This is a genomic window from Maribacter sp. (assembly GCF_016744255.1).
Taxonomy (GTDB): Bacteria; Bacteroidota; Bacteroidia; order Flavobacteriales; family Flavobacteriaceae; genus Maribacter_B.
This window is the reverse complement of the sequence record NZ_JADGES010000010.1, coordinates 1-50,338: the sequence shown is the minus strand read 5'-3', so window position 1 is coordinate 50,338 and position 50,338 is coordinate 1. Positions and strand designations below refer to the sequence as shown.

The following is a 50,338-nucleotide window of genomic DNA, read 5'->3' as shown; positions in this document are numbered from 1 at the left end:
AGAGTACAGAGGTTGCTCGTTTATACAAGCGTACAAATTCTACAGTAAAGAAAGCTTTAAAATTTACTACAAAAAGAAACAAAGCTAAATTAGCTTAATCGCTAACCAATGTATTTTTTTAGGAGAAGATTTAATTCTAAAGTTTTTAGTAGTAATTACAGAATAGTTGGTCTTTACCAATTTTTAGATAGTTGTCATTAACTAGTTTCTCTAAATCTTTGCAAAGAGGCCTGTAAGCTGATTAAGTTTTTTTTGTAGGGCTTTAGTACGCGATTCTTCGCCATTTGTTTACACAGTAGGGGTGTTCATTAAGTTTATACGGGTGTACTTTTTAATTCATTCATTAATAGTGCTAGATTGCCCTCGGTAAGTTAAAATAATTTGTTTTTTTGAGCAGTCTCCTTTGGTAAGTTTAGCTAGAATTTTATTTCGCTATAGCGTCTCGCACAACCATCGTTTTTATACATAAGAGTTTATGATAAATTAAGTTTATATCTGGGTTTATCCAATAACGCAACAAATCTATTTAAGTAATTTTTTAGTTAGAGTTTATAGGTTGCCATGGATTTTTAAACAAAATATTAGACTTAATGGTATTATGTATTTCTGTTAGTAGGATGATATGTATAGCCTTCTTATATAAAATAGGATTAAAAACATTAAAAACAGATGAGCTTATTGTAAGCTTATTTACATTCATCGTTCATTTTTGTTACTTCACCTTAGTTGGGTTACAGTAGTCGAATATAGTTGTTGTTCAGCGTATTATATTTATTGAGGTTTGGGTTCGTCTTAGTTTTGGAGTATCAAAACGTATATAATGAAATCAATTATAACCTTATTATTTATCATTTTTATTAGTGTTGCTTCTTTTGCAAAGAGCCAACCAATAGTAAAAAAAGTAGAGACATTTACTAAAGGAATAGTTTTAGAACGTACTAGTTTGGTTTCTTTTAAGAACATAAGAGAAGGTAATAAAAACAATGTGGCACGTTTATATATTTCTAAGAATTCTAGAATTATGAAAGAATTATCATTTTTCACTAAGAACAATAGGCATAACCAAGTATAAGGAAGTAATACTTAAATTTTTTTAGTTACATAAGGCAGATGTAGAAATATTACAGTAGACTAAAATATCTGTAATTCAGCGATTTACTAAGGTTATATTGTTTGTAGTTTGTACTTTTAAATAAGTGACATTGAGTGATGAAAGTAATTTTAACTTTATTGATTATTTTATTTTTAGGGGCTGTAGCAATTGTATAAAGATTTAAGTAAAGGATAAAAGGTTTGTTCTTAAAATGGATATTGTTTTGGATTCTGCCGTTAACCACATAAAAATAATTAAGAAAGTAAAATTCTGGATTGCCAAACGGAATAAAATATAAACTAGTTTTTAGTTTGCTTTTTGTTCATTGGCATAATAATTGAAATTGTTATTACATCTAAAGAAAGTAGTAATAATATAAAAATAATAATATGATAGTATTAGTTGTTTTAATCCCAACCGTTGTAATAGGAACTTTAATTTTTGTTTCTAAAAAAGAACAAGATTCTTTACGATTAATAAAAGTTAAGGCTACCAATAACCCCAAAAAGTAATTCTACACAGTAGGGTGTAACTGTTGTCCTATTTCTTGAAATTTAATTATATAATTGGTTCCTTTTTTAGAGACGTCTCTAATTATAGAACCTTTTAATTGTCTGGTAAGGTTATAGATTAATTTAAGTCCTAGAGATTTTGTGTTTTTATGATTTATCGTTTCTGGGAAACCGATGCCATTGTCTCCAATTTTTAAGACATATTCTTTATTTACTTCTTTGGTAATAGCAATGTGAATTTCACCTTCGCGATCATCCACAATTCCATATTTTAAAGCATTAGTTATAGCTTCATTAATTAACAATCCTAAAGGTATAGCAGTATCTATTCCTAATTTAATATCTGGAATATCTATAGTTAGTTTAATTTTGTTCTCTATTCCTTTTATTGATTTTATTAAATACTGACTTAGTTCTTGTACATAGGTTTTGTATTCTATTTTAGATAAATCTTCTCGCATATAAAGCATTTCATGAATCATTGCCATAGAAATAACTCTGTCTTTGGTTGCTTTAAGTAGTGTTTTTATATTATCATCTTGAGTATTTCTGCTTTGTAAACTTAAAAGGCTAGAAACTGTTTGTAAATTATTTTTTACTCTGTGATGAATTTCTTTTAGTAGGGTTTCTTTTTCTAATAATTTTTTGGACAATTCATTTTTAGAGTTATACAAGGTATTATGTGTGTTCAGTAAATTTTTACCAAAAATATTACCTAATAAATAAATAGAAAATAGGACACTTAATAGGCTAAAAATACTTTGAGATTCTTCAGGAACTACATTTCTTGTAAATGTAAAATCAGTTATGCTTTGGGAAAAGATTAAAATTACAAGCAGAAAAATTATGTTTAAATATATCTGCGAGTTTTGCCTGGCATAAACATAACCAGCAAATACAATTAGAGCTAGAATGAATATAAAAGAACTATGAATTCCGCCAGTATATAGAGTTACAGTAAGTGCGCAAATAAGAGCAAGGATAGAGGATATATTATGCGTTAACGTTACGCTCTTATGTTTTTTAAAAACAGAAGAGTTTATAATATTTGCAATTCCAAAAATGAAAAGAGCATAGGGTACTATTTCCCTAATATTTAAGGCATAAAAACAGATGAGGGCAAATAGAATAGATAGGACAGAAGAGATGTAGTTAACCTTAAGAATTAGATTAATCTTGTTCTTTTGCCTTTCTTGGTCTAATAATGGTATATCCATAAATTGGATTTTATAGCTTGGTTAGAGTAGTTATCCAATGTAAATCTAATTATGTTTTTGGATTAAAACCAACAACTTTATGAAAATGTGGTATTTAAATGACAAATCTGTTAAACCGTTTATTTTATAACATGTTTAGGCTTGTGTAGTAAATAGCATATTAAAAATTTTATTCTTTAATGCCTGGTTGTAAAATTTTATAATTTGTTTTAGCTTTTGCGCTATCTACCATGTCTTTAACCTCTTTTAATAAAGCTTTTGCATCATAAATAATACCATCTTTGATAGTGTATTTTACACCACCTTCGCGAATAACTTTATTATCTGGGGTTAATTTTATAGCCCCCGTTCCGTACAAGACTTTTAGGTTTTGTAACGGATTTGCGTCAACAACAACAAAATCTGCCAATTTGCCTAATGCTACACTACCAATTTTATCTGCTGCTCCAAGAGCTTCTGCACCGTTTAGGGTAGCAGAACGAATAATTTCTAAAGGATGAAAACCAGCCTCGCGCAACAATTCTAACTCACGGATATAGGCAAACCCATATAATTGAAAAATAAATCCAGAATCAGAACCTGTAGTAACACGTCCTCCTCGATTCTTATATTCATTAATAAAGGTCATCCAAAGTTTGTAATTTTCTTTCCATGCAATTTCTTGTTCGGTACCCCAATCATGCCAATAACTACCATGTGAAATTTTACTTGGCTGATAGAAGTCCCATAAAGAAGGTAATGTGTAATCTTCATGCCATTCGGCTCGTCTAGCTCGTTGTAAATCTCTACTAGCCTCATAGATATTAAAGGTAGGGTCAATAGTAAAATCGAGCTCTAATAATTCGGTCATAACCTTTTCCCAATGCTTTGAATACGGTTTGGCTGCTTGAGCCCAAAGTTTACCAGCATTTTCAAAACGATCTTGCTCATTTTGGTAGTTGTAGTCAAGAGGATAGTTTTGTACAGTTCTATCTTCAAAAAGAGCTTCAGGTAGGCCATACCAATGTTCCATAGAAGTTAAACCAGCTCTCGCAGAGTGTAAGACATTCCAACGTGCAACGCTCATTTGTGCATGATGGCATGCAGAACCTAGGCCTAATTTTTTGTTTTCGTCTAATGCCGCCGCCATTATTTCTGGTTCGGCTCCAAAGAATTTAATGCCATCAGCTCCTTTTTTAGCATTGGCTCTTACCCATTCGCGAGCTTGCTCGGGGGTAGAAATTGGAATATCATTCAATGGGTTAAAGCTCTTGCTTGTTTGTCCGAATCCTGTATACGCAAAAAGACGAGGTGCTACTATTTCGTTAGAAGCGCTTTTTCGTTTAAGATCCATGGTGAAATCTACACCACGCCCGCTAGGTTCGCGAACGGTTGTTACTCCATGTGCCATCCAAAGTTTAAAAACATAGTCGGGTTCTGCTCCTTGTGCCTTGCCACCTATGTGGCCATGCATATCTATAAATCCAGGCATAAGATACATTCCATTACAATCTAGTTCTTTACCTCCTGGCTTTAGTTTTGGTCGGTTAGAAGCATCTATAGGAACCCCGTCATAGCCAACCACTTGAATTTTTTTAATGATATTTTTTTCAACTACAATATCGATTGGGCCCTGTGGAGGTGATCCGTTGCCATTGATGAGCATTACACCACGAATAATGAGTTGAGAATGTGGGCCATCTCCTGCTGCAGATTGGGCACTCGATTGAATGATGCAGATTATAAAGAGCGTAATGAAAAATAAAATAGATTTTGTTTTCATAATTTATTTTGTATTTCTAGCCTAGAGAGTTAAAGGGATTTTAGGTTATTAGTTTTTTGACGGGACGGAAATTTTATCCCCTAAGAACAAAGCATTTAAAAATAGGCGGTTGGTGCCGTACCAACTTCCTCTAAAATTCGGATTATCAGCAAAAAGAACCACCCTGCCCATGCCAATTTTACTTACAAGTAACGAAGCGGAAGATGTTACATTTTTCTCCATGTTCTTTTTCGTAATGAAACCATCAATTAAAGGGGTTTTGGTATACTTGGCTACTGTTGCGTATGCATTTTTACTTGGCTTTAGCCAAACGGTATTGTTCTTGTAAACGGGGATGGAACTATCTCTATACCCAAAGGCTAGGGGATGTGTCGTATCTATATCAACCCTTAAAATAATTCCTCCGACATTTTCTTTGCCAAGATTTTCCGATGCATCTACATAGGGTTTTCTACCTACTGTTTTTGTGGTATCTTTAGATAGTGAATCTCGTTCTACATCGGTTAATTTTTCTTTAACTAATTTCTTTTGTATTGCCCATTTAGAAGCTGTGCCAATAGTAATCAATGTATTTCCTTTACTTACCCAAGTTTTGATTTTTTCTTGTTGTTTTTTGGTTAGGCTGTAGGTGCCTGATACCAATACTAGACTTGTGTATTTGTCGAAATTAATACTATTAAAATTACGAAGAGGTATTTTTGTGATAGGCATATGTATTCTAGTATCTAATAAATGCCAAACTTCTCCAGCCTCGTAGGAACGTGTACCTGTACCAATAAGCATTGCAGCTTTAACTTTTTTAAGGGGCTTTATATGTCTACTCCCTAAATCAACACCTTTTAAGCTGTAACCAGAATCAACACCATACATGGGTACTTGAAATTGCTTTTGCGCCTGTTGTAATAAACTAAATATTTCTGATGCATCTTTTTTCTGTAGGCTTACGGGTAGTAGAAGAGAGCCATATCCAAAACTTTTTTGATTACTACCTATTTTCAAAGTAAAAGGTTTAAAGCTAGAAGAAAGTACTAGCTCGTTTTGTTGTAAAAAATTTAATACAGCAGGGGCATTATAATCACCCCAGTCAATAATATATGCGTAGTTCGATTTTTCTACAGGCGCAAGCGATACTAAATTTTGGGTACTAGTAATTTTTTCACCCATATTTAATGAAGTTACCGGTTTGTACTTCATATTATAAAAATTGGCCACCGACCATGCCGATGCATCATAATAAACACTATCCCGATATTTTGTATACGTTTCGAACATGGTTTGAACCATTCGATATTGCGGTTGTTTTGTAGGCACCACATATCGATTTCCTGATTTATATACGTTTATTTTATGTTGTAGTAACTTATCGATAAAGGCTTTGGTACGATTGGCATCGTAAGTGTCGCCAAAAGAGTAGCCGCGAATTTTACTTTTTCCTGCCTTAGTTAAAGCACTTTTGAAGAAGTTTTGTTGATACTTACGCATGTACGCCTTATTGGCCACAGCCGTCTTTACAGTTGTGATACTTGAAGTATATTGGTTACGAATAGTAAATGGAAAAGTGATTTTTCCGAAAGCTGTTTTTTGTTCATGTCCTCTGGAGCTGGCTTGCTCAAATAGGAGTCCTAACCCGCCTTGAATATCTGGGTAAGAAGAGCCATAACCTGGGTACGTACCATCAAAAACCTCTTTGGTGAAGTAGAAAGAACCAATACTATCTAATGCCTTGGCAAATTCAGCTCCAAACATAGTGTTGAGGTCTTCATAGTTTTCTTTAGGCATAATGGGGTCTAATGAACCATTGGCTTTCATTGGTTCAAAGAAATAGGTTGCATTAGTGCCCATTTCATGAAAATCGGTAACTACATTGGGGTACCATTCGTGAAACCATTTTAATTTACCTTGACTTTCAGGGTTAATAGCTAACAACCAATCGCGATTTAAATCGAACCAGTAGTGATTAGTACGCCCACCTGGCCAATACTCATTGTGTTCTGCATCTTGTGGGTCTGCTACATTAGGGTTGCTTTGGTAGGTATTTGCCCAATGGGTATGACGATCGCGTCCATCAGGGTTAATTGTTGGGTCAATAAAGATGACGGCATTTTTGATGTACTTTAGAATTTCAGGATGGGTTGATGCTGCAAAGGTATAGGCGGATAGAAGCGCTGCCTCTGAGCTCGAAGGTTCATTGCCGTGAACATTATAGGCGAGATTAATAAAAATAGGGACAGCAGCGTAATTTGAAACCGCTTTAGACGGGTCCGTAAAGGCTAAATGTTGCTCTTTTATCTGATCAATATTAGATAGGTTTTCTGGGGAGGAAATGGTTAAAATCACCAATTTTCTTCCCTCATGGGTTTTTCCATATTCATAAATGGAAGCACGATCAGAGGTTTCTGCTAATTTGGTCAAATAAGCGACAATTAGATCATGTCGGGTGTGGTGCTTTCCTATACCATAGCCTAAAAATTCTTCTGGACTGGGAACAGATTTGTTAAAAGGGTGGAATTTTTTTAAAAAATAATCTTGGGATTGAATACAGGTGCTAGAAAAAAGCACCAATAGGAGTATTGTTCTAAACATATGGGAGTGAATTAATTAGTCATTCTAAATATAAGAATAATAAAGAAAAAAACAGTTTTATGAACAAGGAAATGGGGATTGGGTAATAGATGCTATTTATTGATGAGTTTCTTGGGGTTTATAATATTATTAAAATTATACTAAAATCAGCAATGCTTAGATAGATTGTAAATTTTTATGTTTCAAATTAATATTTGCTTCCATTCAATGAAACATATGATACTTTAAAATAAGAATTACAGCAACCAGAATAAATGACAATAAAAAAAGGCAACCATTTTGGTTGCCTTTAAATATGGTATTAAAATTATATTCTACTATTCAGTTAAAACCCATTCTCCTTTATCAAGTAATGGTTCTGCTTGTTTGTACTTTACAGTTTTACTTTCCCCAGACATAACATTTTTGATAGTTACTTTATCATTTCTTCCAATTTTTGGACGTTCTCTTGTAATGGTTTCTGTAATTGCCGGTCTTTGTCCTTGTGTTTGTCCTGCAGTTCTATTTTGAGCGGCTAATTCATCGCTATTAGGAATTTCTTCTTTACTAGTTTGCAAGTTTTCTTTAGGTCTTCTTGCGCTGGCTGCTTCTTGAATGTTAGTATTCTCTGAAGGTAGTTCCCCTTTGAACAAGAAAGAAACAATTTCTTTATTAACTTTATCAATCATATCTTTAAAAAGCTCAAATGCTTCAAATTTATAAATTAATAAAGGGTCTTTTTGTTCGTGCACAGCTAATTGAACAGATTGCTTAAGTTCGTCCATTTTACGTAAATGGGTTTTCCAAGAATCATCAATTATAGCTAAGGATATATTTTTTTCAAAATCTGTAACTAATTGCTTTCCGTTACTCTCATAAGCATCTTGTAGATTAGTAACTACGTTAAGACTTTTAATGCCATCTGTAAATGGAACTACAATACGTTCAAACTTATTAGCTTGATCTTCATAAACTTGTTTAATTACTGGAAAAGCTGTAGTAGCATTACGTTCCATTTTTTCCTTGTAATACGCATAAGCTTCTTTGTAGATTATTCCGGCAATTTCTTGCACAGATAATTTTTCAAAGTCAGCTTCGGAAACAGGGGAGGTTATAGAGAAATACTTAATAAGCTCAAATTCAAAATTCTTATAATCACTAGCTCCTTTATTAGTCTCTGTAATTACTTCACAAGTATCATATACCATATTGGCAATATCTACCTTAAGCCTTTCTCCTTGTAGTGCGTGTCTTCTTCTTTTATAAACAACCTCTCTTTGGGCGTTCATAACATCATCATACTCTAACAAACGCTTACGAACACCAAAGTTGTTTTCTTCTACTTTTTTCTGCGCTCGTTCAATAGACTTGGTCATCATGCTATGCTGAATAACTTCACCATCTTCTAAGCCCATTTTATCCATCATCTTAGCTACTCTATCCGAGCCAAATAAGCGCATTAGGTTATCTTCTAGAGAGACATAGAATTGAGAGCTTCCTGGGTCTCCTTGACGCCCAGAACGACCTCTTAATTGTCTGTCTACCCTTCTAGAATCGTGTCTTTCTGTACCAACAATTGCTAAACCACCTGAAGTTTTAACAGCATCGGAAAGTTTAATATCGGTACCACGACCAGCCATGTTTGTTGCAATAGTTACTACGCCAGGGTTACCTGCCTCTGCAACAACATCTGCTTCTTTCTTATGTAATTTTGCGTTCAATACATTGTGTGGCACCTTACGTATGGCTAACATACGGGAAAGTAATTCGGATATTTCTACCGAAGTGGTTCCTATTAAAACAGGTCTGCCAGATTGAGATAGTTTGGTAACTTCATCAATAATGGCATTGTATTTTTCGCGTTTTGTTTTGTAAATTAAATCGTTACGGTCATCACGGGCAATTGGTCTGTTGGTTGGTATTTCCATAACATCCAACTTGTAAATTTCCCATAATTCCCCTGCTTCTGTAATAGCAGTACCTGTCATACCAGATAGTTTGCTATACATTCTAAAGTAATTTTGTAAAGTAACGGTTGCAAAGGTTTGCGTAAGAGCTTCAATTTTTACACTCTCTTTAGCTTCAATCGCTTGGTGTAGACCGTCTGAATATCTTCGGCCATCCATAATACGGCCCGTTTGCTCATCCACAATCATAACTTTGTTATCCATTACTACATACTCTACATCTTTCTCAAAAAGAGTGTAGGCTTTAAGTAATTGACTCATGGTATGGATACGTTCGCTTTTTACAGTAAAGTCTTTAAATAACTCATCTTTAAGCTCCGCTTCTTTTTCTATTTCAAGATTTTGATTTTCTATCTTGGCAATCTCTCCACCAATATCTGGCATTACAAAAAAGTCTCTATCTTGATCTCCAGAAATATACTCCACCCCTTTATCGGTAAGTTCAATCTGGTTATTCTTTTCATCAATAACAAACAAAAGTTCCTCATCTACTTTAGGCATCTCTCTATTGTTATCTTGCATGTAGAAGTTTTCTGTTTTTTGCAACAGTTGTTTTATTCCTTCTTCACTCAAAAACTTAATTAAGGCTTTGTTTTTAGGTAAACCTCTATGTACTCTTAATAAAAGAAAACCACCTTCTTTGGTTTCACCTTCAGAAATATGTTTTTTTGCTTCGGCAAAAACACCTGTAAGATATTGACGTTGTTTTTGAACAATCTCTGCAACTCTTGGTTTTAATTCGTTGAATTCATGACGATCTCCTTCTGGTACTGGTCCAGAAATAATTAACGGTGTACGTGCATCATCCACCAAAACAGAATCGACTTCATCTACAATAGAGTAGTTATGTGGGCGTTGCACAAGATCTTTTGGCGTGTGTGCCATATTATCCCTTAAGTAATCGAACCCAAATTCATTGTTTGTACCATACGTAATATCTGCATGGTAAGCAGCTCTACGTCCTTCTGAATTTGGTTTGTGGTAATCTATACAATCTACAGAAAGCCCGTGGAATTGAAATATTGGAGCCATCCAAGCGCTATCTCTTTTTGCTAGATAATCATTAACCGTAACTAAATGTGTTCCATTACCAGTTAAAGCATTAAGATATAATGGTAATGTTGCTACTAAGGTTTTACCTTCCCCAGTATGCATTTCCGCAATTTTTCCTTGATGTAATGCTATACCACCAATTAATTGAACATCATAATGAACCATGTCCCATGTAACATCTTTGCCAGCGGCATTCCAAGAGTTCTGCCAGATAGCTTTATCACCATCTAAAACAACATATTCTTTTTCTCCAGAAAGTTGTCTGTCATATTCAGAAGCAGAAACAGGAATAGTTTCATTGTTAGCAAAACGTTTGGCAGTTTCTTTAACTACCGCAAAGGCTTCTGGTAATATATCATTTAAAGTTTTTTCCGAAATTTGATATGCTTCTTCTTTTAGTTTATCAATTTCGGCATAGATATCTTCGTTCTTGTCAATATCCGTAGAAGAATGTACTTCTTCGGTAAGAGCATCAATCTTGTTCGTTATCTCGGAACAGTTTTCCTTTATTTTGTTTTTAAACTCTATAGTTTTGGCTCTAAGCTCATCATGGCTTAAATTTTCTATAGCCGTTTCAAAAGATTTTATTTGTTTTACTAATGGCTGTAATTCTTTTACATCTTTTTCTGACTTGTCACCAACAAAAACCTTTAGTATTGAATTTATAAAACTCATAATTCTTCTTCTATTTAGATTGTAAACCTTTTAAAAAAAACTATTCAAAGTAATGGTTTAACAATTATAATTTAAGGTTAATACTTCTGTTTTAACCGTATAACTTTATAACAAAAGCTATTCCAGTTTACCTTTCTGTAGATAATGCACTACAAGGCTGACAAAATTACATAAAAAAAAAGCCTCCGAGGAGACTTTTTTACAGCAATTGTTATAATATTTTATTAATATTCATCCTCATTCCAGAGGTAATCTTCTTCGGTAGGATAATCTGGCCAAATTTCTTCGATAGACTCGTAAATCTCTCCACCTTCTTCTTCCATTGATTGTAAATTTTCTACAACTTCTAACGGTGCTCCCGTTCTAATAGAGTAATCGATCAACTCATCTTTGGTAGCCGGCCATGGTGCATCACTTAAATAAGATGCTAGTTCTAATGTCCAATACATGTTAATAATGTGTTTTAAATTTTTGCAAAAATAATTTTAAAATATAAATAGCCAAGGTTTTTTGAAAGTATTTACACGAATTTATCAACAAAATTCCTGTGCTAATATTTTGATAACGAAGAAATAACGAATTTATTAGCCTTTTTTCTCAGGTATCCATTTAATTTCTTCGGCTTTAAGGTCAAAGGACAACTTCCGTGCCAATACAAATAGGTAGTCAGATAATCTATTGATATATGACAGAACATTAGGGTCTGTAGGCTCATTTTCGTTTAAAAAAGAAATCATACGTTCTGCTCTTCTGCAAATGGTACGTGCAATATGACAGTATGACACGGTTGTGTGCCCTCCAGGAAGAATAAAATGAGTCATTTGCGGCAGGTTTGCTTCCATGGCATCCATATTATCTTCTAAAAAAGTAATATCTGCATCTTCGATTTTTGGAATAGAGAGACGCTCCTTCCCATTTTTAAGAACTGCTTTTTCTGGATCCGTAGCTAAAATTGCTCCGACCGTAAATAGTTTGTCTTGTAAAAGAGTCAACGTTTTTTTTGATATAGCGTCTATTTCCTGATCGCGAATAAGCCCTATCCATGAATTTAATTCGTCTATAGTTCCGTAAGCATCTAATCTAATATGGTGTTTGGGTACTCGTGTGCCGCCAAAAAGGGCTGATGTTCCCTTGTCACCAGTCTTAGTGTATATTTTCATAGGTATTTGTTTAATGAGGGTAATGCATAAAATGCGTTAATCTTGTTTTTTATTTTTTCTATTATAATCGCTCATAAATTTTTTAGACTTTCTGTCTTTTGATCTTTGACGATTTCTCATAGAAATGAATAGATACACAGCAGCTACGCCTCCTAAAATATAAAACATGGTGTTGTCTTCCATAATATTTCAATTTATTTTAAAATTACGCTTTTAGTACCTAATTTTAAAATGTTCTTTTTCTTGTTCTTGGCGGAAAAAAAGTATTCCGCAATAAAATAAATCGATACTAACTGTAACTTCTTCTAACGCTATAATTTTATCCCATAGAGAGGTAGATTCTTTACTGTTATGAATATTGTTGATGAAGACCCAAGAGGTGTTTTTTATTTCCTTTTTCTGGAAAGTTTTACTCCACATACTACAATCGTTCATATAAATGGCATCGTATACTTGGGCGTCTGTTTTTAAGTTATTAAATCGTTTTTTTATTTGATTTTTATAAAATTGACTTTTTGGGTCTATTTTTAGATTTTCACTTTTAAAATAGTCTAGAGTTTTTAAAAGTATTTCTATACTTTTTACGGATGTAATTTTCTCTTTGGAATATAAGCACTTAGTAACATAAGAGTACACAAAAGGGGAATGTACACCATGCTGGTTGGTGGCTTTTAATAAAAATCGGATATGAGAAATAAAAGAATACAAATTTTAAATTAGCTTTCTAACATTGCCGAAATCTCAAACCAGCGTTCTGTTTTGGTTTCAATTGCAGTATTTATTTCTTGTAATTTTTTAGAGAGCTCGGCGATTTCATCTCCAGAAAGTTCTGGGTTAGTAAATTCATTTTGAGCTTTTGTTTTTTTGTTTTCTAGTTTTTGTATTTCTCTTTCTATTTGGTTGTATTCTTTTTGCTCCGCATAAGGTAGTTTACTTGCTTTGCTTTCCTTTTTCCATGAGTTTTTAGAACCAGAATTTGCATTGGAGTTCTCTTTTTTCTCCCTTTTTTCTATAACCTTACTATCCTCATAGGCTCTGTAATCGGAATAATTACCAGGAAAATTCTCCACAACTGCATTGCCTCTAAAAACAAATAAATGGTCTACAATCTTGTCCATAAAATACCTGTCATGGGATACTACCATTAGGCATCCAGGGAAATCTAATAAAAAACTTTCTAATACATTTAGAGTAACAATATCTAAATCATTAGTAGGTTCATCTAATATTAGGAAATTAGGATTTTGTATTAAAATGGTACATAAATAGAGACGCTTTTTTTCGCCACCACTTAGTTTGTCAACAAAATCATATTGTTTCTTTCGGTCAAAAAGAAAGCGCTCTAAAAGTTGTTGTGCTGAAATTTGTCTTCCTTTAGTAAGAGGAATATAATCGCCAAAATCACGAATAACATCAATAACTTTTTGACCTTGTTTAATGTCAATTCCTTTTTGGGTATAATATCCAAATTTAATGGTGTCCCCAATAATTACTTTTCCGCTATCTGGTTCCCCTTTTCCGGCAATTATATTTAGAAAAGTAGATTTTCCAGTACCATTTTTTCCTATTATCCCAACACGTTCCCCTTTGGTAAAACTATAATCGAATTGGTCTAAAATAGGTTTGCCAGGAAAAGCCTTAGAGATTTTACGAAGCTCAATAATTTTACTTCCCATTCGGGTCATATTAATCTCTAACTGAACCTCATGTTCTTTTCTTCTATTACTGGCTTTTTCTTTTATGGCATGAAAATCGTCTATTCTAGATTTAGACTTAGTGGTTCTTGCTTTTGGTTGTTTTCGCATCCAATCTAATTCTTTTTTAAACAAAAGTTTAGATTTATGATGTTCTACGGATTCTTGCTCAATACGGGCTTCTTTCTTTTCTAAATAATAAGAGTAATTTCCTTTGTAAGGGTAAAGATTTCCGCCATCTAATTCTATAATTTCATTACACACACGTTCTAAAAAATAACGGTCGTGAGTTACCATAAAAAGGGTCATGTTTTCTTTAGCAAAATATTGCTCTAGCCATTCTATCATCTCTAAATCTAGATGATTGGTAGGTTCATCTAATATTAATAAATCTGGCTTGTTAATTAACGCATCAGCTAAAGCTAATCTTTTCTTTTGTCCACCAGATAATAAGCCTACTTTAACACTTAGGTCTTCTAGTTTTAGCTTAGATAATATTTGCTTGTATTGTGTCTCAAAATCCCAGGCGTTAAAACGGTCCATGGCTTCAAAGGCTTTTTGGTACGCATCTTCTTCCTCTGGGTTGTTTAAGGCTTTTTCATAAGCACGAATTACTTTTAAGACTTCGTTGTCCGAAGCAAAAATAGTTTCTTCTACGGTTAGCTCTGGATCCATTTTGGGTTCTTGTTCCAAAAAAGAAACACGAGTACCTTTGCGGTAATTTACCTGCCCGCTATCCGGACCTTCGGCTCCTGAAAGGATATTTAAAATAGAAGTTTTTCCGCTCCCATTTTTAGCAATTAGAGCAATTTTTTGGTCTTTATTAATACCAAAAGAAAGGTCTTTAAAAAGAACAAGTTCGCCAAAAGATTTGGCAATATTTTCAACCGTGAGTAAATTCATTTTTGTTAACTAAATTTTAGTCGTTTCTACGTCTTAAATGAAATAATAAATACAGATATCTTATTACTAGTGAAAGTAAAACAAAGACAATAATAATGGAAAATATCTGAATTTTTGCGGCCCAAATAAAAAGCGAAATTAAGATTAATGAGAGTAAAGTAATTAAGTATATTTTAACCCAATTAGGAAGGTTGTTTTTTCTGAATACAAAAGCAACATATAAATTAAAAGGGAAAGCCCAGAGAATATTAAAATTCCAAGCAGTAGCATTGTGATCGGTTCCTAGCCAAAGAAAAAGAATTAATATTCCTGCAATTCCTGTTGAAAAGAATATTATGAAGTCTAACCATTTTGTTCTTTTATTTGTGCTATAATCTTTTATTGTAAGTGCTGTTACAAGAATAAAGAATAGGCCAAACCAAAAAAAAGGACTCAGTATAAATACATTGGTTTTTTCTTTTTCTTTAGTTTTTAAAATCATTTCTGTTTTAGAAACCAAAGGTGTGTTGTCTTTTTTAGAAGTATGTTCTAGTTGATGGTATACATAGATAGGTAAAAATTGATATTCTTCGGGAGCAGCTTTTTTGTCAATAACAGAACCAAGAGCCAAATCTATACCGAAAGTAGACCATTCATTAGTTTCTAAAGATATGTGTATTAGCTCTCTAAAGCTCGATTGGTTTTTTAAATGATTGTAAGATGGTTTTAGGTTTTCTCCTACAACTTTTTTTAGTACATCTGGAATTTTTGTTGCACAATTATCAAACAAAAAATCATATTTGTAATATTTGTTTTCTGGCAGTAAATTGTTTTCTAAAAATTGAAGGAGTGCATTTTTTTCTTTCAGATTAAGATTTAGCATTTGCTCTTTTACCCACCTATTCTCAATTTTATAACTGTACATAAAATTATCAAAAGAATGCCTTGCTAATCTATAGGGTAATTTTCCGGTAGTAAACTTTAAATAAAAGTTTGGAGCATTAAAATCGAACATACCGTAATTATAGGTAACGTCAATCCCTAAAGTAGGGTCTTGTATGCGGAAAGCACTGTGCCCAAACTTAGAGCTCAACTCTTCCTCAGTACCTATGGTTAGGACACTAATTTTGGATAAAGGCGATAGTTCAATTTTCTTTTGAGCATTATTAACAATGCTAAAAAAAAGAGCAAACAAGAAAAATGTTTTTTTAATAAACATGTTAGAGGGAAAAGTTAGTATTTTGCAAATATCTGAATAATTTAGCTACAAATCTTATTCCTGAAAAAATGTCTTATTTTTACATAAATACAATAGAAGAAAATGAAAAGACATATTCCTAATTTAATAACCTTGCTAAATTTATTTTGTGGCTGTGTCGCAGTTATTTTTGCAGTACTTAATCAATTAGAAATAGCCGCTTTATTTGTTTTTCTAGGAATTGTTTTTGATTTTTTTGATGGTTTTGCAGCAAGAATTTTAAACGCACAAAGCCCTGTAGGTTTGCAGTTAGATTCTCTGGCAGATATGATTACCAGCGGTTTAGTTCCTGGTATTGTAATGTTCCAATTGTTGGGAATGTCTATGACAGGAGGATGGAATGTAGATTTATCTTCGCAAGCTGCCAACGATACCTTTTGGGTTGGCTTAAAAGTAGCACCGCTACCTTTCTTTGGTTTTTTAATTACACTGGCTTCTGGTTATAGATTAGCTAAGTTTAATGTAGATGAAGATCAGCAATCTTCTTTCGTAGGTTTACCAACGCCTGCCAATACATTATTAATACTGTCATTACCGCTTATTTTGTTATATCATAATAACGATATGCTTAATAATGTAATTCTTAATCAATGGTTTTTAATCGGGATGACGTTACTTAGTGCGTATCTCTTAAATGCTAAAATTGGTCTTTTTGCCTTAAAATTTAAAACTTGGGATTTTAAAGATAATGCCTTACGATACATATTTATAATAGTTTGTCTTGTACTTATTGCAACTATGAAGTTTATGGCAATACCAGCTATTATTGGTTTTTATATACTAAGTTCTGTAGTTTCTAACTTCAGCAACAGGGATTAAACAATATAGCAAATGAAGACTTTACAATTACAGGATATTCTTGATGCTAAGAGTAGAATTAGCCCTTTTATAAATACTACTCCAATTGTTAGTTCTTCCATATTAAATGATTGGCTAGGACATGATATTTATTTTAAAGCCGAAGGATTACAAAAAGTAGGTGCTTTTAAAGCTCGTGGCGCATGTAATACTATTGCATGGTTGATTGAGAATAACAAAAAGCCAAAACATATTGTAGCAAATAGTTCGGGAAATCATTCGCAAGCAGTTGCTTGGGCGGCCAAAATGTTTCAAATTCCTGCAACTATTTATATGCCAGAATATGCTTCCAAAATAAAAATACAAGCAACTAGGTCTTATGGAGCAACAGTTGTTTTGTGTAAGACCAGAGACATAGTGGATGCGCAGGTAGCCGAAGCATCAGCAAAGGAGGGGGTTTATTGGATTCCACCATATAACCACGAACAAGTTATCTCTGGACAAGGAACAGCCGTTTATGAGGCTATTACCGAAATAGGTGATGTAGATGCAATTGTTGCTCCTTGTGGAGGCGGAGGTCTATTGTCTGGTTCTGTGATTGCAGCAAAAGGATTGTTGCCAAATGTTAAGGTGATAGGAGCGGAGCCTAAAAATGCAAATGATGCTTCTTTGTCTTTGCAGAAAAATGAAATACAACGATTAGGAGCCAAACCAAATACACTTGCCGATGGTGCTATGACGATGTCCGTTGGTGCGTTAACTTTTGAATACTTAAAAAGATTAGATGCTTTCTTTGAAATAACGGAAGAGGAAATAGTCTATTGGACCCAATGGTTAACACATTTGTTAAAACTTAGAATAGAGCCTACCAGCGCAATGAGTATGGAAGCAGCTAAACAATGGTTGCAAAAGCAGCAAACAAAAAAGAAAGTTTTAATAGTACTCTCTGGAGGAAATATAGATCAAGAAACTACATTGAAAATTTGGGAAAAAGATTATTTGTTGAAAAACCCTAGTATGTAACTCTTTTTAAAAGTTTCAGGGTCTCGTTTTAATATTAGTAATTAACTTGCGCCTTTTAATAAATCACCCATGTCCGGAAAGAAAAGAGAACATCCTAAAGAAAAGTCTAAATTACATTCTAGAAGTAAGCATAGAGGTCGTTATGATTTTAAGACTTTAATTTCTGCTTGTCCAGATTTAGAGCCCTTTGTAGCATTAAATGCGTATGATGATTTATCGATAGATTTCTTTAATCCAGAAGCTGTGAAAATGTTAAATACAGCTTTGTTGAAATTTCATTATAATCTTGATTTCTGGGATGTGCCATCTAATTATTTATGCCCTCCAATTCCTGGAAGGGCAGACTATATACATAATGTAGCGGATGTTTTATATAGAAATAATCCAGAAATGCTGGATGGAAGAATCAAGAAAAATGCGCATATAAGATGTTTAGATATTGGTGTTGGTGCTAATTGTATATATCCAATTATAGGAGCAACAGACTATGGTTGGAATTTTGTTGGTTCAGAAATAGATGAAAAAGCAATAGAAGCTGCAAATAATATTATATCAAAAAACGCAGATTTAACAGGGAAGGTAGAACTTCGTCTGCAAGAAAGTTCTAGAGACTTTTTTAAAGGAATAGTAAAAGAGGGAGAGTTGTTTGATTTGACTATTTGTAACCCACCATTCCATGCCTCATTAGAAGATGCGCAAAGAGGAACTAGGCGTAAGATTAAAAATTTAAAAGGAGAAAAAGCAAAGACTACTTTAAATTTTGGAGGTCAGTCTAGCGAATTGTGGTGCGAAGGAGGAGAGGTAAAGTTTATAAAAGACATGATTTACCAAAGTAGGCAATACCAAGATTCTTGTTTGTGGTTTTCTACTTTAGTGTCTAAAGAATCTAATCTGCCTGGTATTTATAAGCTATTAGAACGGGTAGAAGCCAAGGAAGTAGGTACCTTACCTATGGGGCAAGGTAATAAAATTAGTAGAGTTGTAATTTGGACTTTTATGTCTAAAGCAAAACAACAAGATTGGATAAAAGAAAAATGGAAAATAGACTAAAAGTCTAACTTCTTTTTACGCAATTCAAAATTTTGTCCCAGGTAAACTTTACGCACCATTTCATCTGCAGCTAAATCTTCTGGAGCTCCGGATTTTAATATGCCACCTTCAAACATAAGGTAAGAACGTTCTGTAATTGCAAGTGTTTCTTGTACGTTATGATCTGTAATTAAGATACCAATATTTTTGTCTTTTAAATGGGCAACAATACGCTGTATATCTTCTACTGCAACTGGATCTACACCTGCAAAAGGCTCATCTAGTAAAATAAATTTAGGGTCTGTGGCTAATGCTCTCGCTATTTCTGTACGGCGACGTTCACCACCTGAAAGTAAATCTCCACGGCTCTTTCTAATATGACCTAAGCTAAACTCATCTATCAGCGACTCCATTTTCATGAGTTGTTCTTTTTTACTCAGCTTGGTTAGTTGTAGCACACTTAGTATGTTTTTTTCAATAGTCAGTTTTCTGAAAACAGAAGCTTCTTGTGCTAAGTAACCAATCCCATTTTGTGCCCTCTTGTACATAGGGAAATTGGTTATTTCCATATCGTCTAAGTAGATTTTTCCGCTATTAGGTTTTACCAAACCTACGATCATGTAAAAAGAAGTAGTTTTTCCTGCTCCATTAGGGCCAAGAAGCCCAACAATCTCTCCTTGGTTTACTTCTAAAGAAATACCTTTAACTACTTGTCTGCCACGATAGGCTTTCATTATATTCTCTGCTCTAAGCTTCATACTTTCAAATCTAATTCTATTTGGTTAGCAACAAAAGAAATTATGTAATTTTTAACCAAATACAATGCTATACTAGTTAATTGGTTTTTAAATTCTTTTTAGCCTTTTTTGCTTCTTTTCTCATTACATAAGAAGATATGTGTATGCTTACTTGATACAATATTAAAACAGGAACAGCAACTATAACTTGGCTAGCAACATCTGGAGGGGTAATTATTGCAGATAAAATAAGAACTATAACAAGGGCTATTTTTCTATACTTGCGCATTATTTCTGGAGTTACGAGGCCAATTTTGGTTAAAAAGTATATAATTATAGGTAGTTCAAAAAGAATACCACAAGCAATTACAGAAGATCTTACTGTAGCTATAAAGGAACTTAAATCGAATTCATTTAATACCTCTTCACTTACTTGGTAGGTGCCTAAAAAGTTAATAGATAAAGGCGTTACAATATAATAACCGAATAATACCCCAAGGAAAAATAAAAAAGAAGCAATGAATATAAATCCTTTGGAGTTTCTGCGTTCTTTCTCATATAAACCTGGACTAATGAATTTCCACATTTCATATAATATATATGGAAATCCTACTATAAACCCAGCCCAAATAGAGGTCCAAATATGGGCGGAAAATTGCCCAGACATTAATCTACTTTGTATGGTAAAAGGTAATTTGTCTGCACAAAAGTCAGAATCGAATCCTAAATAAGTTGCAATATCGCAAAATAGGCGATAAGTAGGAAAATCCATTTTTTTTGGTCCAAAGATGACTGTGTCAAAAACAAATCCTCGCATTAAAAAGGCGATACTGCCAATAATTACAATGGCTAATGTGCTTCTAATGAGGTGCCAACGTAATTCTTCTAAATGGTCAAGAAATGACATTTCTTGCCTAGGGCTAGTTTCTGTTTTACTCATTATAAAATGCCTTCATTTATTAAATTATGTAAATGTACAATACCTTGGTAAGTATTGTCTTTTATTGCTAACAATTGCGATATTCCTCTATTTTGCATTTCTTGTAAAGCTTTTACGGCTAAGACGTCTGTTTCAATAGTTTTAGGGTTGGCAGACATAATATCTTTGGCGGTTAGTCCTTTTATATTATCATACTTATTAAGCATTCTACGAATATCCCCATCTGTAACAATACCGACTACTTTAGAGTTTTCTATAACAGCTGTAACCCCTAGCATTTTTTCTGAAATTTCTACAATAACTTCTTTTACGTCCGAGTCTGCGCTTACTTGTGGTTTTTCATTTTTATTTGCAATATCAGCAACTCTTAGGTATAATCTTTTTCCTAGTGCTCCTCCTGGATGGTATTTTGCAAAATCGGTACTGCTGAATCCTTTTAATTCTAATAAGCATGTTGCTAAAGCATCTCCCATTACTAATTGTGCAGTAGTGCTTGTTGTAGGGGCTAAATTATTTGGACAGGCTTCTTTTTCTACATAGGTGTTTAAAATAAAATCGGCTTGTTTGGCTAAAAAAGAATCTGTGTTCCCTGTCATTCCAATTAGTTTGTTGTTACCTCTTTTTATTAAAGGAACAAGAACTTTTATTTCTGGAGTATTACCACTTTTAGAGATACAAATTACCACATCGTTATCTTGGATTGTTCCTAAATCGCCATGAATAGCATCTGCAGCATGCATAAAAATTGCAGGTGTTCCTGTAGAGTTAAAGGTGGCTACAATCTTATTTGCAATAATGGCACTTTTGCCAATACCAGTGACTATAACTCTACCTTTAGAGTCAATAATTGTGTTTATAGCACTAGCGAAATCGGAATTTAATAACGAAGTTAAATTTCCAATAGCTTTGCTTTCAAGGTTTATCGTTTTTTTTGCAAGGGCGATTATAGCGTCTGTATTACTCAATGTATTGTATGATTATGGGTTGAATTCCTAAAAGAATGTCTTATCTTTAAGATTACAAAATTAAGCAAACTTAATTTTATACGATATTTTATAAAATAGAAATTAACTTAGCATTCGGATTATAACTTGGAATTAGGTTTATATTTTATTAAATTGATATTCTAAAGTTCGAAGAATATAGTAAAAATGGCAATAAGTGAAATGAGTTTGAGTAGTGATGATTTACACGTAGCATTAAAAAAACACTTTGGTTTTTCCCAATTTAAGGGGCTGCAAGAAGAAGTTATTAAGAAAATTCTAGAGGGTAAAAATGCTTTTGTTATTATGCCAACAGGTGGAGGTAAATCCATGTGCTATCAATTGCCGGCATTAATGCAAGAAGGAACAGCAATAGTGGTGTCTCCATTAATTGCCCTGATGAAAAATCAAGTAGATGCTATAAGAGGAGTTTCATCCGAATACGGTATTGCACATGTTTTAAATTCATCACTGAACAAAACAGAAATAAAACAAGTAAAAGAAGATATTGTTAATGGAGTTACAAAGTTATTGTACGTAGCGCCAGAATCTTTAACAAAAGATGAATACGTTGATTTTCTTAATTCTGTGAAAATTTCTTTTGTAGCAGTCGATGAGGCTCATTGTATATCGGAGTGGGGTCATGATTTTAGACCAGAATATAGAAACTTGCGAAGTATTGTAAGTCGGTTAGGAGAAAATATCCCAATTATTGGACTTACAGCAACGGCAACTCCTAAAGTACAAGAAGATATTATCAAAAACTTAGGTATTACTGGAGCGCAATTATTTAAAGCATCTTTTAATAGACCTAACTTGTTTTACGAAGTCCGTACAAAGACAGCAAATGTCGATGCAGATATAATTCGTTTTGTAAAACAAAATGCAGGAAAATCTGGAATTATTTATTGTTTAAGTAGAAAAAGAGTAGAGGCGTTAGCGCAAGTTTTACAAGTTAATGGAATTAGTGCTGTGCCTTACCATGCTGGTTTTGATGCAAAAACTAGATCCAAGTATCAAGACATGTTCTTGATGGAAGATGTGGATATTGTGGTGGCTACAATCGCTTTTGGAATGGGAATCGATAAGCCAGATGTTCGGTATGTTATTCATAATGATATTCCTAAAAGTATAGAGAGTTACTATCAAGAAACAGGACGTGCAGGAAGAGATGGGGGAGAAGGTCATTGTTTAGCTTTTTACTCATATAAAGATGTAGAGAAACTAGAAAAATTTATGTCTGGTAAGCCTGTTGCGGAACAAGAAATTGGAAATGCTCTTTTGCAAGAAGTAGTGGCTTACGCCGAGACGTCCATGTCTAGGCGAAAATTTATGTTGCATTATTTTGGAGAATCTTTTGATGGTGTTAATGGGGATGGGGCTAATATGGATGATAATGCTCGTAACCCTAAAGATAGGAAGGAAGCCAAAGAGAATGTAATAAAGCTAATAAGTGTTGTGCATGGAACAGCAGAGAAGTTTAAAGCAAAGGAAGTAGTAAAAACAATTATAGGAGAAGTAAATGCTTTAATATCTTCACACAAAACCAATGAAAAACCATTTTTTGGGATTGGTAAAGATAAAGATACGGGTTATTGGATGGCTTTAATTAGGCAAATCCTTGTTGCAGGTTATCTTAAAAAAGAAATTGAGCAATATGGAGTGCTAAAGGTTACTCCAGAAGGGAAAGCTTACTTGGAGACTCCAGAGTCTTTTATGATGACAATGGATCATGTTTATAATCAAAAAAGCGATGAAGCTATTGTAAGTGCCTCCAAAGTAGCAGGGGTGTCCGATGAAAAATTATTAAAACAACTTAAGGATTTAAGAAAGGCTCAAGCAGATAAGCTTAGTGTGCCTCCTTTTGTAGTTTTTCAAGACCCATCCTTGGCCGATATGGCATTGAAGTATCCTATTAGCATGGAGGAAATGCTTAATATTCATGGAGTTGGTGAAGGGAAAGCTAAAAAATACGGAAAACCTTTTATTCAATTAATAGCAGATTACGTAGAAGAGAATGATATTACCCGTCCAGATGATTTGATTGTAAAGAGTACGGGAGCTAATTCTGCTTTAAAACTTTATATAATTCAAAATGTAGATCGTAAGTTGTCTTTAAATGATATTGCTTCAGCAAAAGGTATAGAGCTTCCAGATTTAATAAAAGAAATGGAACAGATTGTTTTTAGTGGCACAAAACTTAATTTAGGATATTGGATAGACGAAATTCTGGATGAAGACCAGCAAGAAGAAATACATGATTATTTTCTAGAAGCAGAAACAGATGATTTAGGGGAAGCAAGTAAAGAATTTGATGGGGATTATGAAGATGAAGAACTTCGTTTGTATAGATTAAAATTTATAAGTGAGGTTGCTAATTAACCTCCTTTGAGGATAAAAAAGAGAGCCGAAACTTAGTTGTTTCGGCTCTCTTTTTTTTATAAGTATATGTGTGTTGTTTCATCTAGTTAGGGGTAACTAATCTATGTGGTTTTATTATAGGTTATCCACTTTTGTATTGTTTTAAGGTTTAGAGGGGTCTCTTTTATTTTTGGAGCGTTTTAGCTGTCGTTGAATTTTTTTAATTGCAGATTCAATAGATTTTTCGGGTTCTATAATATTGTATTCTCCCCAGAAATCAGGATCAGAGAACCCTATAGCTTCCTCACTTAAAATTAGAGTGGTTTTTATTCTTTCTTTAGCCTTGGGTATAGAGTTTGTATCGCTTTTCTCCCAATCTGTTACAGCCATTTCGCATGTCATGCTATAAACGGAATTAAATAGTTTTTTGTCCCAATCTATTTTAAACTCAAGTAAAACATTGCTGTATCCGTAATACCATTTATTGTTTTTTTCTCTATAATCTACTCTATAAGCAATTTCAGAAGGCCATACTTTTGCATTTCTTGGTTTTTTACGAACATACATTCTGGCCGCTTCCTCTTTATTGGTAATGTTTAAGGAGTATATGGCGCTAGTTAATATTTTATTTGTCTCATCTATATATAATTTACCTTTATACATAGGTCTATGTATATTAGGTCTTTGCTTAAAGTTTATAACATAGATAAGTTTGTTATTTATTCTAGTAGAACTATCAAAGCTAAATATATAATCGTTCAGAGATTCTTTGCTAAAAATATACTCTGGATACTTCATAATATCTACGTATAAAGCGTTAAAAGGACCTCCTTGTAACTTTAATGCAACGGTGTCTATTTTGTTATAGTCTGTGCTTTTTCTAGTTTTATACAGTTGTATAACATCCTTTCGGTTAGAGGAGTATGGTGTTTTGTAAATATTTACAACTGCCTCTGAAAGAGAAATGTTCTTTCTTCTTTTTTTTATGGTTTCTCTGTAAAAGGCTGTCATTAGGGTTGGGGTGTCAAAATAGTTCTCCCCTTTTTTGGCAAGGGTTTCCCTAACTAAGGCTTCAGCACTTTTTGGTGCACTAATATTTATTTCGGAAAGTTCTGTTACAGAAACGCTTAAATATATTTTTATTTTTTTTTCTTTGAATTGGGATAGGGGAATAAGCTTTGTTTTGTATCCTAGAAATGAAATAGAAACATTGGAGCCTTTCTTTTCTTTTGGTATTTTTAGAGAAAATTGACCTTCGGTATTGGTAACTGTAGTTATGTTAGATTCTTGTATAGCTAAAGTTGCGAAGATTAATGGTTTTTTAGAAGTTTCATCTAAAACTTCTCCTCTATACTCAATAAAATCAACTTTTTGTTCTTGAAAAGCTAATACGTTAAAAGAGCTAAGTACAGTAAATAATGTAAGGATTAACGCTAATTTAAATTTGTGTTTCTTGGTAATATTCACAGCTAAAGGTTTCATTGTACATAAATTAGTAAGCAATAGTTGAAAAGTTAAAGCATGCTTGTGGTTTACTTACTAAGTTAATGATTTTTAGATGGATGAGTGTTAAAATTTATCAAAAAAGATAATGTAGAGTGTCTTGGTGTTTTTTGAAAATAGTCTATTTGTTTTTCTTTCTCTAAAAAGAATCATCATGTGTTTTTGCGGAAGCAGAAACTAGACGATTTATTTCTTTAAGTTCTGCGGGAGAAATATCTCTCCATTGCCCAACAGGAATGTCTAATGAAATATTCATAATCCGTGTTCTTTTTAGCTTTTTAACATCGTAGCCAAGGTACTCGCACATACGTCTAATTTGACGATTTAGACCTTGTGTTAGTATAATTTTAAACTGATATTTACTTATTTCCTCCACATCACATTCGCGAGTTACCGTATCTAATATTGGAACACCATTACGCATTTGCGTTAAGAAATTAGAAGTTATAGGTCTACCTACAGTTACAATATACTCTTTCTCATGGTGGTTTCTTGCTCGTAGAATTTTGTTTACAATGTCGCCATCGTTAGTTAAGAAAATTAGGCCTTCACTGGGTTTATCTAATCTTCCAATAGGGAAAATTCTCTTAGGGTAATTTATGTATTCAATTATATTATCTTTCTCTACATTGGTGTCTGTAGTGCAAACAATTCCTATAGGCTTGTTAAAAGCAATATAAACTGGTTTTTCTTTTGGTTCAGAAATGAGTTCTCCGTCTACTTTTACTTCATCTCCTTCGGTGATTTTTGTTCCCATCTCAGGAATTTTCCCGTTTATGGTAACTCTTCCTTGATCGATTAATTTATCGGCAGCCCTTCTAGAGCAAAAACCAACTTCACTTAAATACTTATTTATACGTGTTTTTTTAGGCTCTGTCATGTATTACTAAAGTAAAGAATTTTAAAATAAATTTATATCGGTGCGCGAATATCGGAATCTTATATAAATTGAGTTTTATAAATCAGCTTTTTCTTTTTTTGTAGAATCACTAACATTAATGAAAGAGGTGTTGGTGTGGTACATTGGTTTAAGGAAAACTAGCTTGTGTATATCTCTCCTCTGTGTGGCTTTAAAGCATCTCTAACAGCAATCATATTAGTTTCTTCAACTACCATATAAGCTATGCTGTGCATATCATTAATTTGTGTAAAACCTGTATTGTTTAGCTCTATACCTTCTATGGTAATATATTCTTTTAGGTGAATTTCATGATGCTCCGCAGTTTTATAAGCTGCAGGCCCTCGAAAATCCCAAATTAATTTTATTTTTTTATTTGCCATATACACTTAGAATTGGTTTTGTGTTTTCTAAAGCGCCTAAAGTAGTAATTCTAATTAGATGTCCCCAAAATTGTGTTAAGGAAAGCTGTTAATTCTTGCTAAACGTTATCTTATTACTATTTTTGCAAAATGTTTGTATTAAAGAAAAATCTAAGATTACTTAAAAAGGTTTGCTTTTTAGCGGTATTTCTGTTCATTTTTATTTCTTGTGGATCCTATCTTAATAAAGAAGAAGAAGGAAACCCATTGGCTAGAGTTGGTAAGTCCTATTTATATATAGATGCAGTTGCTCCTTTTTTAGGAGAAGGAATATCTTCCACTGATAGTGCTGCAATTATTACGAATTACATAAATAATTGGGCGTCCAAACAATTATTGTTATCCAAAGCAAAGATTAATCTATCCGAAGAAAAACTTACAGAATACGATACTCTTGTTTCTAACTATAGAACGGATTTATATACTAGAGCTTATAAAGAAGCATTAGTACAACAGGGGAGCGATTCTGTAGTGAGTGAGGCGCAATTACAAGATTTTTATGAGCGAGAGAAGGATAATTTTAAATTAAAAGAAAGAATTGTAAGACTTCGTTTTGTAGAGATACCAAAGCAATTTTTAAATAAAAAGGCGATAATTGAGAGTCTTAAAAGCTTTGATGGAGAGGATATAAAATTTTTGGATTCTATATCAGTACAATTTAGAAAGCTAAATTTTAATGATTCTATTTGGGTTTCCTCTTCGCGAGTAATACAAGAAATAGCTCCTTTAACAATTGAGAATCAGGATAGATACTTAAAAAAATCACAATTTTTTGAATTGGAGGATTCATTAGGGGTATATTTGGGAAAAATTGCAGAGGTTAAAGAGGTAAATACTATCGCACCTCTTTCATTTGTTAAATCTAGTATAACCCAAGTATTACTTAGTCGAAGAAAACTAGACTATGTAAGAAAGTTAGAAACAGAGATAATTGATGAAGCTATTAAAGAAAAAGAATTTGAAGTTTATGTTCAAGATGAATAAGTTAGTACTACTATTAGTTTTATGTGTTTTTTCGTACACGGCTAAAGCACAAGAAACCACTCAAGAAATTCCAGACACACAAATAGAGCCACAAGAGCCGTCTATTGAAGAAACAAAGTTAACGGAAGTTGATTCGGTTGAGAACTTTGAAAAAGTGAAATTAGATGGAATCTCTGCTGTTGTAGGTGATTATGTGATATTAGAATCTGATATCGAAAAAACGCTAATAGATTTAAAGAGTCAAGGAGCATCTACACAAGATATTACAAAATGTAGTCTTCTGGGGAAATTAATGGAAGATCGTTTGTATGCACACCAGGCTGTTCAGGATAGTATTTTAGTATCTGATGATGAGGTGAATGCAACAGGGGACAGACAATTACAGTCCTTGGTTCAGCAGATTGGATCTATGGAAAAGGTTTTAAAGTACTATAAAAAGGAAAGTGAAGCTAATTTTAGAGAAGAGCTATATAAAATTAATAAACTACGTATGCTTTCTGAGAAGATGCAAAATAGTATTGTATCTGGAATAGAAATTACACCAGAAGAAGTAAGGCAATTTTTTAATAAAATTCCAGAGGACGAAAGGCCTGTTTTTGGAGCAGAAATGGAAATAGCACAAATAGTAAAATCTCCAAAGCCTTCAGAGGAAGAAAAACAGAAAGTTATAGATAAGTTAAACGGAATAAAGGCAGATGTAGAGGATAATGATGCTAGTTTTAATGTAAAGGCAATTCTTTATTCTCAAGACCCAGGTTCTAAATCTAAAGGAGGATTTTACAGTATCACCAAGGAAACAGGTTTTGATAAAACATTTAAGGATGTAGCTTTTAGTTTGCAAGAAGGAGAAGTGTCAGAGCCTTTTGAAACACAATTTGGGTATCATATTATTTTTATTGAAAAAATTAGAGGACAAGAGTTAGATTTAAGACATATACTAATTCAGCCAGAAATATCAGATAAAGCTTTAGAAGAGGCAAAATCAGAGTTAGATAGTATTCGTACTAAAATAAATAATGGAAAATTTACATTTGCAGAAGCAGCTCTTAATTTTTCAGATGAAAAAGAAACAAAATTTGATGGTGGCTTATTAAGGAACCCTACCAATTTTGATTCTCGCTTTGAGCTTACTAAAATGGACCCTTCTTTATATAATCAAGTGCGTAATTTAAAAGATAATGAAATATCTTTTCCTATAGTAGAAGAGGACCAACGTGGAGGGCCTCCAAAATATAAGATTTTAAAGGTAACGAATAGGTATGATGAACATGTAGCAGATTTTGCTAAGGATTATATTAAAATTCAAAAATTAGCACTTACCGAGAAGCAGTTTGGAGCAATAAAAGAATGGATGGCAGAGCACATAAAAGATACTTATATCAGTGTTAATGATTCTAAAAAAGACTGTGATTTTTCCAATAATTGGGTAAAAGAATAATTGCATGTCAGATGTTACTGCGATACAGAATCTCGTAAATAAACATAAATCTTTAAAGAAAGAGATAGGTAAAATAATAATTGGTCAGGAAGAGGTTATCGACCAAATTTTACTGTCTATTTATACAGGAGGGCATTCTTTACTTATAGGGGTTCCTGGTTTAGCAAAAACCTTAATGGTGAATACCATAGCCCAGACTTTAGGATTAAATTTTAAACGTATTCAGTTTACACCAGATTTAATGCCAAGCGATATATTAGGAAGCGAGGTTTTAGATCAAAACAGAAACTTTAAATTTATTAAAGGTCCTATTTTTTCTAATATTATTTTAGCGGATGAGATAAATAGAACACCGCCAAAAACCCAAGCCGCATTATTAGAGGCAATGCAAGAAAGAGCAGTTACTATTGCAGGCGTGCAACATAAGTTAGATTTGCCGTATTTTGTATTGGCTACACAGAACCCAATTGAACAAGAAGGTACCTACCCTTTACCAGAAGCACAATTAGATCGCTTTATGTTTGCTATAGAGTTAAAGTACCCTTCTGTCGAAGAAGAAGTGCAGGTAGTAAAGAGTACAACTTCAGATAATTCAGTTACGGTTAATGCATTGTTTAATGCAAAGGAGATAATGGAGGTGCAACACTTAGTTCGTAGAATCCCTGTGCCAGATAATGTGGTAGAATATGCGGTGAAACTAGTAAGTAGTACAAGACCTAATATAGAAGGAGCTTCAGATTATGTACAACAATATTTAGATTGGGGAGCAGGGCCTAGAGCATCTCAAAATCTTGTTTTGGCGGCGAAAGCGCACGCCGCAATTAATGGGAAATTTTCACCAGACATAGAAAATGTCAAGGCTGTTTCTATGGGGATTTTAAGACATAGAATTATAAAAAACTACAAAGCTGAAGCCGAAAATATCTCAGAAGAAGACATTATTAAGCAATTATGGTAGTTTTTATACCTTGATTCAAACGTTTTCGCTGCATTATTATTAAAATTTGACTCAAATAATTTGAGATTCTCTTTTTCGTACTATTTATTTAGCTATTTCCTTAAATTCCAACTAAACACAATGAAATTTTTTCATAAAGGTTAGGGATTTTAGTAATTTTGTGAGATTCCAACAACTTAATCAACTAGATATTCTATTATATGAACACTTATAAAGATTACATCAAGCAGATCCAAGAACGAAAAGGTCAGGGGCTTCATCCACAGCCAATTGATAGTGCCGAATTATTAAGCGAAATCATTGAGCAGATTAAAGATTTAAGTAGTGAGTATAGAGAAGACTCTCTTAACTTTTTTATTTACAATGTTTTACCTGGAACTACGAGTGCTGCTAGTGTAAAATCTAAGTTTTTAAAAGAGATTATTCTTGGAGAATCGGTAGTGAAAGAAATTACTTCGGATTTTGCTTTCGAGCAATTATCACACATGAAGGGAGGACCTTCTGTAGAGGTATTACTAGATTTAGCTTTAGGGGATGATGCTTCTAATGCGAAACAAGCTGCAGATGTTTTAAAGACACAAGTTTTTCTTTACGAGGCGGACACATATCGTTTAGAAGAAGCATTCAAAAGCGGCAACAAGATAGCTAAAGGAATTATAGAGAGTTATGCACAAGCAGAATTTTTTACTAAGTTACCTGATGTAGAAGAGGAAATAGAAGTAGTAACGTTCATCGTTGGTGTAGGAGATATTTCTACAGATTTACTTTCTCCAGGAGGTGATGCTCACTCTAGATCAGACCGTGAGCTACATGGTAAATGTATGTTTGAGCACAACAAGGAGCAACAAAATGCTCTTCTTGCACTACAAAAGCAGCACCCTGATAAGAGGGTAATGTTAATTGCAGAAAAAGGTACAATGGGCGTAGGTTCATCAAGAATGTCGGGAGTTAACAATGTGGCTTTATGGACGGGTATAAAAGCGAGTCCATATGTTCCATTTATTAATATTGCTCCAATTATTGCAGGTACAAATGGTATTTCCCCAATTTTCCTTACAACAGTAGGTGTTACTGGTGGTATTGGTATTGACCTTAAAAATTGGGTAAAAAAGACAGATGCAGAAGGTATAACTTTAAGAGATGCAGATGGAGATGTTGTTTTAGAGGAAACATACTCTGTTGCTACAGGTACGGTTCTTACAATTAATACAAAAGAAAAGAAACTTTATAAAGGTGATCAGGAGCTTATTGATATCTCTCCAGCGTTAACACCACAAAAAGTTGAATTTATAAAAGCAGGTGGGTCATACGCTATCGTATTTGGAAAAAAACTTCAAACATTTGCATCGAAAGCGCTAGGTGTCCCTGTTACTCCTGTATTTGCTACATCAAAAGAGATTTCTCATGAAGGGCAAGGTCTTACAGCAGTAGAAAAAATATTTAATAAGAATGCCGTTGGAACGACTCCAGGAAAAGTATTACATGCTGGTTCGGATGTTCGTGTAGAGGTAAATATTGTAGGTTCACAAGATACAACTGGCCTTATGACTTCTCAAGAATTGGAGATGATGGCAGCTACAGTCATTTCTCCAATTGTTGATGGAGCATACCAATCGGGTTGTCATACTGCTTCAGTATGGGATAATAAGTCTAAAGCAAACATACCTAGACTTATGAAGTTTATGAACGATTTTGGTCTTATTACTGCTCGTGACCCAGAGCATAAGTACAAACCGATGACCGATGTAATTCATAAAGTTTTAAATGATATTACTATTGACGATTGGGCAATAATCATTGGAGGAGATTCACATACAAGGATGTCTAAAGGTGTTGCTTTTGGTGCAGATTCAGGAACAGTAGCCCTGGCTCTTGCTACTGGAGAAGCTTCAATGCCGATTCCTGAATCCGTAAAAGTTACTTTCAAAGGGGAAATGAAGTCTTATATGGATTTCCGTGATGTGGTTCATGCTACCCAATCTCAAATGCTTACTCAGTTTGGTGGGGATAACGTCTTCCAAGGTAAAATTATCGAGGTTCACATAGGAACACTTACTGCTGATCAGGCATTCACATTTACTGACTGGACAGCAGAGATGAAAGCTAAAGCTTCTATCTGTATTTCTGAAGATGATACATTAATTGAATCTTTAGAAATTGCGAAGGGGCGAATCCAGATTATGATCGATAAAGGGATGGACAATAAGCTCCAAGTTCTTAAAGGGTTGATTGCAATCGCTGATAAGAGAATTGATGAAATTAAATCAGGAGAGAAACCAGCTCTAACTCCAGACGCAAATGCTAAGTATTTTGCTGAAGTTGTTATTGATTTAGATATCATTGCAGAGCCAATGATTGCTGATCCAGATGTGAACAACGATGATGTTTCTAAACGTTATACTCATGATACAATTAGACCTCTTTCTTTCTATGGAGGAACTAAAAAAGTAGACCTTGGTTTTGTTGGATCCTGTATGGTTCATAAAGGAGATATGAAGATTTTAGCTCAAATGCTTAAAAATATTGATGAACAAAAAGGTAAAGTGGAGTTTAGAGCACCACTAGTAGTAGCGCCACCTACATACAATATAGTGGATGAATTGAAGGCTGAAGGCGACTGGGATATTTTACAAAAATACTCTGGTTTCGAATTTGATGATAATGCACCTAAAGCTGCAGCACGTACTGGATATGAAAATATTTTATATTTAGAACGTCCAGGCTGTAACTTATGTATGGGTAACCAAGAAAAAGCAGCGCCAGGTGATACTGTAATGGCTACTTCTACGCGTTTATTTCAAGGAAGAGTTGTTAAAGATTCTAGTGAGAAAAAAGGAGAGTCATTACTATCTTCTACGCCAGTAGTAGTTCTTTCTACAATTCTTGGTAGAACTCCAACAATACAGGAGTATGTAGCAGCTGTAAAAGGTATTAACTTAACCAAATTTAAACCATCGCATAAGCTTTTAGTTAAATAATTATTAAGATTATTTTTATAATATATTTAAAGCCTGGTTATAGACTCGGGCTTTTTTTATGTCATATATTAAGTATTATTTTTCTTCTTTAATTTATTCATATTTTTTCTAGTCTTGAAAAAGCATTAAAACGAATGTTGGTTGAAGTTGTCTAAAAATATATTTTGTAGGGCTTATTAATTGATAAGCATTTTAAATTTACGCTAAAACTGAAAAGTAAAATAGGTTCTTTTGTTTTTATAGGGAGGATGAATGGACTAAATTCTAAATCTATTTTTACAATTTCTTCTTTCCGAACAACGACTCTTATTGTATCATTTTTAAAAGCTTTCAGGGTAAGAAATTCTTTTTATAATCCTTCTATAATTTTGTATATTGTAGTACTTATAAAATTGAATAAAAAAATATAAATCTTATGGCATTTGATATTGATATGATTAGAGGTGTGTATTCCAGCATGGCAGAAAGAGTAGATGCTGCAAGAAATGTTGTTGGGAAGCCTTTGACTTTAGCAGAAAAGATTTTATACTCTCATCTATGGGATGGAAATGCAGATAAGGCATTTGTAAGAGGAAAAGACTATGTAGATTTTGCTCCTGACCGTATTGCATGTCAAGATGCAACAGCACAAATGGCATTATTACAATTTATGCAAGCTGGTAAATCTAAAGTTGCAGTGCCTACAACGGTACATTGTGATCATTTAATTCAAGCAAAAAGTGGTGCAGCAGTAGATTTAAAATCGGCTAACACTACTAGTGCTGAGGTTTTTAATTTTTTAGAGTCTGTTTCTAATAAATACGGTATAGGTTTCTGGAAACCAGGAGCAGGTATTATTCACCAAGTAGTATTAGAAAATTATGCATTCCCTGGTGGAATGATGATTGGTACCGATTCTCATACGGTAAACGCTGGTGGTTTAGGCATGCTTGCTATTGGTGTAGGTGGTGCAGATGCTGTAGATGTTATGGCAGGTATGGCATGGGAACTTAAATTTCCAAAATTAATAGGTATTAAGTTAATAGGAACAATTTCTGGTTGGACTGCACCTAAAGATGTTATATTAAAAGTCGCAGAAATTTTAACCGCAAAAGGAGGAACAGGAGCAATTGTAGAATATTTTGGTTCTGGTGCTTTATCTTTGTCATGTACAGGTAAAGGAACTATTTGTAATATGGGTGCTGAAATAGGAGCAACGACTTCTACTTTTGGTTATGATGATTCTATGGAGCGCTATTTAAGAGCTACAGATAGAGCAGATATTGCTGATGCAGCAAATGAAGTTAAAGAATATTTAACTGGTGATGCTGAGGTTTATGAAAATCCAGAAAAATATTTTGATGAGGTTATTGAAATTAACTTATCAGAATTAACACCTTTATTAAACGGTCCTTTTACACCGGATTTATCAACTAAAGTTGGTGCAGATATGACGGAAAAGGCAACAAAAAATGAATGGCCTTTAGTTGTAGAATGGGGGTTAATTGGTTCTTGTACAAATTCTTCTTATGAAGATTTATCTAGAGCGTCTTCAATTGCACAACAAGCTATTGATAAAGGAATAAAAATGAAAGCAGAATTAGGGATTAATCCTGGTTCTGAGCAAGTTCGCTTTACTGCGGACAGAGATGGGATTTTAGAGGTTTTCGAAAACTTAAACGCTAAAATATTCACCAATGCCTGTGGGCCATGTATTGGTCAATGGGCAAGATATAGTGATCCAAAGAATGCACCGAAAAACAGTATTGTACATTCTTTTAATAGAAACTTTGCAAAACGTGCTGATGGTAATCCAAATACACACGCCTTTGTAGCTTCGCCTGAAATTACAGCAGCTATAGCTATTGCAGGTAGATTAGATTTTAATCCTATGACGGATAAACTAATCAATGAAAAAGGTGAAGAAGTAATGTTTGATGAACCAACAGGGTGGGAATTACCTCCAAAAGGATTTGAAGTAGAAGATGCAGGATATTTAGCTCCAGGTGAAGATGGTTCTGGTGTTATTGTTAAAGTTGCTGAGGATTCTGAAAGATTACAATTATTAGTGCCATTTGCCCCTATAAAAGACGAAAGTTTAATGGGTGTTAAATTGTTAATCAAGGCTTTTGGAAAATGTACTACAGACCATATTTCTATGGCAGGGCCTTGGTTGCGTTTCCGTGGCCATTTAGATAATATATCGAACAACTGTTTAATCGGTGCTGTTAATGCTTTTGGTCACAAGACTAATTTTGTTAAAAACCAATTAACGGGTGATTTTGGTGGTGTGCCTGATACAGCACGTGCTTATAAAGCAGCCGGAATAAAAACTATTGTTGTGGGTGATCATAACTACGGAGAAGGTTCTTCTAGAGAGCACGCAGCAATGGAGCCTCGTCATTTAGGTGTTGCTGCGGTATTAGTAAAATCTTTTGCTCGTATACATGAGACCAACCTTAAGAAGCAAGGTATGCTTGGGTTAACATTTTCTAATGAAGCAGATTATGATTTAATTAAAGAAGACGATACTTTTAATTTTATTGATATTTCAGAGTTTGCTCCAGGTAAGCAATTAACAATTGAAGTTGTTCATGCAGACGGAAGTAAGGATGTTATTGCCGTTAACCATACATATAACGATGCACAAATTGAATGGTATAAAGAAGGTTCTGCTTTAAATGTAATTAAAAAAGAAAATGCTAGTTAATTACTAGCTTTAAATATTTAGTAAAAACTCCTGAATTTTATCAGGAGTTTTTTAGTTTTGGTAGACTCTTTTAAAAATGTTTATGACTAAAAAAACAGTAATTAATGTATTGCTAATTGCACTTGTAGTTTCATTTTTTGTTACTCCAATAGGCTATTACGGAAAAGTTTGGCTAAATAGGTTATTGGCGCAAACTCCAGAAATAATTCTACCTGAGAATAGAGAACGAATTGCTAATTACGATTGGCAATTAAAAAATTCGAAATGGGATTATATTAATTTTGATAAATCTAAAGGCAATGTTGTTTTTATAAATTTTTGGGCTTCATGGCGGTTGCCTTGTGCTGCAGAGTTACAAGAGATTCAAGAAGTATATAATACATATAAAGGAGAAGTAGATTTTTATATAATAACAGATGAAGAAAGGCCTCCTGTTGAAGAGTTTATGATTAAAAATAAATTTACATTCCCTGTTACGTATTTAATTATTGGAGAAAAAGCCCCTTTAGATATTTTAGAGCCACCAGCATCTTATATTTTAAGTAAAAAAGGAGAAATACTAGTTAAAGAGGAGAGTATTGCTGATTGGGATAATACTACTATATCTAATTTATTAGATATAGTAATTAAAGAGTAGAATGAGAATAGATAAAAAACATATTGGTAATATTCTGTTTGTTGTTTTTATTGTTGTGTTGCTATTTACTCCATTAGGTTTTCAGATTAAAGTACATGTTAATAGGTTAATTTCTTTTAGCCCAAGCGTAGTAGAAAAACCGAATCAAAAACGTGTTGCAGATTATAATTGGGATTTACATAGCTCTGAGAATACTAATTTTAATTTAAATACAGCTAAAGGAAAGGTCGTGTTTATTAATATGTGGGCAACATGGTGTCCATCTTGTGTTGCAGAGATGCCAAGTATTCAGAAGTTGTACTCTTCATTTGGAAGCGAGGTAATATTTTTATGTATCGCACAGGATGACCACGATAAGGTAGAAGCTTATATGAAAAAAAATAAGTTTACTTTTCCTGTTTATTATCAGAAATCTAAAAGTCCAAAGGAGCTTGAATCGGATAGAATTCCGACAACCTTTATTTTGGACAAGGAAGGTAATATTGTAGTAGAAAAAACAGGAGCTGCAGATTGGAATAGTACTACTACGATAGATTTGTTACATAGTTTATACAACAATAGATAGCAGAAGAGTAAAAGAAAATACCCTTTTAGTTTTAGAATTTAAAAGGGAAGTAGTGTCATATTTTCTATCTATAGGTGTTATTTAACTATTACTATTTAAACTAAGTATGTAATTGCTAGGTGTAACTCCTTTAATAGATTTAAACTTTCGATTGAAATTAGAAATGGATTTAAACCCAGAAGCAAAGGATATTTCGCTTATAGATTTTCCTTTAGGCGAGTTTAGAAGCTGACATGCATGCTCCACTCTGAGTTCTATTAAAAATTGAAAAAAAGTTTTGTTGGTACGTTGCTTAAAGAAACGGCAAAATGAATTAGGTGTCATGTATGCTAAATGGGCAATATGTTCCAAGCTAATTTCATTTTGAAAATTATCTAATACAAATGTATATACTAATTGCATGCGATTACCTTCGTTGTTAGATATTTCTTTGGGGTATACAAAATGGGTAAGTGTTTTTGTTTTACACTTACGTAGTTTTTTTAGTAATTTAAAGAAGGTTAAGAATCTATCAAATGGATTAGCTTTTGGTAGAGATAAAATAAGTTTATTTATAGAAGATATTTTTGATATAGGAGAAAACCCTTTGTCCGATTGTTCAAAGAAAGAGCGAATTTCTTTCATCTCAGGAATGAGGAAGAATTGTTTCCCAAAAGAATTTTTGGTAAAAAATATCGAAATCATAGCTACTTTAGAAAGGCTTTTATTTGTATTTTGAAATAAATGAGGGCATTGGCTTCCTATGATAAATATATCTCCATTGGTAAATGGATGAATACTATCTGCTATTATCAATTTGCCCTTTCCTTGAATAATAAGACTAATTTGAATTTCTTCATGTTGATGTAATTTATCATAAAAAGAAGAACCCTCATCAACCTGTATAATTAAATTCTTTTTCTTGGGTTTTGGAATCTTAAATGGGTAAATTTTCATTAAAGCGTTGCGTTAATATTAGCTAAATATCTTTAGGATATCTGTAAACAAGGTAATATAGTCTAAATATAGGATAATTTTTGATTACTTGTTGTTTTCAAAAGTAAATACCTTTGTAGTCTAAACTTCATAATTATTTATAATGAGCATAGAATGGAAAGGCGTAATGCCAGCAGTAACAACACAATTTAAGTCTAATGATGAGTTGGATTTAGAATTATTTAAAATAAACTTAAAGGCCCAATTAGATGCAGGAGTGCATGGTATTGTTTTGGGAGGTACTTTAGGAGAAGCAAGTACTTTATCTGATGAAGAAAGAAGTATTCTTACTAAAGAAACAGTAGCATTTGTGAACGGAAAAGTTCCTGTTCTTATGAATATCGCTGAGCAAACTACTAAAGCAGCAATTGCTTTGGCACATACAGCAGAGCAAGATGGTGCAAAGGGTTTAATGATGTTGCCACCTATGCGTTATAAAGCTAATGATGCGGAGGTTGTAGCTTACTTTAAAGCAGTTGCAAATAGCACATCATTACCAATTATGATTTATAATAACCCTGTAGATTATAAAATAGAGGTTACTTTAGATATGTTTGCTGAGTTATTAGATGCTTGTCCAAATATACAGGCTGTAAAAGAGTCAACCAGAGACACAACTAATATAACACGAATAAAAAGAAGATTTGGTGATCGTTTAGCTATTATGGTAGGTGTAGATACTTTGGCTGTTGAAAGCTTGCTTATTGGAGCAGATGGCTGGGTAGCTGGTTTAGTAGATGCATTTCCTGCCGAAACTGTAGCTATTTACGAATTACTAAAAGTAGGGAGAATCAAAGAAGCTTTAGAAATTTACAGATGGTTTTTACCTGTATTAGAATTAGACATTAATCCGCAACTGGTACAGAATATTAAATTAGCGTCTGTATATACTAAAATTGGTTCTGAGAATGTAAGAGCTCCTAGATTACCTTTAGTAGGGGAAGAAAGAGAAAGAGTTATACAGGTAATAGAAGAAGCAATGGCTACAAGGCCACAATTGCCAGATTATAAGAATTTAAATAATTAATGAAATAATTTTAATTCATTAATTATTATAAAAAAGAAGCACCATAAGGTAAAAGTTAAAGGAGTGTTTTTTATTTTTGGAAATAAACTAAAGTTGTATTGAAAATGATATCGGGAGCTAATTATATAGGAAGTAAAGAATCGAAAGAAGGAAATATAGCGTATAAAACGTTTAATCCAAAATTAAATTTGGAAACAGATTGGACGTTTTATGAAGCAAATAAAGAGGAGGTAAATGAAGCTGTCTCCTTAGCTTCTGATGCATTTAAAACGTATAAGAATTTTTCAGGAATAAAAAAGGCTGAGTTTTTAAGAGCTATAGCTAAAGAGATAGAACTCCTAGGAAGTACTCTTATAGAAACTTATATGGCAGAATCTGGCTTGCCAGAAGGACGAGCAATAGGTGAAAGAGGCCGTACTATTGGGCAGTTACTTGCATTTGCACAACTTTTAGAAGATGGTTCGTGGGTAGAAGCATCTATTGACACTAGTCAGCCAGATAGAGCGCCTATGCCTAAGGTCGATTTACGTAAAATGTTTAGTCCTATTGGGCCAATAGTTGTTTTCGGAGCTAGTAACTTTCCTTTGGCTTTTTCAACTGCAGGAGGCGATACAGCAAGTGCACTAGCATCTGGTTGTCCCGTGATAGTAAAGAGCCATCCTATGCATGCCGGTACTAGCGAACTTGTTGCTTCAGCAGTCTTAAAAGCAGCAAGTTTAACGGGGATGCCAAACGGAGTGTTTTCTAATTTAAACAGCAAAGGCTTTGATGTTGGTAGGCAATTAGTTCTTCATCCAATGGTTAAAGGGGTCGGTTTTACAGGAAGTATAAAAGGAGGTACAGCATTGAGTAAAATGGCTAATGAACGCGAGGAGCCAATTCCAGTTTTTGCGGAAATGGGAAGTGTAAATCCTGTAGTTATTTTACCATCAGCCATAGAGAATGAAAATGATAAATGGGCTAATGTATATGCTAACTCAATTACAATGGGATCAGGACAATTTTGTACTAATCCAGGGTTAATCCTAGGTGTAAAAGGAGACTCTCTAAATAGTTTTATAGATGCTTTAGGGAGAGAGGTGTCAAAAGTGGAGCCAAGTTGTATGCTTCATCCTAATATTTATAATGCTTTTGAAAGCGGAAAAAACGAGTTGTCAGCACAAAAAAATGTGGATGTTGTAGCAAGTTATTCTGAAAATGCTACTGTCAATTTTGGTGCAGCAAAAGTTCTAAGAGTATTGGGAGCAGAGTTTTTTAAAAACTCCACTTTGCATAGAGAAGTTTTTGGTCCGTTTTCGATTGTAGTAGAATGTAAAGATTATTTAGAACTAGAGAATATTCTAAAACAATTAGAGGGACAATTGACAGGAACAATTTTGGGTAATGCTCAGGAACTTAAGGATTTTGGGTCTATCGTTGAAGCACTAAAAAATAGAGTTGGAAGAATTATTTTTAATGGAGCCCCAACTGGGGTAGAGGTTTGTTCTTCCATGCAGCACGGTGGTCCTTTTCCAGCAACAACAGATAGTCGATTTACATCCGTAGGGGTTAGATCTATTGAAAGATGGGTAAGACCAGTTGCATATCAAAATTGGCCAAATGATTTATTACCTCAGGAGCTGCAAAACGAAAATCCATTACAAATTTTTAGATATGTTGATGGTAATTTTTCAAATAAAAATATAGGATAAATATAATTAGTTAAGATATGTCTAAAAGTACTTTTGTTTGTATCGATGCTCATACGTGTGGTAATCCTGTTAGAGTTATAAAAAGTGGAGGTCCTAATTTAATAGGGGCCTCTATGAGTGAAAAGAGACAGCATTTTTTAAAAGAATATGACTGGATCCGAAAAGGATTAATGTACGAACCAAGAGGTCATGATATGATGAGTGGTAGTATATTATACCCTCCGCATAACCCTGAAAATGATTTTGCAATATTATTTATAGAAACATCTGGCTGTTTGCCAATGTGTGGTCATGGTACCATTGGTACCATTACCATTGCTATTGAAGAAGGTTTAATTACGCCGAAAATTCCAGGTAAAATCAGAATGGAGGCGCCAGCAGGTCTTGTTAATATTGAGTATAAAAAAACAGGTAAAAAGGTAGAGTGGGTTAAACTAACAAATGTTAAAAGTTATTTGGCAGCTGAAGGTTTAACTGTAGATTGCCCAGAATTAGGAGAAATTACTTTTGATGTTGCCTACGGTGGAAATTATTATGCTATTGTAGATCCCCAAAAGAATTATTCTGGGATTCATAATTTTACAGCAAGTAAAATTATACAGTATTCTCAAGTTGTAAGAGAACGAATCAATGCAAAATATCAGGATAAATTTATACATCCAGATAATAGTACAATAAAAGATGTTACACATTTACTATGGACAGGGAACCCGATAGCCGATACATCTTCGGGAAGAAATGCTGTGTTTTATGGAGATAAGGCTATTGATAGGAGCCCATGCGGAACAGGTACATCAGCAAGATTAGCTCAATTGCATGCTAAAGGAGAACTTAAAAAAGGAGAAAAATATATTCACGAAAGTTATATTGGTAGTACTTTTATTGGTTGTGTAGAAGAAGAAACTACATTGCACGGAAAAACGGCTATTATTCCTAGTATTCAAGGTTGGGCTAAAATATTTGGACATAATACTATTACGATAGATGACCAAGATGACCCATACGCATTTGGATTTCAAGTGATTTAGATATGAGTAAAAATATAATTATTATTGGAGGGGGAATTATTGGGTTATGTTCTGCTTATTATTTGCAAAAAGAAGGACATAAAGTTACAGTAATAGATAAATCAGACATTTCAGAGGGAGCGTCATTTATAAATGCAGGATATATAACACCAAGCCATATTGTACCATTGGCTGCTCCAGGAATGATGCTTAAAGGGGTTAAATGGATGTTTAATTCTTCTAGCCCTTTTTATATGAAACCACGTTGGGATATAGACTTTTTTAAATGGTCTTGGTATTTTCATAAATCATCTACTAAAGAAAAAGTGGAGAAAGCAATCCCTGTAATAAAAGATATAAACGTATTCAGTAGAGAGCTGTTTCAAGATATTAAAAACTCTCAAGACTTAGAAGATTTTCAACTGGAGCGCAAAGGTCTTTTAATGCTTTTTAAGAGTGAAAAAGAAGGCGAGCACGAGTTGCAAATAGCAAACAAAGCAAAAGCCCTAGGTTTAGAGGTCTCAGAATTAAGCAATGCAGAGTTGCATGCTCTTGAACCAAATATAGAAATGGACGTTAAAGGAGCTATTCATTATCAATGTGATGGGCATACTACGCCTAATCAATTTATGAAGAAAATGCTCGCCTATTTAAAAGCGGTAGGCGTTTCTATAAAAAACAATGAAGAGGTTCTAGATATAAAGAAGAATGGAGATGTAATAAATGAAATAATCACCAGTAGAGGAGTTTATTTTGGAGATGAAGTAATTTTAGCTGCTGGTTCATGGAGTGGAAACTTAGCAAAAAAACTTAAGATTCAATTACCTGTTCAAGCAGGGAAAGGATATAGTATTAATGTAGAGAGGCCAACAGGAATAACTATTCCTGCAATTTTAATGGAATCTAAATTAGCTGTAACTCCAATGCAAGGATTTACGCGTTTTGCTGGTACAATGGAATTTTCAGGTATAAATTCAGATGTAAGGAAAGAAAGAGTAGAAGCTATAGCAAAGGGAGCGCATGATTTTTATCCAGGAATTGTAATTAATGAGAATGAGAAGAGCAATGTAAAAACAGGTTTGCGCCCTGTCTCTCCTGATGGATTACCATATATTGGAAGATCTAAAGAGTATAAGAATTTAATCTTTGCAACAGGACATGCAATGATGGGTTGGAGCTTGGGTCCAGCAACAGGGAAGTTAGTTTCGGAAATTATAGATAGTAAAAAAACAACGTTAGACACTACTCTTTTTGATCCAAATAGAAAATTTTAAGTTTTCTCTACAAATAAAATGGAATAAAAATAAAAGCCTTAATTATATAATAATTAAGGCTTTTTTGTGCCCACGACTAGATTCGAACTAGCACATCCTTGCGAACACTACCCCCTCAAGGTAGCGCGTCTACCAATTCCGCCACGTGGGCAATTTAAATATTGCCTCGCAAAGATAAAAAGCTAGTTCTTATCTCAAAACTTATTACCTCTTAAATGTGAGAAATTGCGTATGATCACATTTTCGTTAGACTAGGAACATGCTAAGTTTTCTTTTTCTGTTGTTTAAGTCGAAGCATCTTGTTTGGTAGCGTAATTTTTTGTGTTTAAAAGAAGAGCTATATGCCATGAAAAATATTCTTTATAATTATAACTATTTTTAGAATAGTAGCTTTGCTAAATTACTCTTATAAGAATGTTAATCGACTTTTGTTTTTTATAATATAATTTTTTTGCACTAAAATAATAAGAGGAGGATTACAAAAAGATACCAACGAGATAGAGAAATCAGCAAAATAGTCTCCTCAGAATAATACCAAAGAGTATTTTTTTAGCCAATTAAGAGTCACTCATATTCTGATTTTTGTTGTTGGTAGTATTTTTTTTAAATAGGGTAGTTCATGGGTTATTTTTAATACTTATAATTTTAACTTTCGTTTTAATAAAATTAGAAAATAAATGTTTTTATGAAAAACACTAATAAGCCAGCTGTAGTATCTAAAGAATTTTTAATTCCATTTGTGTTAATAACCTCTTTATTTGCATTGTGGGGATTTGCAAATGCAGTAACCGATCCAATGGTAAATGCATTTAAAAAAGTTTTGGAGCTTTCTAACACTAAGGCATCTTTGGTGCAAATGGCCTTCTATGGAGGGTATTTTTGTATGGCATTACCAGCAGCAATGTTCATGAGAAAGTATTCTTATAAAGTAGGAATACTAATTGGTTTGGCTTTGTTTGCGACTGGAGCTTTGTTATTCTATCCTGCAGCAATTACAGAGCAATTTGGTTTTTTCTGTTTGGGGCTATATATACTCACTTTTGGTTTGGCTTTTTTAGAAACAGCTGCAAATCCTTATGCTTTAGCCATGGGGGCAAAAGAAACAGCAACACAGCGGTTAAATTTAGCGCAAGCGTTTAATCCTGTAGGTTTAATTGCGGGAATAATAATAGCGAAGGTTTTTGTTGCAGAAAAATTACAATCGGACAATATAGCAGATTTTGCATCTTTAGATAGTGTAAAACGTGCAGCAATAAGAGCGGCAGATTTAGCAGTTATTCGGGATCCATATGTAATTCTTGGATTAGTTTTGATTGGCTTTTTTATCTTGTTTTTAATTAGTAAAATGCCGCAAAATTCTTCGGAAGATGCAATGCCAAGTATAAAAGAAACATTTAAAGTGTTATTTGCTAATAAGAAGTATGCCTTGGGAGTGCTAGCACAGATTTTGTATGTCGGGGCACAAATAATGTGTTGGACATATATTTATCAATACGTAGAAGGATTGGAGGGCTTAGGGGTTTTTACAGAAAGCTCTGTTACAATATTTGGGTATGAAACAGTTAAGGACGGTTTTTATTATCAAATTATAGCTTTTGTTTTATTTGTTATAGGAAGGGTTATAGGTACTGCATTATTAAGATACTTAAGTCCAGGTAAATTGCTAATGAACTTTGCTCTATTGGCTATATGCTTTATTTTAGGAACTATATTTCTGCAAAATATGATTGGGTTATATTGTTTGGTGGGAGTATCCTTTTGCATGTCATTAATGTTTCCTACAATTTACGGAATAGCTTTAGGAGACTTAACCGAGGAACAATCTAAAATAGGGTCAGCAGGCTTAATTATGGCAATTGTAGGAGGGGCATTAATGCCATCCTTACAAGGGATGATTATAGATGCAGGTGGTCATGCTGTTAATGATGTTACAATTTTCGGGGTTTCCGAAGTTAATTTTTCTTTCATATTGCCTTTGTTGTGTTTTCTCTATATATCCTATTATGGATGGAAAGTATATTCTAAGCTGAGTATTAATTCAGCGGAAAATTTAGACTAAAAAAGGATAAGATATACTAAAAAATATTTTTTTAATATGATTTTGGATACCTGAGAATTATCTGTAAAGAATATGTGACAGATAAAATATAAAGTTTGATAACCAAATAGTAGAGTGCAAAAATGTAGACTGAATTCTAAATAGTGTTTGTCTACATCCTAATAATTTAAATTTAGCTGTAGCCAAGTCAATTTAAATAAGGAGTTAATTTTTTTATTGAGTTATTAAAGAGGCGACATAATAATGCCGCCTCTTATGTTTATGAAGAAAACTTTATTTAGTTACAGCTGGTTCTTGTTTTTCTTTGTTTTTGCTGATTTCAAATTGATTACTTGTGTTTTTTTCGCCACCAGCTTTTAACGCCTTGCTGCCAGCAAAAAATGTCTTGTGGTCATCCCCTAGGTCAGAGCCAGCCATACGTTGGTGCTTTACACACGATACGCCTTTCCGTATTTCTTGGCGTTGAACAGCGTCTACATATGCTAGCATCCCTTTGTCTCCAAAATATCCTTCTACAAGATTATTCATATGTAATGCGGTAGTATGGTATGTTGGTAATGTAATTAAGTGATGAAATACACCTGCATGGCGAGAGGCTTCTACTTGAAAATTACGAATCATTTCATCTGCCTTGATTGCCAATTCTGTGTCATCATATTTTACATCCATCAGTTCTAATCGATTATAGGAAGATACATCTTTACCTGCTTCTTTTAAAGCATCAAATGCTTGCTGCCGGAAGTTAAGGGTCCAGTTGAAAGATGGCGAGTTATTGTACACCAATTTAGCGTTTGGTACTTCCTCTTTAACTCTATTCACCATATGTGCAATTTGGCCAACATGAGGCGTGGGAGTTTCTATCCATAGTAAGTCTGCTCCGTGCTGTAAACTTGTAATACAGTCTAGTACTACTCTGTCGATATTGGAGTTAGCTTTAAATTTATATAGCCCATTAGACATGCGCATAGGGCGAACTAATTTTCCGTTTCTTTTAAATAATACATCATTCTCGTTTACCTCATTCATAGAAACTTCTTCTGCTTCCACAAAATTCATATATTTAGAGGCTAAGTCTCCTTCTTCAAGAGATACGGGTAATTTTTGAGTTAAACCAGCGCCTTCGGAATCTGTACGAGCAACAATAATACCTTCCTCTATCCCTAATTCTAAGAAAGCATAACGCAAGGAATTTAATTTTGCTATAAAATCCTCATGAGGCACAGTTACCTTCCCATCTTGGTGGCCACATTGCTTGGCATCGGATACTTGATTCTCAATTTGAAGGGCGCAAGCACCAGCTTCTATCATCTTTTTAGCAAGTAAATAAGTTGCCTCTTCATTACCAAAACCAGCATCGATATCTGCTATAATTGGAACCACATGTGTTTCAAAATTATCAATCTCAGTCTGTATATTTTCTCCAGAATCAAGACGACGGAAAAGGTCATTTAGTTCTACCGCATCTGCTTGTCGTAAGAAAGTGTATATTTCTTCGATTAATTTAGGTACAGCAGTTTTTTCATGCATAGACTGATCGGGTAAGGGGCCTAGTTCAGAACGCAATGCTGCTACCATCCATCCAGAAAGGTACAAGTATGTTTTATCGGTAGTGCCATGGTGTTTTTTTACAGAAATCATCTTTTGTTGGGCTACAAAACCATGCCAGCAACCAAGTGATTGTGTATAATTCAAAGGGTTAGCATCATAATCAGCCATGTCTTTACGCATAATAGATGCGGTGTATTTGGCGATGTCTAATCCTGTTTTAAATCTGTTTTGAACAGCAATACGCGCTGCATTTTTAGGGTCTATAGTAGCCCAAGTATTTCCGTGTTTAGCCTTTAATTTGCGAACAACATCAATGGCCGAATTATAATTTGTCATAATAAAGAGTATTAAAAGTTTATTAATTAAGCTTGTGGTTTTTATGCTAACCTGGCAGCTTTTATAGAATCATTACATTGAAGCGTATTATTGATAGCCCAATTTGTAATTAATGATTTCGACTTTTTATGAGACAGCACGTTGGTTTTTTTAAACTCATTGTGCAGCAGCGTATTGTTGATGGACCAATTTGTAGCTAATCTTTTATTTTTCTCTGGAGATTTCATAATTTTGCTTTACGTTATTATTTATTAATAATTTGAATCCCGTAATAGATGTTGCTGCATCTGCGGGGTTCTTTTTTTAAATGTATTTGTATGCTGGGATGGTTAAGAATTCTTCAAAATCATTAGACAATACTAATTCTTTAAATAAATCAAAAGCCCTTTTAAATTGTGTGTTTTTAATCTTTTCTGGAGTCATTTTAGTGCTGATTTTTTCTACTTCTTCGTCAAATATTTTGGTAAATAATTCTCTATTAAATTTTCTGCCATCTTCAAGAATAACCTCTTTATTAAGCCAATGCCAAATTTGTGTTCTTGAGATTTCCGCGGTTGCCGCGTCTTCCATTAAATTGTATAAGGCAACAGCACCATTACCTTGAAGCCAAGATTCTAAATAAAGAACCCCTACATTTATGTTTTTACGAACTCCTGCTTCGGTAACTGTTCCTTTGGGAAGTTCTACTAAATCTTCAGAAGAAATAGATACATCATCCCTCGTAATATGTAATTGATTAGGGGTTGGCATATGTTTGTTAAACTCATTCATAGCAATTTCTACAAGAGCAGGGTGTGCAACCCAAGTGCCATCATGGCCGTTTTTAACCTCTCGCTCTTTGTCTAGCCTAACTTTTTCCATAGCAGTGGCATTGGCAGAGGTGTCGTTTTTTATCGGAATTTGAGCCGCCATTCCTCCAATAGCATGAATACCTCTTTTGTGGCAACGTTGAATAACTAGTTTGGAGTATGCATCCATAAAAGGAGAAGTCATTGTTACTTGGTCTCGGTTAGGAACCACAAAATCAGGGTGATTTCTAAATTTTTTAATGTAAGAGAAAATATAATCCCAACGGCCACAATTTAAGCCTACAATGTGGTTTTTGAGTTCGTATATAATCTCATCTAGTTGGTGACTAGCAGTAATGGTTTCAACTAATACCGTAGTTTTGAATGTTCTGGATGGTACGTTAAGATATTCTTGAGCAAATTCAAAAACTTTATTCCACCAACGAGCTTCTAAATAGTGTTCCAATTTTGGAAGATAAAAGTATGGGGCGGTGTTGTTTGCCATTCTAGTTTTTGTATTATGAAAAACATAAAGCCCAAAATCAAATAAGCTTGCAGACATTTCAGAATTTCCAATAAGAATATGACGTTCATTTAAATGAAGCCCTCTAGGTCTTACCAATAACACTGCTGTTTCTTTGTTTAGTACATATGTTTTGTTCTTTTCAGTATCCAAAAAATCAATGGTTCTTTTATTGGCATCCATTAAGTTTTGTTGGCCTTCTATACAGTTAGACCATGAAGGAGCATTGCTATCTTCAAAATCTGCCATAAAAGTCTTAGCTCCAGAGTTTAGTGCGTTGATAATCATTTTACGATCTACAGGGCCTGTTATTTCTACTCTACGATCTAGTAAATCATTTGGTGTTGGTGCCGCAATCCAATCCGATTCTCTAATGTTTTCTGTTTCAATAGGGAATTCAGGAAATTTTCCCGTGTCAAATGAATCTTGTTGTAGATTTCTCCTTCTTAAGAGGTTACCCCTCTCTTCATTAAACTGTTCTTGCAATGCTGTTAAAAAGGTCATTGCTTCATCGGTTAATACCTTAGGGTAGTAATTTTTAACGTCATGGCTAAATTGCCATTTTGTGGACATTGTTTTAGTGTTGTATTCCATAACTATTTATGTTTTAGATATACAATGGTATAAAAAAGTTCTTATCAAAAAAAGCGAACGTTCGCTAAAAGTAATTATATCCACAAAAAATATGATATTCGCAAAATTTACTATCTTTGATTAAGAATTATGGAAGAAGAATACATAAAATTAATATTTGGGTTGAAGCTCAAGCAGATACGAACAGATAAAAACCTTTCTCTATTTGGGTTATCGAAACTTTCTGGCTTGTCTAAATCGTATCTAAACGAAATTGAAAAAGGAAAGAAGTATCCTAAAACGGATAAAATAGTTTTGCTTTCTGAGAAATTAGATGTGCCTTATGATCATTTTGTATCCTTAAAGCTAGATAAAAATTTGGCCCCGATAGGGGAGATATTACAATCTAAGATTCTAAAGGAGATACCAGTGGAGCTATTCGGTATTAAAGAAAGTAATTTAATAGATATTGTTGCTAATGCTCCGGCTAAGGTAAATGCGTTTATAAGTACTATTATACAAATTGCGCAGCATTATAGTTTTAGTAAAGAGAATTTTTACTTAGCTTCTGTGCGTTCTTTTCAGCAGGCGAATAATAATTTCTTTGGAGATTTAGAGGATAAGGTTTTAGCTTTCGCAGAAGCTTATCATATAGATTTAAGTACCCCTATAGATTATAAGGATTTAAAAGATATTCTTGTAGAAGAATATGGGTATACTATAAATACGACGGAACTCCGTAAGCATAAGGAATTGGGGAGTTTACGTTCCGTTTTTATTCCGAAAACAAAGGTTTTGTTATTGGCTAGCCAAATTGATGACGCACAACGTGCATTTATTTATGCAAAAGAGATAGCTTACAACTACTTAAAAATAACAGAGCGGTTGTATACATTTTCTTGGATTAAGTTTGAGAATTTTGATCAGGTGCTACATAATTTTTATGCATCTTATTTTGCAGGTGCTTTATTATTACCAAGGAAGGCAATGGTTCATGATCTTACAAATTTGTTTCAAAAGAAAACGTTCGATAAATTATTGTTGTTGCAGACTATAGATAGGTATAATGCTTCGCCTGAGTCTTTTTATCAACGACTTACTAATATTTTGCCTAATGATTTTAACGTTCAAGATTTGTTTTTTTTAAGATTCACGTATAAAAAAGGAAGTGCAAAATTTCACTTAAATAAGGAACTACATTTGTCGCACCAACATTTACCGCATGGAAATGAGACTAATGAAAAATATTGCCGCCGTTGGGCGTCCTTAAAGGTTTTAGAAGAAATAAGTAGTAGTGGCGAAGAGCATGTGCTTCAGGCACAAATTTCACATTATCCAGAAAATGATTTAGAGTATATTGTATTTTCTTCGGCCACTAAAGATCCCTTTAAGAAAGATCAATATCGTAGTATTAGTATTGGTTTGTTGGTTAATAAGCAGCTACGTAGAAAGATTAATTTTTTAAAGAACCCCAATATTACCAGACTAGACGTAGGAGTTACTTGTGAGCGATGTGAGATTGCAGATTGTAGCGTCCGTAAAGCGCCGCCAATAATCCTAGAAAAAAAAGCTCAAAATGATAGAATTGAAAGTATAGTCGAAGATTTCACTAAAAAATTCAGCTAAAGATATTTTTATTTTCTCCTTTGGGAGAATTAAATTGGATCAAGCACAAAACTTGTGTGAGAATTAGTATTATAGTTTAATCTTTGTTAAAAAGAAAATTTTGGATTTATCACTAGACCTTTTAAAATTAATA

Annotated in this window: 38 protein-coding genes and 1 tRNA gene; 19 read left to right on the top strand and 20 right to left on the bottom strand. The window is 33.6% G+C overall.

What is annotated here, in order from left to right; all coding sequences use genetic code 11:
• Window positions 1-820: 820 nt before the first annotated feature.
• A complete protein-coding gene (locus QZZ51_RS03270) occupies window positions 821-1,072 on the top strand; it encodes a hypothetical protein (protein WP_291865838.1) in 252 nt (83 codons plus the stop codon).
• A gap of 410 nt (window positions 1,073-1,482) precedes the next feature.
• On the top strand, window positions 1,483-1,605 hold the full coding sequence (locus QZZ51_RS03265; RefSeq protein ID WP_291865836.1) for a hypothetical protein: 123 nt from the start codon (window positions 1,483-1,485) through the stop codon (window positions 1,603-1,605).
• Window positions 1,606-1,607: 2 nt separating this feature from the next.
• Here QZZ51_RS03265 and QZZ51_RS03260 read toward each other — a convergent pair whose 3' ends face one another.
• The 10 genes from QZZ51_RS03260 to QZZ51_RS03215 form a co-directional block, all read right to left on the bottom strand.
• Window positions 1,608-2,822, bottom strand: coding sequence for a sensor histidine kinase (locus tag QZZ51_RS03260; RefSeq protein ID WP_291865833.1), 1,215 nt, complete (start codon window positions 2,820-2,822; stop codon window positions 1,608-1,610).
• A 169-nt stretch (window positions 2,823-2,991) separates the two neighbouring features.
• Window positions 2,992-4,584, bottom strand: a complete 1,593-nt coding sequence (locus tag QZZ51_RS03255; protein ID WP_291865831.1) for an amidohydrolase family protein — start codon at window positions 4,582-4,584, stop codon at window positions 2,992-2,994.
• 48 nt (window positions 4,585-4,632) lie between these two features.
• The gene (locus tag QZZ51_RS03250) at window positions 4,633-7,167 is read right to left on the bottom strand and encodes a M14 metallopeptidase family protein (RefSeq protein ID WP_291865829.1); all 2,535 of its coding nucleotides are present in this window, start codon (window positions 7,165-7,167) and stop codon (window positions 4,633-4,635) included.
• 317 nt (window positions 7,168-7,484) lie between these two features.
• On the bottom strand, window positions 7,485-10,841 hold the full coding sequence (gene secA, locus QZZ51_RS03245; protein ID WP_291865827.1) for a preprotein translocase subunit SecA: 3,357 nt from the start codon (window positions 10,839-10,841) through the stop codon (window positions 7,485-7,487).
• Window positions 10,842-11,065: 224 nt separating this feature from the next.
• Window positions 11,066-11,290, bottom strand: coding sequence for a DUF2795 domain-containing protein (locus QZZ51_RS03240; protein WP_013994285.1), 225 nt, complete (start codon window positions 11,288-11,290; stop codon window positions 11,066-11,068).
• 135 nt (window positions 11,291-11,425) lie between these two features.
• On the bottom strand, window positions 11,426-12,001 hold the full coding sequence (locus QZZ51_RS03235; protein ID WP_291865787.1) for a cob(I)yrinic acid a,c-diamide adenosyltransferase: 576 nt from the start codon (window positions 11,999-12,001) through the stop codon (window positions 11,426-11,428).
• 36 nt (window positions 12,002-12,037) lie between these two features.
• Window positions 12,038-12,184: a hypothetical protein gene (locus QZZ51_RS03230; RefSeq protein WP_291865784.1), complete on the bottom strand. Its 147-nt coding sequence runs from the start codon at window positions 12,182-12,184 to the stop codon at window positions 12,038-12,040.
• Window positions 12,185-12,214: 30 nt separating this feature from the next.
• Window positions 12,215-12,709 carry a hypothetical protein gene (locus tag QZZ51_RS03225; protein WP_291865781.1) on the bottom strand — a complete coding sequence of 165 codons (495 nt, stop codon included), beginning with the start codon at window positions 12,707-12,709 and terminating at the stop codon, window positions 12,215-12,217.
• Window positions 12,710-12,717: 8 nt separating this feature from the next.
• Entirely contained in the window at window positions 12,718-14,598 is a 1,881-nt protein-coding gene (locus QZZ51_RS03220; RefSeq protein WP_291865779.1) for an ABC-F family ATP-binding cassette domain-containing protein, read from the bottom strand.
• A gap of 16 nt (window positions 14,599-14,614) precedes the next feature.
• Complete coding sequence (locus tag QZZ51_RS03215) at window positions 14,615-15,772, bottom strand: DUF4105 domain-containing protein (protein ID WP_291865776.1); 1,158 nt, start codon at window positions 15,770-15,772, stop codon at window positions 14,615-14,617.
• A gap of 126 nt (window positions 15,773-15,898) precedes the next feature.
• On the opposite strand from QZZ51_RS03215, the gene QZZ51_RS03210 reads away from it, so the two are divergent.
• The 3 genes from QZZ51_RS03210 (at window position 15,899) to rlmF (ending at window position 18,706) form a co-directional block, all read left to right on the top strand.
• Window positions 15,899-16,654: a CDP-alcohol phosphatidyltransferase family protein gene (locus QZZ51_RS03210; protein WP_291865773.1), complete on the top strand. Its 756-nt coding sequence runs from the start codon at window positions 15,899-15,901 to the stop codon at window positions 16,652-16,654.
• 12 nt (window positions 16,655-16,666) lie between these two features.
• Window positions 16,667-17,656: a serine/threonine dehydratase gene (locus QZZ51_RS03205; protein ID WP_291865772.1), complete on the top strand. Its 990-nt coding sequence runs from the start codon at window positions 16,667-16,669 to the stop codon at window positions 17,654-17,656.
• A 69-nt stretch (window positions 17,657-17,725) separates the two neighbouring features.
• On the top strand, window positions 17,726-18,706 hold the full coding sequence (gene rlmF, locus QZZ51_RS03200) for a 23S rRNA (adenine(1618)-N(6))-methyltransferase RlmF (protein ID WP_291865769.1): 981 nt from the start codon (window positions 17,726-17,728) through the stop codon (window positions 18,704-18,706).
• Here the strand turns inward: rlmF and lptB are convergent.
• The 3 genes from lptB to QZZ51_RS03185 all read right to left on the bottom strand — a co-directional run bounded on the left by lptB (window position 18,703) and on the right by QZZ51_RS03185 (window position 21,327).
• Complete coding sequence (gene lptB, locus QZZ51_RS03195) at window positions 18,703-19,443, bottom strand: LPS export ABC transporter ATP-binding protein (RefSeq protein ID WP_291865766.1); 741 nt, start codon at window positions 19,441-19,443, stop codon at window positions 18,703-18,705. The two genes, rlmF and lptB, sit on opposite strands and share 4 nt — an antisense overlap.
• A gap of 76 nt (window positions 19,444-19,519) precedes the next feature.
• Window positions 19,520-20,362, bottom strand: a complete 843-nt coding sequence (gene tatC, locus QZZ51_RS03190) for a twin-arginine translocase subunit TatC (RefSeq protein ID WP_291865763.1) — start codon at window positions 20,360-20,362, stop codon at window positions 19,520-19,522.
• On the bottom strand, window positions 20,362-21,327 hold the full coding sequence (locus QZZ51_RS03185; protein WP_291865762.1) for a KpsF/GutQ family sugar-phosphate isomerase: 966 nt from the start codon (window positions 21,325-21,327) through the stop codon (window positions 20,362-20,364). The genes tatC and QZZ51_RS03185 overlap by 1 nt, the downstream gene beginning before the upstream one ends.
• Window positions 21,328-21,528: 201 nt before the next feature.
• Between QZZ51_RS03185 and recQ the strand changes: the two genes are divergently transcribed.
• Window positions 21,529-23,727 carry a DNA helicase RecQ gene (gene recQ, locus QZZ51_RS03180; RefSeq protein ID WP_291865843.1) on the top strand — a complete coding sequence of 733 codons (2,199 nt, stop codon included), beginning with the start codon at window positions 21,529-21,531 and terminating at the stop codon, window positions 23,725-23,727.
• 141 nt (window positions 23,728-23,868) lie between these two features.
• Here recQ and QZZ51_RS03175 read toward each other — a convergent pair whose 3' ends face one another.
• The 3 genes from QZZ51_RS03175 to QZZ51_RS03165 all read right to left on the bottom strand — a co-directional run bounded on the left by QZZ51_RS03175 (window position 23,869) and on the right by QZZ51_RS03165 (window position 26,490).
• Window positions 23,869-25,188, bottom strand: coding sequence for a carboxypeptidase-like regulatory domain-containing protein (locus QZZ51_RS03175; RefSeq protein ID WP_291865760.1), 1,320 nt, complete (start codon window positions 25,186-25,188; stop codon window positions 23,869-23,871).
• Between the two features lie 160 nt (window positions 25,189-25,348).
• Window positions 25,349-26,089 carry a 23S rRNA pseudouridine(2604) synthase RluF gene (rluF, locus tag QZZ51_RS03170; RefSeq protein WP_291865758.1) on the bottom strand — a complete coding sequence of 247 codons (741 nt, stop codon included), beginning with the start codon at window positions 26,087-26,089 and terminating at the stop codon, window positions 25,349-25,351.
• Between the two features lie 158 nt (window positions 26,090-26,247).
• A complete protein-coding gene (locus QZZ51_RS03165) occupies window positions 26,248-26,490 on the bottom strand; it encodes a hypothetical protein (RefSeq protein ID WP_291865756.1) in 243 nt (80 codons plus the stop codon).
• 129 nt (window positions 26,491-26,619) lie between these two features.
• Here QZZ51_RS03165 and QZZ51_RS03160 point away from each other — a divergent pair, with 129 nt between their 5' ends.
• The 7 genes from QZZ51_RS03160 to QZZ51_RS03130 all read left to right on the top strand — a co-directional run bounded on the left by QZZ51_RS03160 (window position 26,620) and on the right by QZZ51_RS03130 (window position 36,778).
• Window positions 26,620-27,513 carry a peptidyl-prolyl cis-trans isomerase gene (locus tag QZZ51_RS03160; protein ID WP_291865755.1) on the top strand — a complete coding sequence of 298 codons (894 nt, stop codon included), beginning with the start codon at window positions 26,620-26,622 and terminating at the stop codon, window positions 27,511-27,513.
• Window positions 27,497-28,951, top strand: coding sequence for a peptidylprolyl isomerase (locus QZZ51_RS03155; RefSeq protein WP_291865753.1), 1,455 nt, complete (start codon window positions 27,497-27,499; stop codon window positions 28,949-28,951). Before QZZ51_RS03160 ends, QZZ51_RS03155 begins: the two co-directional genes overlap by 17 nt.
• 4 nt (window positions 28,952-28,955) lie before the next feature.
• Complete coding sequence (locus tag QZZ51_RS03150) at window positions 28,956-29,909, top strand: MoxR family ATPase (protein WP_291865750.1); 954 nt, start codon at window positions 28,956-28,958, stop codon at window positions 29,907-29,909.
• 200 nt (window positions 29,910-30,109) lie between these two features.
• Window positions 30,110-32,887: a bifunctional aconitate hydratase 2/2-methylisocitrate dehydratase gene (locus QZZ51_RS03145; RefSeq protein WP_291865747.1), complete on the top strand. Its 2,778-nt coding sequence runs from the start codon at window positions 30,110-30,112 to the stop codon at window positions 32,885-32,887.
• 415 nt (window positions 32,888-33,302) lie between these two features.
• Entirely contained in the window at window positions 33,303-35,576 is a 2,274-nt protein-coding gene (locus QZZ51_RS03140) for an aconitate hydratase (RefSeq protein ID WP_291865743.1), read from the top strand.
• Window positions 35,577-35,658: 82 nt separating this feature from the next.
• Window positions 35,659-36,213, top strand: a complete 555-nt coding sequence (locus tag QZZ51_RS03135; protein ID WP_366511942.1) for a TlpA disulfide reductase family protein — start codon at window positions 35,659-35,661, stop codon at window positions 36,211-36,213.
• 1 nt (window position 36,214) lies between these two features.
• Complete coding sequence (locus QZZ51_RS03130) at window positions 36,215-36,778, top strand: TlpA disulfide reductase family protein (protein WP_291865737.1); 564 nt, start codon at window positions 36,215-36,217, stop codon at window positions 36,776-36,778.
• Window positions 36,779-36,859: 81 nt separating this feature from the next.
• Here QZZ51_RS03130 and QZZ51_RS03125 read toward each other — a convergent pair whose 3' ends face one another.
• Entirely contained in the window at window positions 36,860-37,714 is an 855-nt protein-coding gene (locus QZZ51_RS03125; protein ID WP_291865734.1) for an AraC family transcriptional regulator, read from the bottom strand.
• Window positions 37,715-37,856: 142 nt separating this feature from the next.
• On the opposite strand from QZZ51_RS03125, the gene QZZ51_RS03120 reads away from it, so the two are divergent.
• The 4 genes from QZZ51_RS03120 (at window position 37,857) to QZZ51_RS03105 (ending at window position 42,752) form a co-directional block, all read left to right on the top strand.
• Complete coding sequence (locus QZZ51_RS03120; protein WP_291865732.1) at window positions 37,857-38,780, top strand: dihydrodipicolinate synthase family protein; 924 nt, start codon at window positions 37,857-37,859, stop codon at window positions 38,778-38,780.
• Between the two features lie 104 nt (window positions 38,781-38,884).
• Complete coding sequence (locus QZZ51_RS03115; RefSeq protein WP_291865840.1) at window positions 38,885-40,471, top strand: aldehyde dehydrogenase (NADP(+)); 1,587 nt, start codon at window positions 38,885-38,887, stop codon at window positions 40,469-40,471.
• 17 nt (window positions 40,472-40,488) lie between these two features.
• Window positions 40,489-41,499: a 4-hydroxyproline epimerase gene (locus tag QZZ51_RS03110; protein ID WP_291865730.1), complete on the top strand. Its 1,011-nt coding sequence runs from the start codon at window positions 40,489-40,491 to the stop codon at window positions 41,497-41,499.
• 2 nt (window positions 41,500-41,501) lie between these two features.
• Entirely contained in the window at window positions 41,502-42,752 is a 1,251-nt protein-coding gene (locus tag QZZ51_RS03105; protein ID WP_291865727.1) for an FAD-dependent oxidoreductase, read from the top strand.
• A gap of 67 nt (window positions 42,753-42,819) precedes the next feature.
• Here QZZ51_RS03105 and QZZ51_RS03100 read toward each other — a convergent pair.
• Window positions 42,820-42,903, bottom strand: a tRNA-Leu gene (locus QZZ51_RS03100).
• Between the two features lie 534 nt (window positions 42,904-43,437).
• Between QZZ51_RS03100 and fucP the strand changes: the two genes are divergently transcribed.
• A complete protein-coding gene (gene fucP / locus QZZ51_RS03095; protein WP_291865724.1) occupies window positions 43,438-44,811 on the top strand; it encodes an L-fucose:H+ symporter permease in 1,374 nt (457 codons plus the stop codon).
• 273 nt (window positions 44,812-45,084) lie between these two features.
• On the opposite strand, the gene QZZ51_RS03090 is transcribed toward fucP, so the two are convergent.
• Window positions 45,085-46,695, bottom strand: a complete 1,611-nt coding sequence (locus QZZ51_RS03090) for an isocitrate lyase (protein WP_291865721.1) — start codon at window positions 46,693-46,695, stop codon at window positions 45,085-45,087.
• A 303-nt stretch (window positions 46,696-46,998) separates the two neighbouring features.
• On the bottom strand, window positions 46,999-48,600 hold the full coding sequence (gene aceB, locus QZZ51_RS03085) for a malate synthase A (protein WP_291865719.1): 1,602 nt from the start codon (window positions 48,598-48,600) through the stop codon (window positions 46,999-47,001).
• Window positions 48,601-48,729: 129 nt separating this feature from the next.
• Between aceB and QZZ51_RS03080 the strand changes: the two genes are divergently transcribed.
• Window positions 48,730-50,205, top strand: coding sequence for a helix-turn-helix transcriptional regulator (locus tag QZZ51_RS03080; RefSeq protein ID WP_291865716.1), 1,476 nt, complete (start codon window positions 48,730-48,732; stop codon window positions 50,203-50,205).
• Window positions 50,206-50,338 lie beyond the last annotated feature (133 nt).

Excerpts from the sequence above, each read along its gene's own strand:
- QZZ51_RS03270 (WP_291865838.1), top strand. The coding sequence starts at position 821 with ATGAAATCAATTATAACCTTATTATTTATCATTTTTATTAGTGTTGCT.
- QZZ51_RS03265 (WP_291865836.1), top strand. The coding sequence starts at position 1,483 with ATGATAGTATTAGTTGTTTTAATCCCAACCGTTGTAATAGGAACTTTA.
- QZZ51_RS03260 (WP_291865833.1), bottom strand. The coding sequence starts at position 2,822 with ATGGATATACCATTATTAGACCAAGAAAGGCAAAAGAACAAGATTAAT.
- QZZ51_RS03255 (WP_291865831.1), bottom strand. The coding sequence starts at position 4,584 with ATGAAAACAAAATCTATTTTATTTTTCATTACGCTCTTTATAATCTGC.
- QZZ51_RS03250 (WP_291865829.1), bottom strand. The coding sequence starts at position 7,167 with ATGTTTAGAACAATACTCCTATTGGTGCTTTTTTCTAGCACCTGTATT.
- secA (WP_291865827.1), bottom strand. The coding sequence starts at position 10,841 with ATGAGTTTTATAAATTCAATACTAAAGGTTTTTGTTGGTGACAAGTCA.
- QZZ51_RS03240 (WP_013994285.1), bottom strand. The coding sequence starts at position 11,290 with ATGTATTGGACATTAGAACTAGCATCTTATTTAAGTGATGCACCATGG.
- QZZ51_RS03235 (WP_291865787.1), bottom strand. The coding sequence starts at position 12,001 with ATGAAAATATACACTAAGACTGGTGACAAGGGAACATCAGCCCTTTTT.
- QZZ51_RS03230 (WP_291865784.1), bottom strand. The coding sequence starts at position 12,184 with ATGGAAGACAACACCATGTTTTATATTTTAGGAGGCGTAGCTGCTGTG.
- QZZ51_RS03220 (WP_291865779.1), bottom strand. The coding sequence starts at position 14,598 with ATGAATTTACTCACGGTTGAAAATATTGCCAAATCTTTTGGCGAACTT.
- QZZ51_RS03210 (WP_291865773.1), top strand. The coding sequence starts at position 15,899 with ATGAAAAGACATATTCCTAATTTAATAACCTTGCTAAATTTATTTTGT.
- QZZ51_RS03205 (WP_291865772.1), top strand. The coding sequence starts at position 16,667 with ATGAAGACTTTACAATTACAGGATATTCTTGATGCTAAGAGTAGAATT.
- rlmF (WP_291865769.1), top strand. The coding sequence starts at position 17,726 with ATGTCCGGAAAGAAAAGAGAACATCCTAAAGAAAAGTCTAAATTACAT.
- lptB (WP_291865766.1), bottom strand. The coding sequence starts at position 19,443 with ATGAAGCTTAGAGCAGAGAATATAATGAAAGCCTATCGTGGCAGACAA.
- tatC (WP_291865763.1), bottom strand. The coding sequence starts at position 20,362 with ATGAGTAAAACAGAAACTAGCCCTAGGCAAGAAATGTCATTTCTTGAC.
- recQ (WP_291865843.1), top strand. The coding sequence starts at position 21,529 with ATGAGTTTGAGTAGTGATGATTTACACGTAGCATTAAAAAAACACTTT.
- QZZ51_RS03175 (WP_291865760.1), bottom strand. The coding sequence starts at position 25,188 with ATGAAACCTTTAGCTGTGAATATTACCAAGAAACACAAATTTAAATTA.
- rluF (WP_291865758.1), bottom strand. The coding sequence starts at position 26,089 with ATGACAGAGCCTAAAAAAACACGTATAAATAAGTATTTAAGTGAAGTT.
- QZZ51_RS03165 (WP_291865756.1), bottom strand. The coding sequence starts at position 26,490 with ATGGCAAATAAAAAAATAAAATTAATTTGGGATTTTCGAGGGCCTGCA.
- QZZ51_RS03160 (WP_291865755.1), top strand. The coding sequence starts at position 26,620 with ATGTTTGTATTAAAGAAAAATCTAAGATTACTTAAAAAGGTTTGCTTT.
- QZZ51_RS03155 (WP_291865753.1), top strand. The coding sequence starts at position 27,497 with ATGTTCAAGATGAATAAGTTAGTACTACTATTAGTTTTATGTGTTTTT.
- QZZ51_RS03150 (WP_291865750.1), top strand. The coding sequence starts at position 28,956 with ATGTCAGATGTTACTGCGATACAGAATCTCGTAAATAAACATAAATCT.
- QZZ51_RS03145 (WP_291865747.1), top strand. The coding sequence starts at position 30,110 with ATGAACACTTATAAAGATTACATCAAGCAGATCCAAGAACGAAAAGGT.
- QZZ51_RS03140 (WP_291865743.1), top strand. The coding sequence starts at position 33,303 with ATGGCATTTGATATTGATATGATTAGAGGTGTGTATTCCAGCATGGCA.
- QZZ51_RS03135 (WP_366511942.1), top strand. The coding sequence starts at position 35,659 with ATGACTAAAAAAACAGTAATTAATGTATTGCTAATTGCACTTGTAGTT.
- QZZ51_RS03130 (WP_291865737.1), top strand. The coding sequence starts at position 36,215 with ATGAGAATAGATAAAAAACATATTGGTAATATTCTGTTTGTTGTTTTT.
- QZZ51_RS03125 (WP_291865734.1), bottom strand. The coding sequence starts at position 37,714 with ATGAAAATTTACCCATTTAAGATTCCAAAACCCAAGAAAAAGAATTTA.
- QZZ51_RS03120 (WP_291865732.1), top strand. The coding sequence starts at position 37,857 with ATGAGCATAGAATGGAAAGGCGTAATGCCAGCAGTAACAACACAATTT.
- QZZ51_RS03115 (WP_291865840.1), top strand. The coding sequence starts at position 38,885 with ATGATATCGGGAGCTAATTATATAGGAAGTAAAGAATCGAAAGAAGGA.
- QZZ51_RS03110 (WP_291865730.1), top strand. The coding sequence starts at position 40,489 with ATGTCTAAAAGTACTTTTGTTTGTATCGATGCTCATACGTGTGGTAAT.
- QZZ51_RS03105 (WP_291865727.1), top strand. The coding sequence starts at position 41,502 with ATGAGTAAAAATATAATTATTATTGGAGGGGGAATTATTGGGTTATGT.
- fucP (WP_291865724.1), top strand. The coding sequence starts at position 43,438 with ATGAAAAACACTAATAAGCCAGCTGTAGTATCTAAAGAATTTTTAATT.
- QZZ51_RS03090 (WP_291865721.1), bottom strand. The coding sequence starts at position 46,695 with ATGACAAATTATAATTCGGCCATTGATGTTGTTCGCAAATTAAAGGCT.
- aceB (WP_291865719.1), bottom strand. The coding sequence starts at position 48,600 with ATGGAATACAACACTAAAACAATGTCCACAAAATGGCAATTTAGCCAT.
- QZZ51_RS03080 (WP_291865716.1), top strand. The coding sequence starts at position 48,730 with ATGGAAGAAGAATACATAAAATTAATATTTGGGTTGAAGCTCAAGCAG.